General features: G+C 37.8%; 45 protein-coding genes and 4 pseudogenes (1 of these 49 running past the window's edge). 28 read left to right on the top strand and 21 right to left on the bottom strand.

Annotated features, from left to right (window positions below; translation table 11 throughout):
- Positions 1 to 180: pseudogene (locus tag IR083_RS24445) on the bottom strand (DDE transposase family protein); the annotation flags it as partial.
- Positions 181 to 264: 84 nt separating this feature from the next.
- Here IR083_RS24445 and IR083_RS05040 point away from each other — a divergent pair.
- From IR083_RS05040 to IR083_RS05055, 4 genes and pseudogenes are all read left to right on the top strand, one after another.
- Positions 265 to 519 carry a DUF4099 domain-containing protein gene (locus tag IR083_RS05040; RefSeq protein WP_194223493.1) on the top strand — a complete coding sequence of 85 codons (255 nt, stop codon included), beginning with the start codon at positions 265 to 267 and terminating at the stop codon, positions 517 to 519.
- Between the two features lie 81 nt (positions 520 to 600).
- Positions 601 to 942 (top strand): annotated as a pseudogene (locus tag IR083_RS05045) (toprim domain-containing protein); the annotation flags it as partial.
- Positions 943 to 1,090: 148 nt separating this feature from the next.
- Positions 1,091 to 2,329, top strand: coding sequence for a site-specific integrase (locus tag IR083_RS05050; RefSeq protein ID WP_194223495.1), 1,239 nt, complete (start codon positions 1,091 to 1,093; stop codon positions 2,327 to 2,329).
- Entirely contained in the window at positions 2,298 to 3,158 is an 861-nt protein-coding gene (locus IR083_RS05055) for a tyrosine-type recombinase/integrase (protein ID WP_242052367.1), read from the top strand. The genes IR083_RS05050 and IR083_RS05055 overlap by 32 nt, the downstream gene beginning before the upstream one ends.
- A gap of 27 nt (positions 3,159 to 3,185) precedes the next feature.
- On the opposite strand, the gene IR083_RS05060 is transcribed toward IR083_RS05055, so the two are convergent.
- The 3 genes from IR083_RS05060 to IR083_RS05070 are packed head-to-tail and all read right to left on the bottom strand — an operon-like array spanning position 3,186 to position 6,217.
- A complete protein-coding gene (locus IR083_RS05060) occupies positions 3,186 to 4,232 on the bottom strand; it encodes a tyrosine-type recombinase/integrase (RefSeq protein WP_194223496.1) in 1,047 nt (348 codons plus the stop codon).
- On the bottom strand, positions 4,216 to 5,190 hold the full coding sequence (locus tag IR083_RS05065) for a tyrosine-type recombinase/integrase (protein ID WP_194223497.1): 975 nt from the start codon (positions 5,188 to 5,190) through the stop codon (positions 4,216 to 4,218). Before IR083_RS05065 ends, IR083_RS05060 begins: the two co-directional genes overlap by 17 nt.
- Positions 5,183 to 6,217: a tyrosine-type recombinase/integrase gene (locus IR083_RS05070; RefSeq protein WP_194223498.1), complete on the bottom strand. Its 1,035-nt coding sequence runs from the start codon at positions 6,215 to 6,217 to the stop codon at positions 5,183 to 5,185. Before IR083_RS05070 ends, IR083_RS05065 begins: the two co-directional genes overlap by 8 nt.
- Before the next feature lie 546 nt (positions 6,218 to 6,763).
- Here IR083_RS05070 and IR083_RS05075 point away from each other — a divergent pair.
- Complete coding sequence (locus IR083_RS05075) at positions 6,764 to 7,621, top strand: tyrosine-type recombinase/integrase (protein WP_194223499.1); 858 nt, start codon at positions 6,764 to 6,766, stop codon at positions 7,619 to 7,621.
- A 77-nt stretch (positions 7,622 to 7,698) separates the two neighbouring features.
- On the opposite strand, the gene IR083_RS05080 is transcribed toward IR083_RS05075, so the two are convergent.
- From IR083_RS05080 to IR083_RS05105, 6 genes are all read right to left on the bottom strand, one after another.
- Positions 7,699 to 8,727, bottom strand: a complete 1,029-nt coding sequence (locus tag IR083_RS05080) for a tyrosine-type recombinase/integrase (protein ID WP_194223500.1) — start codon at positions 8,725 to 8,727, stop codon at positions 7,699 to 7,701.
- Positions 8,714 to 9,610 (bottom strand): tyrosine-type recombinase/integrase, encoded by an 897-nt coding sequence (locus IR083_RS05085; protein WP_194223501.1) that lies wholly within the window; start codon positions 9,608 to 9,610, stop codon positions 8,714 to 8,716. The genes IR083_RS05080 and IR083_RS05085 overlap by 14 nt, the downstream gene beginning before the upstream one ends.
- Positions 9,611 to 9,669: 59 nt before the next feature.
- Positions 9,670 to 10,893, bottom strand: a complete 1,224-nt coding sequence (locus IR083_RS05090) for a tyrosine-type recombinase/integrase (RefSeq protein WP_194223502.1) — start codon at positions 10,891 to 10,893, stop codon at positions 9,670 to 9,672.
- Between the two features lie 285 nt (positions 10,894 to 11,178).
- Positions 11,179 to 12,213 (bottom strand): tyrosine-type recombinase/integrase, encoded by a 1,035-nt coding sequence (locus tag IR083_RS05095; RefSeq protein ID WP_194223503.1) that lies wholly within the window; start codon positions 12,211 to 12,213, stop codon positions 11,179 to 11,181.
- The gene (locus IR083_RS05100; RefSeq protein WP_194223504.1) at positions 12,206 to 13,573 is read right to left on the bottom strand and encodes a tyrosine-type recombinase/integrase; all 1,368 of its coding nucleotides are present in this window, start codon (positions 13,571 to 13,573) and stop codon (positions 12,206 to 12,208) included. Before IR083_RS05100 ends, IR083_RS05095 begins: the two co-directional genes overlap by 8 nt.
- The gene (locus IR083_RS05105; protein WP_194223505.1) at positions 13,566 to 14,813 is read right to left on the bottom strand and encodes a tyrosine-type recombinase/integrase; all 1,248 of its coding nucleotides are present in this window, start codon (positions 14,811 to 14,813) and stop codon (positions 13,566 to 13,568) included. The genes IR083_RS05100 and IR083_RS05105 overlap by 8 nt, the downstream gene beginning before the upstream one ends.
- 148 nt (positions 14,814 to 14,961) lie before the next feature.
- Here IR083_RS05105 and IR083_RS24615 point away from each other — a divergent pair.
- Positions 14,962 to 15,114: pseudogene (locus tag IR083_RS24615) on the top strand (integrase); the annotation flags it as partial.
- Positions 15,115 to 15,174: 60 nt separating this feature from the next.
- Positions 15,175 to 17,043 (top strand): type IA DNA topoisomerase, encoded by a 1,869-nt coding sequence (locus IR083_RS05110; protein WP_194223506.1) that lies wholly within the window; start codon positions 15,175 to 15,177, stop codon positions 17,041 to 17,043.
- On the opposite strand, the gene IR083_RS05115 is transcribed toward IR083_RS05110, so the two are convergent.
- Positions 17,040 to 17,321 (bottom strand): hypothetical protein, encoded by a 282-nt coding sequence (locus tag IR083_RS05115; protein ID WP_194223507.1) that lies wholly within the window; start codon positions 17,319 to 17,321, stop codon positions 17,040 to 17,042. The two genes, IR083_RS05110 and IR083_RS05115, sit on opposite strands and share 4 nt — an antisense overlap.
- A gap of 12 nt (positions 17,322 to 17,333) precedes the next feature.
- Between IR083_RS05115 and IR083_RS05120 the strand changes: the two genes are divergently transcribed.
- From IR083_RS05120 to nhaA, 13 genes and pseudogenes are all read left to right on the top strand, one after another.
- A complete protein-coding gene (locus IR083_RS05120; RefSeq protein WP_194223508.1) occupies positions 17,334 to 17,564 on the top strand; it encodes a hypothetical protein in 231 nt (76 codons plus the stop codon).
- Positions 17,565 to 17,638: 74 nt separating this feature from the next.
- On the top strand, positions 17,639 to 17,884 hold the full coding sequence (locus tag IR083_RS05125; protein ID WP_194223539.1) for a hypothetical protein: 246 nt from the start codon (positions 17,639 to 17,641) through the stop codon (positions 17,882 to 17,884).
- Between the two features lie 183 nt (positions 17,885 to 18,067).
- Positions 18,068 to 18,961, top strand: a complete 894-nt coding sequence (locus IR083_RS05130; protein WP_194223509.1) for a PRTRC system protein E — start codon at positions 18,068 to 18,070, stop codon at positions 18,959 to 18,961.
- Between the two features lie 3 nt (positions 18,962 to 18,964).
- The gene (locus IR083_RS05135) at positions 18,965 to 19,186 is read left to right on the top strand and encodes a PRTRC system protein C (RefSeq protein WP_194223510.1); all 222 of its coding nucleotides are present in this window, start codon (positions 18,965 to 18,967) and stop codon (positions 19,184 to 19,186) included.
- Between the two features lie 30 nt (positions 19,187 to 19,216).
- Positions 19,217 to 20,296 (top strand): hypothetical protein, encoded by a 1,080-nt coding sequence (locus tag IR083_RS05140; protein WP_194223511.1) that lies wholly within the window; start codon positions 19,217 to 19,219, stop codon positions 20,294 to 20,296.
- Between the two features lie 12 nt (positions 20,297 to 20,308).
- Positions 20,309 to 21,004: a prokaryotic E2 ligase family D protein gene (locus IR083_RS05145; RefSeq protein ID WP_194223512.1), complete on the top strand. Its 696-nt coding sequence runs from the start codon at positions 20,309 to 20,311 to the stop codon at positions 21,002 to 21,004.
- On the top strand, positions 21,001 to 21,792 hold the full coding sequence (locus tag IR083_RS05150) for a PRTRC system ThiF family protein (RefSeq protein ID WP_194223513.1): 792 nt from the start codon (positions 21,001 to 21,003) through the stop codon (positions 21,790 to 21,792). The genes IR083_RS05145 and IR083_RS05150 overlap by 4 nt, the downstream gene beginning before the upstream one ends.
- A 180-nt stretch (positions 21,793 to 21,972) precedes the next feature.
- A complete protein-coding gene (locus IR083_RS05155; RefSeq protein WP_194223514.1) occupies positions 21,973 to 23,346 on the top strand; it encodes a MotA/TolQ/ExbB proton channel family protein in 1,374 nt (457 codons plus the stop codon).
- A 2-nt stretch (positions 23,347 to 23,348) separates the two neighbouring features.
- A complete protein-coding gene (locus IR083_RS05160) occupies positions 23,349 to 23,801 on the top strand; it encodes an ExbD/TolR family protein (protein WP_194223515.1) in 453 nt (150 codons plus the stop codon).
- Between the two features lie 4 nt (positions 23,802 to 23,805).
- Entirely contained in the window at positions 23,806 to 24,231 is a 426-nt protein-coding gene (locus IR083_RS05165; protein WP_194223516.1) for an ExbD/TolR family protein, read from the top strand.
- Positions 24,206 to 25,759, top strand: coding sequence for an OmpH family outer membrane protein (locus tag IR083_RS05170; RefSeq protein WP_194223517.1), 1,554 nt, complete (start codon positions 24,206 to 24,208; stop codon positions 25,757 to 25,759). The genes IR083_RS05165 and IR083_RS05170 overlap by 26 nt, the downstream gene beginning before the upstream one ends.
- Before the next feature lie 78 nt (positions 25,760 to 25,837).
- A pseudogene (locus tag IR083_RS05175) lies at positions 25,838 to 26,008 on the top strand (tRNA pseudouridine(38-40) synthase TruA); the annotation flags it as partial.
- Entirely contained in the window at positions 25,995 to 27,164 is a 1,170-nt protein-coding gene (nhaA, locus tag IR083_RS05180) for a Na+/H+ antiporter NhaA (protein WP_194223518.1), read from the top strand. The pseudogene IR083_RS05175 and the gene nhaA, both read left to right, overlap by 14 nt.
- Positions 27,165 to 27,215: 51 nt before the next feature.
- On the opposite strand, the gene IR083_RS05185 is transcribed toward nhaA, so the two are convergent.
- The 10 genes from IR083_RS05185 to IR083_RS05225 all read right to left on the bottom strand — a co-directional run bounded on the left by IR083_RS05185 (position 27,216) and on the right by IR083_RS05225 (position 41,181).
- Complete coding sequence (locus IR083_RS05185; RefSeq protein ID WP_194223519.1) at positions 27,216 to 28,658, bottom strand: hypothetical protein; 1,443 nt, start codon at positions 28,656 to 28,658, stop codon at positions 27,216 to 27,218.
- 129 nt (positions 28,659 to 28,787) lie between these two features.
- A complete protein-coding gene (locus tag IR083_RS05190; protein ID WP_194223520.1) occupies positions 28,788 to 29,933 on the bottom strand; it encodes a hypothetical protein in 1,146 nt (381 codons plus the stop codon).
- Positions 29,934 to 29,957: 24 nt separating this feature from the next.
- Positions 29,958 to 31,079, bottom strand: a complete 1,122-nt coding sequence (locus IR083_RS05195; protein WP_194223521.1) for a hypothetical protein — start codon at positions 31,077 to 31,079, stop codon at positions 29,958 to 29,960.
- Positions 31,067 to 31,372, bottom strand: coding sequence for a hypothetical protein (locus IR083_RS24450; protein WP_206759849.1), 306 nt, complete (start codon positions 31,370 to 31,372; stop codon positions 31,067 to 31,069). Before IR083_RS24450 ends, IR083_RS05195 begins: the two co-directional genes overlap by 13 nt.
- Before the next feature lie 275 nt (positions 31,373 to 31,647).
- Positions 31,648 to 33,105: a DUF4978 domain-containing protein gene (locus tag IR083_RS05200; protein WP_194223522.1), complete on the bottom strand. Its 1,458-nt coding sequence runs from the start codon at positions 33,103 to 33,105 to the stop codon at positions 31,648 to 31,650.
- Positions 33,106 to 33,556: 451 nt separating this feature from the next.
- Complete coding sequence (locus IR083_RS05205) at positions 33,557 to 34,522, bottom strand: hypothetical protein (protein ID WP_194223523.1); 966 nt, start codon at positions 34,520 to 34,522, stop codon at positions 33,557 to 33,559.
- Between the two features lie 58 nt (positions 34,523 to 34,580).
- On the bottom strand, positions 34,581 to 35,204 hold the full coding sequence (locus tag IR083_RS05210; RefSeq protein ID WP_194223524.1) for a hypothetical protein: 624 nt from the start codon (positions 35,202 to 35,204) through the stop codon (positions 34,581 to 34,583).
- Positions 35,205 to 35,368: 164 nt separating this feature from the next.
- Positions 35,369 to 38,038, bottom strand: a complete 2,670-nt coding sequence (locus IR083_RS24785; RefSeq protein WP_194223525.1) for an FN3 associated domain-containing protein — start codon at positions 38,036 to 38,038, stop codon at positions 35,369 to 35,371.
- A gap of 115 nt (positions 38,039 to 38,153) precedes the next feature.
- On the bottom strand, positions 38,154 to 39,635 hold the full coding sequence (locus IR083_RS05220) for an RICIN domain-containing protein (protein ID WP_194223526.1): 1,482 nt from the start codon (positions 39,633 to 39,635) through the stop codon (positions 38,154 to 38,156).
- Between the two features lie 79 nt (positions 39,636 to 39,714).
- A complete protein-coding gene (locus IR083_RS05225; RefSeq protein ID WP_194223527.1) occupies positions 39,715 to 41,181 on the bottom strand; it encodes a sugar-binding protein in 1,467 nt (488 codons plus the stop codon).
- 545 nt (positions 41,182 to 41,726) lie between these two features.
- Between IR083_RS05225 and IR083_RS05230 the strand changes: the two genes are divergently transcribed.
- From IR083_RS05230 to IR083_RS05265, 8 genes are all read left to right on the top strand, one after another.
- Complete coding sequence (locus IR083_RS05230) at positions 41,727 to 45,725, top strand: two-component regulator propeller domain-containing protein (RefSeq protein ID WP_317174687.1); 3,999 nt, start codon at positions 41,727 to 41,729, stop codon at positions 45,723 to 45,725.
- 747 nt (positions 45,726 to 46,472) lie between these two features.
- A complete protein-coding gene (locus IR083_RS05235; RefSeq protein ID WP_317174686.1) occupies positions 46,473 to 49,184 on the top strand; it encodes a SusC/RagA family TonB-linked outer membrane protein in 2,712 nt (903 codons plus the stop codon).
- 19 nt (positions 49,185 to 49,203) lie between these two features.
- Positions 49,204 to 50,754, top strand: coding sequence for a RagB/SusD family nutrient uptake outer membrane protein (locus tag IR083_RS05240; RefSeq protein WP_194223530.1), 1,551 nt, complete (start codon positions 49,204 to 49,206; stop codon positions 50,752 to 50,754).
- A 67-nt stretch (positions 50,755 to 50,821) separates the two neighbouring features.
- Positions 50,822 to 51,610, top strand: coding sequence for a hypothetical protein (locus IR083_RS05245; protein ID WP_194223531.1), 789 nt, complete (start codon positions 50,822 to 50,824; stop codon positions 51,608 to 51,610).
- Complete coding sequence (locus IR083_RS05250) at positions 51,603 to 52,652, top strand: DUF5007 domain-containing protein (protein ID WP_194223532.1); 1,050 nt, start codon at positions 51,603 to 51,605, stop codon at positions 52,650 to 52,652. Before IR083_RS05245 ends, IR083_RS05250 begins: the two co-directional genes overlap by 8 nt.
- A gap of 13 nt (positions 52,653 to 52,665) precedes the next feature.
- Positions 52,666 to 55,869, top strand: coding sequence for a SusC/RagA family TonB-linked outer membrane protein (locus tag IR083_RS05255; protein WP_194223533.1), 3,204 nt, complete (start codon positions 52,666 to 52,668; stop codon positions 55,867 to 55,869).
- A gap of 26 nt (positions 55,870 to 55,895) precedes the next feature.
- Positions 55,896 to 57,389 carry a RagB/SusD family nutrient uptake outer membrane protein gene (locus IR083_RS05260; protein ID WP_194223534.1) on the top strand — a complete coding sequence of 498 codons (1,494 nt, stop codon included), beginning with the start codon at positions 55,896 to 55,898 and terminating at the stop codon, positions 57,387 to 57,389.
- Positions 57,390 to 57,419: 30 nt separating this feature from the next.
- Positions 57,420 to 57,671, top strand: partial view of a fasciclin domain-containing protein gene (locus IR083_RS05265; RefSeq protein WP_194223535.1) — the beginning only. 489 nt of this gene lie beyond the right edge of the window; 252 of the gene's 741 nt are visible here — the first part of the coding sequence; the start codon lies at positions 57,420 to 57,422; the stop codon falls past the right edge of the window.

Below are 57,671 nucleotides of genomic sequence, written 5' to 3' on the forward strand. Positions count from 1 at the left end.
TTGACTGCTCTTTCTCCCATAAGAAACTCGTATGCGAGGCTGACCTTTTAATGTAAAATGAGAATGATATTCTTCCCAATGATACTTAAAGGTTGGCAAAAATGCTTCAAACTCCGATAAACTAAAACCGGTTAATGATAATAATTGTTTCGGATTTTTTAGAATCTTGTCGTATTTCATTTGTGATTAATCAATCGCAAAGATATGTAAAAGAACGATTTAATAAACTATTAAATATAAACTCTATTTATAAAATAAAAATTTATGGAAACAAATAATAATACGCCTTTCAAGGCGGAAGACGTGAACTGGGATGAACTTTCCGGAATCGGTATCCGGAAAGACGACCTGGAACATTCGGGAGAGCTTGATACGCTGCTGAGCGGCAATAAAACCAATGTGATACCGCTCAGCCTTATCCTGTTGGGGGTCGATGTGGTCATGGACGCAACCCTGCAACTGGTCCGCAAGGGGGATTCCCCGTTACTTGAAATCACAGGCATCCAACCTGCCGCTTAACAGTTCACCAACCCGCCGTTTTCCCTGTCAGTATCAAAACTGCGGGAAAACGGCTCTTTTATAAAAACAAACCAATAACTTATGATCGCGATATTGACAGAAAAGCCTTCTGTAGGCATGGATATTGCCCGTATAGCCGGGGCAACCGAAAAACACGACGGCTACATGAGCGGAAACGGATATATGGTTACATGGGCTCTGGGGCATCTCGTTTCGCTCGCCCTTCCCGGACACTACGGACATTCAAGGCCGTCCGCCGCCAATCTTCCCATTTTGCCTGATCCGTTCCAACTGGTCATCCGCCGGAAAAGGACAGCTAAAGGGATGGTTACCGACAAAGTCGCGGCAAAACAGCTAAGCGTCATCGGCAAGGTGTTTAACCGGTGCGACAGCATCATTGCGGCTACGGATGCAGGACGTGATTATCAATAGTAAAATATTATCCAAAGCTACTTTCTAAGTATGACTATAAACTACTGGCATTCAATAATGCTTTTGATAATAATACTTGATAATATTTTGTGTAACTTATATAGTGGGTGGACTAATCCACCCACTAAAACACAATTATATGTCAAATAGAAAGACCAAAGAAGTCCATGTTCTAATGCGAGAATGCACAGAACATTTGCAGTATCTTGGATACTCAGAAGCTTGTATCGTTCAACATCAGAAGAAATGGATTGAGTATCTGTTGCCTTATTTAGAAGAGAGAGGTGTAGTCAATTACACCCCTGATATTGGTGAGGAATATTTAGATTCTATTCTACCAACGCTAGCCTTGCACTCTAAGCGTGTTCTTACTCGTAGCGTGCATATTCTTTCTGCGTATTTAGAAACCGGATTAATTCCGAAACGCATTGTGCATCTGGTGGAACATCCATTACCAGGAGAAATAGGTCAGGCAGCTACTATTTTTTTGCAAAATCTTGTAGAAATGCGCCGTAAAGAGGTTACCGTAGATAAGTACCGTAGAATTTTTAGTTATTTCATTGAGTATTTAGAACTCAACAATAAGGCTAAAATAACAGAGATTGAAGAGTCGGATATCTTATCCTTCATAAATACAAATAGAAATTTCAAGGATCGATATTTTGTTATGCGAAAATTTTGTCAGTTTCTAAATACTCATAAATACACAAGTAAAAATTTAGAATACACTCTTGCAGGCAATCATTTTCCCCGGCGAGAAAAGCTTCCTTCGATATATAGTGCTGATGAAATCAGACAAATTGAAGCATCTGTCGATCAACATGATTATGTCGGGAAACGTGATTATGCAATCCTACTACTTGCATCCAGATTAGGATTACGGTCATCCGATATTTACAGTTTGAAATTTGCCAATATAGATTGGGAGCATAACAAACTCATTTTCACACAATATAAGACAGGAAACCCAGTCGAATTACCGTTACTTGCAGGAGTTGGCGAAGCCATTGTTAATTATTTGAGATATGGAAGACCGGTTTCAGATCAGCAAGAAGTATTTCTATCTGCCCGTCCACCTTATCGTCCAATGACTCGCAGTTCGATAAACCGAGCAGTTTCAGGGATTATAAGCAGATCAGAAGTAGATATCTGCGGACGCAAATTCGGCCCGCATTCGATGCGCCATTCACTTGCCAGCCGCCTATTGTCCAACGGTGTATCATTGCCTGTAATATCAGAAACATTGGGACACAATAATACCAGAAGCACAATGGAATACCTTCGTATAGATGTTGCAAATTTGATTAAATGTACCCTTGATGTCCCCTTGGTCGCTCCGGTCTTTTATGAACAGAAAGGAGGAACGTTCTATGTCTAAATATGAGTTTTCCAGCATTTTTGCTCCATATATCCATAGGTTTATAAATGCAAAAGAGGCAATGGGATTTTCGAGGAGAACTTTTGAGATGATTCTCAAAGACTTTGATTTGTTTTTTATCAAAGAACAGGTCGAGACTCTGTTTATTACCCAATCTCTAATCTCCAAATGGAGAGCCACACAAGTTAACTGTAGTGAAAAAACTATTTATAGTAAGTACTCTATAATTGCACAGTTTTCCCGGTATATGAATCACTTGGGGTTTTCTTGTTTCGTACCGCGACTTCCCAAAAGGAGGTATAATACTTATGTACCCTACATCTTTACCCATGAGCAAATCGGAGCCATTTTTACCGCCTGTGATTCGCTTCTTATGGGTAGTCGTGAAGATCTGGACAGCAGGCTTTTTGCCATGCCTGCCATACTCCGCCTTTTGTATAGTACTGGCATGCGTGTCAGTGAGGCTACTTCTTTATTAAACCAAGATGTAGATTTTGAACGCAAACTGATTATAATCAGAAAAACAAAAAATCAGCAACAACGGCTTATACCAATCAATGCTTCATTGCTCCAAGTACTGAACCAATATATTGAAGCGAGAAACAGATTGCCCTTGAAAAATACAAATTCCATGGAAGCACGGTTATTTATATCACCATCCGGGCTTGCTTTGAATCAAAGCCGTGTTTATGCATGGTTTATGATGGTGTTGAAAAACTGTGGTATCCCTCATATAGCAGGTCGCGGTCCCAGAGTTCATGACTTGCGTTATCCAAACAAAAATAAAATCCAAACCTTTCATAACAATACTCTTATTTACAGAATGTAATTTCAGATAAGTTTGGATTTTATTTTTCTATTTTATATCAGAAAGTCCACACAAAGAAGCTAAAGTATTCATGTTATTCTTCCATTTTTTAGGGATCTTCTTTTCGTTTTCATCCTCAAGAGTCGCGAGAGCTTTTTCTTCTTGTTCGGTAGTTATATCCAGGTATGTCATTGTCGTTTGGATATTAGAATGTCCTAAAAGAAACGATATCTGGACTATGTTCATACCGTCTTCGAGCCAATGAGAGGCCTTCGCGTGTCGAATTTGATGTGCATGCAACCCAAGAGGTACTTCAGGGCAGATTTCATGTGCTATGGCGGCATATTTTCTAAGCTGCTTAGCCAAAGCCGTTTGACTCATTTTGCTGTGATATCCCTTGTTACGTGAATAAAACACATAAGAGTCAGGGTTCGGTATAGTTGGATGAAAATCAGATAGATATTGATTGATATGAGTCACAGCCTTGGGCAGAAGATAAAGAGTACGGATCTTGTTCCCCTTTCCTGCAATAGTTACATGTGGTTTAGCTGCATCAAGATGAAGTTGATTCACTTTCAACGACAGAGCTTCATCTATTCTTGCTGCCGTACTATACATGAAAACGAGTAATGTGATATCTCGTCTTCCTGTACATGTATTTGTATCAGGTACACTCATCAAAGCTTTGATAGCTTTCTTACTCATTCCGCATACTTTCTTCCTGATACTTTTTTGTCTTGGAATGAGTGCAGCTTCTTGAGCAAGGTATATGAAACTAATTTCTCTGGTTGCCAGATATTTTAAATAGGCTCGTATGGAAGCGAGCCGATTGTTGCATGTTTCGGGAGAACATCTTCTAGTATTCTTCAACCATAAAATCCACTCTTCTATATAGGTGTGGGATAATAACTTAAAAGAGAAGTTTGAACCGTCTATTTTTTTTGTGGATGCCAGAAAGTGTATAAACAGTGAAAGGGCATTAGAATAATTTTTTATGGTATGCGGACTGTTTGCTTTCAGGGAGGTAGCATATCCATGCAGCCAGTCATGAATATAACGCGCGAACAGACATGCCTCTTTATTCGGTTTTTTCATTATTTTCATTATTTATGTCTGGAATGATGGTTTCAAAAGACGTGTTAGTATTCTGTTGGATGATATCTGCCAAACCAGGAACCAATGAGTAATAATACTTCGTACTTTCAAAGACACTGTGTCCCATGCTTTTAGAAAGATAGAGGAACTTCGTGTTGAAATCCATGCCACAACCTATCCATTGGTTGATGTTTTCAATTGCGTAGTTATGGCGAAGTTCGTAAGCAGTGGCATATGACGTGTTCGCACTTTTCCAGAGTTTTTGGAAGTTAACCTGAACCCATTGGCGGGTGTGATAAGAATTGGTGCGTGAAGGAAAAAAATAGACACGTCCGGGGAAAATCCGGTCTATAGCCTCGTCGTATTTTCTCATAAGTGAAAGCATCGTATCATGCAATACCACATAATGCTGGTTGTAACCTTTTGTTAGTTTAATATCAAGAACTCCAGTGCTCAAATCAATATCTTGTACTCTGAGTAGCCTGGCTTCCGTTGTCCTAATACCACTGCTATATAACAACCGGAAGAAAACCGGAAGTGTAATTCGTCTGATCCGTTGTTCCTGAGTACGGTTGCCAATGATACTATCACATGCGTCAAAAAAGAGGAGAAGTTCCTCTTTGCTAAAAGCATGAGGAATATATCCGGTTTTAACAAAAGGAGGAAGGTGTGGCGGCTCAACTACAGTAAGCTTTCTCAATCTCAGATATCTTATGAAAGTAGCAACTACATAGATCCGTTGCCGACATGAGTTGCTTGACTCCGTTTTCCGTTGTTGGCACCAGCCGTCTACCATTTCTTGCGAAAGTACCGAATCGTTAGGATAGTTCTTTTTACAATATCTGTCGAAAAGAAGAATATTGGGTTCGTAAGAGGATTTATTCCAATGATCCGAAGCTATTTTAAAAGCGATGAACCGTTCTATTAATGGAGCGATGCCCGATTCAAATTTACTCACCAAAAACCTCCTTTCTTATAGGATAGAGTTCGATACTGAGGGAGCATTCCTTCAAGTGGACAAGATCTGCGCTCAAATATGCGACTATAGAATTAGGAGAGGTATGTCCCAGTACATTAGAGATAACCGGTTGTGGAATATCATTTTTCAAAAGGGAGGTCGCAAAATAGTGACGGAAAATATGTAGCCCTTTTCTATCACCGTGGTTTTGTCTTATGTTGGACATATGCATAATTTTCTTTGCTATATTGTTCATCCCTTTGGACGTTAATTGTTTATAAGGGGTGGTTTGTGTAATGAAAATTTCTTCGCATTGGCATATAGGGCGTTCGTTGCGAATATAATCATATATAGTATTTCCAACTATTGCCCGTAATGGTAATTTTAATGGGACATCGGTTTTCTGCTGATTGATTATAATGAAATCATTGATCCAGTCTATATTGGAAAATTTAAGTCCTGCAATATCACATCCTCTTAATCCTGTAAACATTGCCAACAGACCTATTGCCTTGTCACGCAAGGTAAGGTTTGAGTTCGTGTCAGTTAATGTAATCTTTATCTTCGATATCTCAATTTCTGTGAGGTATTGTATATTACGTCTTTTTTCCCGTAGTTCAGGGAAGAAAGACAATACACGGAGACATAGCCCTTCCTTGAAAAAGGGGATGCAACCTTTAATTACGGCAGACACATTTTTTTTGTAGGAACAGCTATAGTCCCTGAATACAGACAGAATGTATTTTTCTTCAATCTGGTCAAAGTTATGGATACCTAGCTTTTGAAGTGCCAGGAAGAAAGTAGTGGCATTGTGAGACTCGTGATACACAGTTTCAGACTTTTTTCCGTACTTTGGCCCTTCAATGCGAAAGATATCAATCGCCCTTCTGAACTCTTCTGACAACAAGTCATAACCCTTAGCGATCAGAAAACCTGTTCTTACATGCTCCGGGAATATCCCCCTAACATCAAACTGCTCAATTAACCCTAAGATGCTACGTATATGCCGTAAAGTTGATGCAGCCAATCTTTTTTCTACTGATAATTGATAAATGTCGACATAAGTAATACTCGAATCTTGTGCCTTTAATTTAAGGACTTGTTTAATTGTTCGTCGAAACCTATCTATATAGATCTGCGAATACCCTCTCTCCTTCAAATACGAAAGGAGAATAGGAACTCTTGTTTGTAAATCTTGTTCTTCCATTTCTTATTAATTAAGTATAAAGAACAAGGTAATATAATCAAAACTATCCTCAAAAATAGATATTGATAATCAGTATATTATTATGAAAGGTTTGGATTTTATTTTTATTTGGATAACTTAAGAAATCAAAACGTTTTGATTTTCTCCGTCATACTTGTGCCGTTCATTCTTTGATGAACCAAGTCAAATTCGGAGTAGACATATATTGCGTGCTTCCCATCTTATCTGTTTTCCTTGGACACACGAAACCTTCCAGCACGGAAACTTATGTTAGGTTAACGCAAGAAATGTATCCGGATATTATCAAATTGGAGCAATCAATCACACAGTTTTTATATCCGACTCTACCTAATAACCCTGTTCAATATGAAGAATGATTTTGCAAAATATTTAACACGTTTCTTTACGGAATATTTATCCGGAGAACGCGGAGCAAGCCATAATACGATAAGGTCTTATGGTAACACTTTCACCTCTTTTCTTGATTTTATGGATGAGGTAAATCATGTCAAAGCAGATAAACTCTCAATTGACATTCTTACGCGGAACAATATACTGTCTTTTTTGCAATGGCTTCAAGAAAAGAAACAATGCAGTATATCCACACGTAACCAGAGGCTTTCTGCAATACATTCTTTCTGTAAATATCTTCAATATGAGGATGTGATACATATGGAGCAATGGCAAAATATATTGTCTATAAAGTTTAAGAGGATTGAAAAGCAATCAGTGAACTATCTTAATGTAGATGGAATAAAACTACTTCTCTCACAAATTCCAACGGAAACCAGGGAAGGACATCGTGATCTTGCTATAATAGCATTACTTTACGATAGTGGTGCCAGAGTACAAGAACTCATTGACCTGACACCACTGGATGTTCATTTAACAAGACCATATTATATCACACTGTTTGGAAAAGGACGTAAAAAACGACTTGTACCACTTCAAGATCAACAAGTAGCTTTGCTTAAGGATTATATGGAAGAAAACGGATTATTGAAGCCCTCATATAATCAACGACCTTTATTTACCAATAATCGAGGAGGAAAGCTGAGTAATGCCGGTATAACTTTTATCCTGATGCGATATGTAAGGAATGGGCACATTGTTAATCCCGACTTGATTCCGGAAAGAATCAGTCCGCACTGTCTACGTCATAGCAAGGCGATGCACTTGCTTCAAGCAGGGGTAAATCTTATCTATATCAGTTATCCGAACTAAAATATAATCCTAACTAATAGGATAAAATACCTGATTTCTAATTCCTTAATCTATCTTAAGTTAGGATTATATTTGAACTATTTCTTCTTACTAAACAATTCAGACAACTTATCTTTACCTTTCCCCCACTTCTGGGGTAACAATCTTGTTTTTTCATCTTCCAACGATATCATAGCTTTTGCTTGCATATCAGTAGTTATGTCCAGATAATCCATCGTTGTAGTTAGTTGAGCGTGACCTAACAGTTTGGATAGCTGAGCTATATTCATACCATCATTTAATAAATGAGTCGATTTTGCATGCCGGAATTGATGACAATGGAGATTCAGAGGGACATCCTGGCAACGTTTATGAGCTGCTTTAGCATAAATCTTGAGTCGTTTATTCATTGCTTCCTGAGATATTTTAGCTTTAGATCCTTTAACTCTTGAGAAGAAGAGATAATTGTTCATATCCGGTTTAACTCCATGAAACTTTTTGATGTATTTTCTCATATTGATTACCAGTTTAGGTGGGAGATAAAGAGTTCTGAGTTTATTACCTTTACCATATACTGTTACATACGCATCTTTTGTGTCCAATTTTAAATCAGATAGTTTTACGGACAGTATCTCATCAATTCGAGCTGCAGTTCCATAAATGAAAGCCATAAAAACCACATCCCTATATCCGGTAATAGTATAGATATCCGGTTCTTCCATCAGAGCCTTAACGGCATTTTCTGTCATACCTTCTACTTTTCTCTTTTTCTCTTTCAGTCGATTAACATTCAAAGAATCAAGATATAAATACCTATATTTCATATTCTGTCCACCCAAATACTTTAGAAAAGATTTAAGGGAAGAGAATCTGGCGTTACAACTTTCAGGGGTACATCTACGTATATTATTTAGCCATATAAGCCATTCTTTGATGTTCTCTTGAGAGAAATCATTACTGGAACTGAAAGAGGTTGAACGTACTCCTTTCGTTGTTTCTAAGAATTCCATATACAATCGCATCGCAAACTCATATGAACGCGTTGTATTGGTACTCTTGCAAAGTACACTATCGTCAATCCAATTGACATAGTATCTGGCTACTTCAAGGGCATCAGTCTTCTTCATCTGGTAAATCTGGAATTAAATGGTTATATGTATTGCCGGACAAATCTTCAATGGTTTTGTGAAGTTTAGGAACAAGGCTATAATAATACAATGTATTTTGCAAGTTGCTATGTCCCATAGATTTACTCAAGGAAACCAACTTATCATTCACCTCATAGCCTACATTGACCCATTTGTTGATATTTTCTATAGCATAATTATGCCTGAGAGCATAAGGGACTGTCTTTGTGGTATTGTACTTAAACCACATTTCCATAAAACAATTAGATACCCATTGGTTCCAATGGCATTTATCATGAACTGCGGGAAAGAAAAACTTTCTGTCGGGCAATAAATGGCAGATTACTGAATCGTATTTAACCATAAGACTTCTCATTGTGTCATGCAGTACTATCATATGTTCGTTATAACCCTTTGTATGCCGGATAGTAATGACTCCGGTTTTAAGATTAACATCCTCGCACCTTAGGAGCCTGCCTTCTGTTGTCCTTATTCCACTACTAAAAAGAAGCCGGAAAAATACTGGAACTTCTATTTTTTTTAGTTTTACATTTAGGGTTGGGCCATCATCTAACTCATCGCACGCACGAAAGAAGTTTTCTAGTTCATCTTCTGTAAAAGAATGGGGTATAGGATTCTTACCTTTTACTTTCGGAAGTTCGGGTATCTTGAAATCAATCCAACCTCTGCTATCAATATATTTAAGAAACCCTAGAATAGGAGCGATTCTTGATCGGTTAGAGAAATCGGTTTCAGTATCACGTTTTGCAATCCAGGAATCAACCATCTCTTTTGTAAGAGATACCTGATTAGGAAAATATTTGTTACAGTCACGATAAAATTGAATCAAACCGAAAATGGTAGATTCCTTCAATCCGGACATCCTACGGAATTTTAAATAAGTGCTATACATTTCATTGAATGTCATTTGATTATTTTTACTCATATATCAAACACCCCCTTTCTGACCGAATACCTTTCAATACTTAAAGCACATTCCTTAAGACGGGCTAAATCCGTGGCAAGATATGTTTCTAATGATACAGGAGAATCATGACCAAGTATGTCTGTAATGATTGGAGCCTGAACTCCATTTGCAAGGAGTTTTGTTGCTATACTATGACGAAAAAGATGCAGTCCTATCTTCCCTCCATCCGGTCTGATATTAATCTTCTTAAATACCGTCTGCACAATTTGATTTATTGCAGATGACGTTAAACCTTTCTTTATCTTATAAGTAGTTATGAATACTTTCTGACAATCAGTTTCTGGTCGTTCATATTCAATATAATCCCATATGGCGTTTCCAACTACAGGTCTGAGAGGTAGCATCAATGAATTATCAGTCTTACTTTGTACAATATGAATTAAGTTATTTGCCCAATCTATATTGTCAAGATTCAAAGTTCTGATATCACATCCGCGTAAACCTGTATACATGGTCATAATAAGAATTGTCCTATCCCGAAGAGGTATGTCTGGGCTTTCCATATCAAGAAAATTCTTTAACTTATCAAGTTCTTCTTTTTCAAGAAATGGATATATCTTACGTCGATTTCTCAAAGCTGGAAGATATGATATGATGCGTTGACAATCCGGATAAGAAGACAGATTTTCCTTCAAAACGGCTTTTACCTGCTTCATGACATGGTATCCCCTTACTATTCTGCCATCTTCATTGAAATAACTTAATGTACTATTTTCAGTAATATTAGTTAGAGTGTTATAATGAAGACTTTGTTGATAGTAGAAAAATCGAACAGCAGCGCCTTTTGTAACACATAAATATGAATCGGATACTCCTCTCAACTTAGCAGAAACTACAAAATTGTCAATAATATGCTTATATTCAATAGATAGACTCGAATACTTATCCGGCATTAGGAATCCGGAACGACGATTGCATTTTGGTAAGATGCCGTATAGGTCGAATTGTTTGATTTTACCGATTATCTTATACTTATGATGAAGTGTTGATTTTGAAGAAAATTTGGTGTGAATAAACTCGAAGTACTCTTCATACGATTTAATGTCCGCACTGGTAGCCTCTCTTAACACTTGTCTTATGCCAGTGAGAATTTCACCAATATAAGCCTTAGAATACTCATCCTCTTTCAAATAGCGGATTAAAATAGGATAATTTTGTTGTAGATTACTGACATCCATATTATATATTTTAATGGTTTGAATGTCATAATTATACAATAAAATCCTAACTCTAATTATATTTTGGTGTTATAAATAAGCACTTTATCCTATTAGTTAGGATTATATTTTAGTTCGGATAACGGATGAAATACAAACTTTCGGATATTATCAGGGATATCCTCGGACATGTATCAATGCAAACAACGAATCCTAAACCAAAACAAATCCTAAACTAAAATGTAATAATTCTTTAAATCAATATATTATCCATAGAAAGCTTAGGATTTATAATATACATTGTCTTTATTCAAGACTAAATATGGTTCTAAGATTATCTTCATTCCATTCCTCTCTCATTGTATTTTCGGTATTTTCGTCTTCAAGGTTTTTCAAGGCATTAGTAATCTGGGATATGCTGATGTCAAGATACCTTGCCGTAGTCATATAATCTTCATGTCCCAGCATTTTAGATATAACGGGAAGGGTGATACCATCCTCTAGCCAATGAGAAGCCCGGGAATGGCGAAGCTGGTGTGAATGAAGGCCGAGAGGTACTTCGTTACATTCTTTATTAGCCAGCATTGCGTATTTTTTCAATCTGTAATTTACTGCTTCTTCTGTCATCTTCTCATCACGTCCCTTTTCCCTTGAGAAAAAGAGATAATCATTCGTTGACTCATTTCCGTAGAAGAACCTTTTTATATAAATCCTCAGATTGGCTATAAGTCTTGGAAGTAAGACAAGAGTCCGTGCTTTACGTCCTTTACCTATGACAACAACATAGCCTTTAGAACTACTTAAATGAAGATCGGATACTTTTATAGACAGAACTTCGTCTATACGTGCTGCTGTACCATACAAAAATGAGATAAGTGTAAAGTCCCGACATCCAATCTTGTTTTTTGTATTAATACTCTCCATCAGCGCTTTTATTGCATTCTTGCTCATTCCTGTGACCTTTGTTTTAATCTCCTTTCTTCTGGGTATTTGTTGGGCTTCATAATATAGATCTTTGTATTGTTTTTCCATTCTGGAAAGGTATTTAAGGAACGACCTGATTATGGATAACCTTATGTTGCATGTCTGTGGTGTACATTTCCGATGAGTCTTTAGCCATTTTAACCAATCTGAGATTACAGTTTCCGAAAAGCATTTTTCTGTTAAGAAATTATTTCCGTTGTATCCAAGCACTTCATAAATGAAGTCCATATAAATATCCATAGTCAATTTATAGTTCTTAACTGTAGACGAACTTTTTACGTTTATTGATTCAGCCATCCATCCTCTGTAGAAACGAGCTATTTTAGAGGCTTCCTTTTTATTTTTATTTTTATTCATATTCTTCATCATAATCTAATTCTTGTACAATGTTATTGTATGATTCTTCGCAAAAATCCTTAAGAATCTTTCCAAAGGAGGGTACGAACGAATAATAATATAATGTGTTTACTATAGAGTCATGTCCCATGCTACGACTTAATGCCAGAAACTGATCAGACACGAAACAGTCTGTGTCCTCTTTTGTTATCCATCTATTGATATTTTTAATAGCATAACCATGCCTAAAATCATATGGAATGGCATAAACTTTATTGTAGCGATACCACATTTGATTAAAATTATCATTTAACCAGTGATTGCTAAAAGGTTTATCATGGATATTGGGGAAGAAGACGGTTCTATCCGGCATAATGTTTTCTATTGCCATATCATATCGTACAAGAAGTTCACGCATAGAATCATGTAGGACTATAATATGTTCACTGTAAGTTTTGGAGATCACAATATTTACTACTCCTGTTTCGAGATTAACGTCACATCTTCTCAGATCTCTGGCTTCACAGGTTCTTATGCCACTGCTATAAAGGAGTCTGAAGATTACAGGTACTATAATTCTTCTAATCCTTTCAAATTTCCTAATCTTATATTTAGATTCTATATTATCACAAGCTTTGAAGAATTTACATAGTTCTTCTTCTGTAAATTCATGAGGAACTCTGTGGCCTGTTTTCTCATTAGGCAAATATGAAGGATTTACGAAGTCTATATAATTTCTCTTTCTCAAAAAGTCAAGAAATCTACAAATCAAACTTATTCTGGTATTTCGTGAACTTGGCAGTTCATTTTCTCTTTTTGCACACCATGTATCTGTCATATGCTGTGTCAGATGACTTTCTTTATAATTCCTATTACAGGCATTAGCAAACGTCGTAAGATTTTTAAGTGCTGATTTGGAGACCTTTAAACCGGAAACTTTTCTATACTCAACATATTTCCTATACAATTCGTCTCTTGATGGTTTCGAAAACAGTTGTTTGCCAAGAGTTTCATAAGGAATATTCTTTTCCCAACAAGGTATATTTTTCTGAAGTTCACAGTCTGATTTCTCCTTCGATAAAAATTGCGGGAACTGCGATATCTCAATCTTAAAATATCCGGATGTCTTAAGATAGTACAGAAAAGAACGTATAAGATATATCCTTTTATTATAAGAGCTCACTTTTTCCGTTTCTCTTTTCTTACACCATTCATTTATCATTTGTAATGAGAGGTGTTCCTCTTTATAATTTTTATTGCAGAAATTGATAAAATTAAAGAGGTTACACAATGCACAATATGTATTTTTCCTTCCTGTTAACCTTCTGAATTCAACGAAGCTATCGTACATTTGATTTCTGGATAAATTGTTTTTATTCATTGAAAAAGCCCTTTCCCGTTTGATAGTTTTCAATACTAAGAGCACATGCCTTTAATCTGGTCAAATCAGTTTCAACATATGCATTCAACGATTTCAGGCTTTTATGTCCTAATACTTTTGATATGACGGGTGCAGAAACACCACCATTAAGTAAACCAGTCGCAAAATAGTGTCGTAATAAATGTAATCCTTTTCTGCCGCCATCTATTCTTACACCTGCTATTCTGAAAAATTTCTGAGCCAATAGCCTAACTGCCTGAGGCGTTATAGGTCTCGTGTCTTTATCGCTGGTCAGGAAGATGAACCTATTTTTATGCTTTGTCCTCTCGTTAGTAATGTAATCATATATCGCATTCGACACGCAAGGTAGTATCGTTAGTTTCAATTCTTCTCCGTTCTTTTTCTGTACAATATGCAACTCACTATATTCTCTGTTAATATCGTTAATGGACAGTGATGCTATATCACACCCTCTCAAACCTGTGTACATTGTTAGCATAACAATTGCCCTGTCTCGTTTTGATATCAATTCCTTTTTGTTGTTATCAAACAATAAAGTCTTTATTTTTTCTATCTCCGACTCACCTAGGGCCGGATAGATCTTCTTTACTTTTTTCTTTTGTGGGAAAAAAGAAAGAAGATGGCTGAAGTCTACATTTTGAACAGTGTCTGTCAATATTTTTATGGACGACCTTATTATTTGTAAATAGTCGGCTCCTCTTAATTCCTTTTCTCTATCAAAGAAATAGCCTAATACAACATCTTCCGTTACAATATCCAATGATATAATATTATTGACTTGTAAATGATAGAAGAAACCAGTCAAAATATGCCGCCGGGAATATACAGTACTTTTAACATAACCTTTTTCTGCTATTTTAGAAAGATATGTGTCTATAAGATTACGATAATGCGTATTAAGCAGCGAGTATTTGTCCTTCTTAAACAGGGGCCTGCTATGTTCATGATAACATGGAAGCTGGTCAAGCTCTTCAAAATCTGCTATCCTTTTGATCTTGGTACGTTTTTCCTTTAATGTAGATGCCGTCAGATTAGTTTCACGGACCAAATAATCGTAAACTTCTTCGTAGGTTTTGATATCCGAAGTAGATTTTTCCAACTTGAAAATCAGATCAATTACAGCCTGATAATCTCGAACCGTACTTTTTGAGTAATGTAACTCTTCTGCTAAATGCCGAATGAAAAGAGGATATGAACTCTTTAATTTTTTGATATTCATGTTTATCTATATTTATATGTTTACCATACAAATATGATAAAATCCTAAATTCATTATTCATAGCATGCTGATATATTGGCTAATTGGTCTTTAGTTTAGGATTTGTTTTGGTTTAGGATTCGTCGTTTAATCCGAAATTTCGGATTAAACGACGGAGATATATGCCCGTGCTGATTCTAAACAAAAAAGAGAAGCGCTTGAATCCGCATATATTGATGTGCTACCGCAAGTGGAAGAGTCAATAAGATCGTGGGAAAAGGATTCTAAGCTAAGGTCTTGGCTTAAAAGTTTAGGAAAGTAACATATTATTATCCAAAGTAGTTTTTGGAAGTAATGAATATAAATATTTAATAATCAACACATGAAAAATCCTACTTTGGATAATATTTTACTATTGATAATCTCGTTTATCACTAGTTGCGATAAACGCGAAGGATGCCTGATCTTCCGGTACATATACCGTTACCTGGAATGTACAAAACCGTTCAAACGCCTGTGGATATCTTCGCTGACCGATGAAGCCATAACCAGAGGGATGGCAAACCTCAAAGAAGGCAGCGGCTATGACGCCTTATATATGGCGGCCGATTGCAGGGCAAAGGCTGACTGGCTGATCGGCCTGAATGCAAGTATGGCACTTGCCGCCTCATCGGGGATGGGAAACAATTCACTCGGCAGGGTACAGACCCCGGTGCTTGCCATGATATGTGCCCGTTACAGGGAGAACAGGAGCTTTATCTCCTCAAACTACTGGCAGCTGCATATCACTCTTGAAAAAGAGGGAGCCTACCGTTCATTCCATTATACGGAGGATTTCAAAGGGAAAGAAGATGCGGAAAAACTGTTTGCACGCCTGAAAGCCTGTCCGCCGGCACGTATTACAAAGGTGGAACGCAGAATAATCCATCAGGCACAGCCCCTTTTATATGACCTGACGGCATTGCAAAAGGATTGTAACATTCACCTGGACCTGCCGGCGGAAAAAACACTGGAGACAGCCCAAAGCCTGTATGAGAAAAAACTCATTTCGTATCCGAGGACCTCCTCCCGCTATATACCGGAGGATGTGTTCAGGGAAATACCTTCCTTATTACGCATGGTCCTGCGTATGGACGGCTTCAGGCACTTTGCAGGAGATATAGATATGTTCCGGTTGGAACAAAGATCCGTCAATAACAAGAAAATAACAGACCACCATGCATTGATCATAACCGGGGATTACCCGCGGGAGTTATCTGCGGCGGAGAAGAGTGTGTACCATATGATTGCAGGGCGCCTGCTGGAAGCCTTCGCCCCGGAATGTAAAAAAGAATCGCTTCTGACAGAAGCCTCCTTTGACGGTTTGCTCTTCCGTTCCCGTTCCCAAAAGATGCTCTTTCCCGGGTGGCGGAATGTATTCAATTATCCAGAGGATAAGGAAGATGACGAAAAGGACACGGATGAAAACCCCGCTGAATTTGAAGAGGGAGAAAACGCGAAGGCCGGCGGGTATAGCCTGGCCCGGAAAAAGACGGCGCCTAAGCCACTATATACGGAAGCCGCCTTGCTGGCAGCTATGGAGACGGCGGGGAAGAACATATCCAACGAGGCGCTCCGTGAAACGATAAAGGAACAGGGATTAGGTACTCCGGCGACCCGTGCGGCAATCATAGAGACGCTCTTCAAAAGGGAATACCTCGAACGCTGCGGCAAGTCGCTGACGCCTACCTCAAAAGGACTCTATATCTATGATGCGGTCAAAGACATGCGGATAGCGGATGCGGAAATGACCGGGCAATGGGAGAAGATGCTCGCGGATATGGAAACGAAAAACGGATCACCCGAAACCTTTATGAAAGCGATAGCAATATACACCCGACAGATAACCGGGGAGGTGTTGTCGCTGAAATTCCCGGAGCAGGCAGGCAACGCGATGCCTTGCCCCAAATGCGGGACCGGTAAAGTAGTCATACACGCAAAACTGGCTAAATGCGGCAATGAGAAATGCGGATTGCTTATACATAAAAAATGCCTGAACAGGGAACTTTCTGACAGCCATATCCGGCAGTTGCTATCTACCGGATCGACAAGGCTGATCAGGGGATTTGAGGGCAAAATGGGGAATACTTTTGATGCAAGACTGGTTTTCGATGAAAAGCACAATATCGCCTTCTCCTTTCCCAAAACCGGAAAGAGTAACCAAAAAAGGACTGTAAAGCCATCCGGGAGCAACCGGAAAAGGAAAATCTAGGCAAAACTGTTTTGGAACAGGTAAAAGCACAGGACGGTTTGGACTGTGCTTTTTTTTATCGCCAAGGTAAAATAGTGGAGGAAGGAAGAAGACTCCTTGCTATCCCGGTTCATTGGCAAATGTAGCTTCGTGTCCTTATCCACAGGCAAGGTCAGACCCCTTGCGGGGTTTTCGTAAAAATCATCCTCGCTGCGCTCCGGTATTTTTACGAAAAACCTTGCATGCGGGGACACTCCGCTTTGCTTGCCCCTGAATCGGGAACGACAAGGAGTTCCCATAAAACAATAGATATGAATGCAAATAACACTTCCTCTTCAGCAAAGAAATGGATAAAGACCGCCGCCGTCTTTATCCTGGCCTTATCCGGTTTCAGTTATTTATACCGCCACGGAGTATCTCCGGTATGGGCCGCGGCGCTTATAGTCCTCTTTCCCGGTATTTTCCGCTTCATATACAAAGCGGTATGCTTCCTGGTAGCGCTGGCTATCCTTATTGCCATTATCCGCTTTATTATCATTTGATTATAAAAGTATGGCAGCAAATATATGATCATGCGGAAAGTAAGGCAATATGAAAACCGCATAAACGAACGGATATGAAAATGACAGAACCCATACAGATCTATAATCCCACGGCTGATGATATAAACGCCGGACTGCCGGATTTTACTGAACAGGCAGGGAGACCCGCCCCTCAACAAAGGGTTCCTGCAGAAGAAACTCCCGGAATCAAAAGCAGCGGCCCTGTCAGGGTTGGCAAGCTGCTAGAACCGCTACGGCAGATCATCGGCCATCCCGACCGGAACAGGCTGATGGCGGAATTATTCAGGGACTATAAATAAAACGAAGATGGAAAAATCAAGGAAGGCGTAGCCGGGTGTGGAAGCATATCCGGCTATGGCTTTTTTTAAGTTCCCAGATTCTTGTTAATTACAGATACACAACAGCAGGAGACAGTTAACGCTTTAAAACAGACCGTTAAATACTTGCTGTCAGTTATTAATAATCATTTAAAATTTATAATTATGTTTTTTACCCAGATCAACAGGATAATGAGCCAGGCGGTAGACATCACGCTGGTTATCCGCAAGAAAGAAGGACAGTTAACAGTATCGGCCATGCCGAAAACAAACGGGTTGAAGGATGAGGCACAGAATCATATCGTGCCGCTGACCGTCACGGGAACACCCGAGGAACTCGACAGGGGATTCCTGCCGACGATTTGCACTCCGATGCAAAAAGCGGCAGGATTGCTGGCCAATATGAGCAACTTTGAACAGCAGGCCGATAAGGCGGCGGCAAACTCCAAAGCGGCCAAAGAGCTGAAGGAGAAAGAGGCAAAGGATGCCAAGGAGAGGAAGGAGAAATTCGAGATGCTGATGAAAACGGCAGCGGAACTCGAATCCGGCCGGAAATATGGCGAAGCGTTGACAAACCTGAAGCAGGCAAGGACTTTCGCCATACCGCAGGCTCTTAAATCGGTCGATGAGAAAATCAACGCGGTACGGATGAAGATGAACCAGGGAAGTTTATTCGATATGGAAGCGCAACAACAGGTACAGGAACAGCAGCCGCAGCGACAACCGGTAGTACAACCGATTCAAGTGCCACAACCTGTCCGACAACCGATCCGGCAACAGGTTGACAGGCAGCCTGCTTACAACAACGGACAGCAGGCAAACGGCCATATGAACGGGAATTATCCTCCCGGAAATAACGGGCAACCCGTATACTATAGACAACCTGCATACTCCGGCAATCCGTATAACGGGCAGGTTATGCCTGAAGAACTCGGGGAAACCGAACCTGCCTATGCGGTTAATGCCGACTTCTCGACACACAGGGAAGGCGAATACGACCAGTATCCCGATTTTCCCGGATATCCCGGGCATAATATGTATAACCCTCAAAACGGATAAGCTATGCCACTTGTAGTTAATGGAATGGAACGTTCCTTCTCCTTTAAGAAAGGGACGGAACAAATTGAATTGAGCGATCCGAACCCTTCCGATACGCCGGAAGCTGTAATGAGTTATTATTCCAATATATATCCGGAACTGACCACCGCATCGGTACACGGGCCGGAGATAAGGGAAGACAAGGCGGTTTATGAGTTCAGAACCACGATCGGAACAAAAGGATAGTTAAATGAAAACAGATAAAACAAAGAAATCATGCAAGCAGTTGGAACCCTCGCAGCTACATTCCCTGGCCCGGTATATCATAAGCCAGACAGAACGCGACATTCACAGCGGAGTGAACAGGAAAAAACGGATTACGGCGCCGCTGGGCGCCGTAATTCTTTTCTGAAAACGGTATTTACCCCGATAGCGCCAAAAACCGTTATCCGGAACCGGCAGGGTGAAGATATTAATTATGTCACCGAAGAGAATTATAAGTTTCTGCTGGATTCAGCTCAGAATTATGCCTCGCTATCGGGTGCAGGTCTAAAACACAACCCGGGGAACAGCATCGGGGAAGGGATCTCGAATATCTATGACGAGCTGGACGATATTATCGGGGACGTCAACCTCAATATAGAACCATTTGAAGACAAGCTGCAATTCATATTGTGGAAATACCATACATGGGGCGATTATACATTTTACTGGCTGCCTGTAAAGTTTACGGAGACTCTAAACCCGCAACTGAGGAAAATCGCCCGCTCGTTTATCCACCGGTTTATGCACAGCAACGGGATGATAACAACCAATGAAGCGTTTGATGTGGAATGGATAATGGAATGGGCGGAAGACGGGTTGCAGGAATGCGATCCCGGCGACAGGAGAAAAAACGCAAGGCTGCTCGCTTCCTATAAGTCGGGAAAGGTATACAGGCTGATGGAACGGATCGGTTCGAAGCCGTATTATAAAAACCTGCCGGCAGTACTGGACAAATATGTTCCCAACAATGAATTTGAAGAAGAACTCATCGGGTTATTCAGGGAGGGCTTGCAGTTTATCGGGAAGGATAAACCGTCCATCATGTCATACGGGTATGATCCCCTGGACGATGAGGACAGGGACTATCATCCGGTAGATATGGAACGGATGATACGGGTCGTTTACGACCTCGATGATTTCGTGACCGGATGGATGATGGATTGGGCGAACAATGAACTGAGGGAGTCTTACGATATATCTCCCGCGACACAATTCGCTATTTCACCGGATACCATGGAACTGTTTTCAATGGATCAGTATCCCGATAACTTTTTCAAATGGTTTGATAAACTGTGTACATTAATCGCTTAATAAAAGAATCACATGAATAAACTGACTGAACAATTGAAATCCCTTTACAGGCCGAAAGCCGTGCTAATCGCGTATCAGGGGGAGAATGCCAGGGCCAGCGAGTATTTTCTGGAATTAAGGCAGATAGATAAAAACGGAGCCATGGGTGAGGCAATCCCCGTGACCTACAGCTTTATGAATGATATAGCCGCGAACTTTTCAGAGGCATACAGCGGGATACCCTCGGGCAGACTACCGGAAAACCTCCTGTTTGCCGATACACGGAAAGGGCATGAAAAATATATCTGGTGGAATCCTCCACGCAAGAGGATGATGTATTTTGTACGGAACCTGGGTATTGAAAACGCGGAGTACCATGTGCCGGGCATTATCTATATTGCCGGGGAGAGCGGCCTGTCCGTATATGCTTACAAGGATATAAAACTCCCGGAAGGTACGGAACTGTTCCGTGCTCCGTTCTTCAATACCTCGGGGGACAATGTGTGCCTTGGAACGGCAAAACTGCAAAAGCCGGCTAATCCGGCTTTCCATGAATTACTGGAATACTGGGAAAAGAAATTCTGGCTGACGGAATTCTCTCACCTCGGCGGCGGAGGGAACCCCACTAAAAGCAACCTCGTACTTGTAACCAAAGCCGCAAAAGACAAAGAATTCGATACAGATGAGTTAAAACCGCTAAATAAAAAACTAAAAGATATATTAAAATGAAACGGGTACACTATACGCATAATTACCTGATAAATCCGCAGCATCCGGTAACGGTAAACCTGATTGGCGGAGGAGGTACGGGATCACAGGTATTGACCTGCCTGGCAAGGCTGGATGTGACATTAAGAGCGCTTAACCATCCCGGGTTGTTTGTGACGCTCTATGATCCGGACGAAGTAACCGGAGCGAATATCGGAAGGCAGCTGTTCGGTTATTCCGATCTTGGACTGAACAAGGCTGTATGCCTGATCTCCCGGATCAATAACTTCTTCGGGAACGACTGGCGGGCCATACCCGGATTATTCCCGGCTGTTGCCAAAGAAGCGAAAGAGAAGAATATGGCAAATATCACCATCACCTGTACCGATAATGTAAAATCCCGCCTGGATATGTGGAGTTTCTTAAAGACGGTCCGGGATATAAGGGATTATACAGATTACAGGACGCCGCTTTACTGGATGGATTTCGGGAACGCGCAGACAACCGGACAGGTAATTATGGGAACGGTACGGAAAAAGATACCCCAGCCCAAATCAAAACAATATAAAACGGTGGAATCATTGAAGGTAATAACCGAATATGTGAAATATTCTGCCGTTAAGGTGGAGGATTCGGGGCCGAGTTGTTCCCTCGCGGAGGCTTTACAGAAGCAGGACTTATTTATCAACTCAACGTTGGCTCAACTGGGATGTAACATCCTGTGGAAAATGTTCCGGCAGGGGATGATCGAGCATCAGGGCGTGTATCTGAACCTGGAGACGATGAAGGTCAATCCGGTCGAGGTGTAATCCGGGACTATAAAAAATAAGAATAAGAGTAGTGATTTTTAGTCATTAATTAGATTAATAGAGGATTATTGTCGAATAATCGAACCCTTTTGATTAATAATAGAACTTTTGTCTAAAATTCATTTAGCAATTTTACAACAATTTTGATAATCATAATTTATAAATCATAAAAACACTAATATGAAATTTAATTCTAAATTTATTTTCTTAGCCAACTTTTTGATATTAGGAATGACAATATTCCCTGCTTTGTCGATGTCGGCTCAAAGCAATAGGCCTAAATTTGAGATTTTTAATGATTCAATAGCAAATGGATCCAATTGGATAGGGCAAGATGCTTCCCGTAAAGGTGGTTCTTCAAAGAACAGCACCCATTACATTTATGTAAAGCCGTCCTATAGCCCTGCGGAAATTGTGGGCTTATCCATACCAATCCGAGAAAATCCCGGTCCTGGGGAGTATCGCTATATAACATTCGCCTGGGTAAAGTGGGGCGGGGAACAAATTGGTATAAAATTACTAAATGACCCGTCAATTAACTCCCGGAATCAGATTGGGAAGAAATTCGATTATACTTACTATGCCGGGAAAGGAGACTTTATAGAAAAAGGTATCCAATTAGATGATCATATCACCGGGAAATGGATGGTTTTCACCCGGGACCTATGGAAAGATTTTGGCGATTTTACATTAACGGGAACCTCTTTTATTTGTCCAATGCCTCGTGACGCAGGCTTCGATGCGGTTATACTTGGGCAAAGTCAGGATGTATTTAATAATGCTCCTGCGATTTTACCTTCGCAAGTAACCGAATCAATTGCGTTTGACAATGATGGAAATATGGTTCTTGACGGGTATTTTGAGAAGGAAGCAATAGAAGAAATGCAAGGAGTAGATATTGATTGGGCAAGCCAGATCAAAGCTGGAGGAGTTTGGATGTATCCCTTATATTTTCTGGCTTTTCTTGCTCTCATTATTGGAATCCAACGTTCCATCACATCACGGGGGAGTGTTTTGGCACCTAAAAAACTTCGTAAGAGAGTGAAAGAGAACCTCCGGACAAGAAACGTCGCGGGTGCTATAGAAGCATGTGAAAAATATCCATCCACTTTAGCTAAATCATTAACTTTTATCTTTGAGCATATAACGGCCGGAAGGGAAGCTGTCAGCCAAACTGCAGGAGACATAGCTGTACGCGATGTACGAATACATTTATCTCGTATTTACCCGCTCTCTATAATAGCCTCGCTCTCTCCTCTTCTTGGCCTGCTTGGGACAATTGTCGGCATGATTGAAGCATTCGGACTTGTTGCTTTGTATGGAGATGAAGGAGGATCAGCTATTCTTTCAGATTCGATATCACTCGCTCTCATTACTACTGCTGCAGGTTTAATTATTGCTATACCTTGTATTGCTGTGTATTTTATTATCAAGAACAGAATCATGCGGTTAGCCTCAGTTATCGAAGTGGAGATCGAAAATGTGATTACTGATTTATATATAAATGATAATAGAATAGGTGGATTGACAAATAACAGAACAGAGGAGAAATAAATATGAGACTGCCTATTGACGATGAAGAAAAGGTGGAAATACAGATGTCGCCTTTGATAGACTGCGTTTTCCTCTTATTAATTTTCTTTTTGGTGACAACTATGATGAAAAAATCCGAGATGCAAATTCCCCTTTCGTTGCCGGCTATGACATCAAGTCTGTCCACGACCAAGAATATAGATAATGCTGTAATAATATCTGTGGATGATAAAAAACGGATTTATCACGTTATAAAGCATGATGCATACACAGGTGAAAATTATTATGTTCCAGTCAATGACCTGGCCTCTTTTCTGGATAATATAAGAAGCAAACAAGGTACGGGCATTAATATTGAAATTGCAGCCTACCGGACTGTACCGGTAAAAACTGTTATTGAAATATTTGACAGATGCCAATTACAAGGGTTTACCCGAACACGAGTAAGATTGGGCGGCAAACCATATAAATATTAAAGAAATGAGACTACCTATATTTGACAGCGAGGATGAACCGGAAGTATCCATGTCGCCTCTGATTGATTGCGTGTTTTTATTGCTGATATTTTTCCTTGTGTCTTCCATGACAAAAGTTAAAAGCAAGGACATTGATGTCGATCTTCCAGTTTCGGAAGCTGCGGTAAAGATGAAACCTGATGATAAGCAAGCTATTGTCGGGCTTGATAATAATGGAAGTCTCTATTGGGACGGGCAGCCTTGTTCTGCTAATTTCCTGATGGAGCAATTACGTGCTACAAGTATTTCTCAACCGGATCGCAGAATAAGGGTAGATATGGACAAAGATGCTCCGTTTGGCCGTTTTGTAGAGGTTATGGATGCCTGTCAGTTTTATAATTTAAGTAATATCGGAATACGGACTTATGATGAAAGCTACAACAAAAACTAGTTTATTAACTAAAATATTGTCCTGGCTGATTGCTTCGATCATATGTGCGGGTATCGTTCTGTTTTTCATATGTTCTCCGGCATCAGACCAAAACCAAACTTCCTTGAAAGAAAAGGAGAAACAAGCACCCGTAAGAGAAGTCAAGAAGCAGGACAAGCAGGAACAATCGCAACGGCCTCTCCCTCCGGATTATGCCAGGCAACTGGTAAGGCAATCAGAGGTATTGGCAAGAAAAGACCTGACCAATCGTCTGAAGAAATTTGAAGAAATGTCAAATAAGATGAGGCAGCAAAAAGATGAGCTTTTGATAAAGGTTGAAAACAGGAAATTACCTCCTTCTGCACCTCGCGATGCGAACAATACATCCATGGCTAGGAGTATCCTCCAGCCAGATAAAAACGCTTTGAGAACAAACCCTTCCATAGACGAACTGTATGGGTTATTAAGGGAATATGAGTTGGATATCCAGCAAAACCATATTGCCGTTAATGCAGCTAAACAAACACTTGCAAAAGGCCTCTCCTTTCCAGAGGTCTATAATTCTTTAAAGACAGGATCAACACGCATGCTCGATTTTGAAGAACTGATCCGTAACCAGAAAAACGGGGAAGAATGGGATCGTTCCTTAAGCAGTAATGCCAGTGGGGGATTAGAAATAAAGAACACAGCCGACTTAAATAGCTACAGGGGATTACTCGGAGAAGCATCACGTCAGGCCGGATTAGCCGGTGCCCGGTTAGAGGGTTTGTTTGGAATTCCTTCTGCAGGTAGTAGATCCGGCAAACACGGTGGGGCTGACGGGGCCGGCAAACCAAGCGGTTCCAATGGTCCCGGAGACGGATCCGGAAATGGTGACGGAGGACAAGGTGGTGTTGAGGCAGGAAGCGGAAGTTCCAGACGTTTAAATCATTATCAAGGGGCTCGCCTTAATCAAGCTATGGTCACAGCACAAGCTCTGCCTGGGCGTCGTTTTTCAAAGAATGTGGAACGCAAAGGCTGGCTGTACATTAACACGTGGTATATGATAGGGCCATGGGAGAATTTTGGCCACGATGATTTCGCTATCATCCATCCACCCGAAATATCCGTAGACTTTGATGCTGTATATACTGATGGACAAAAAGGATTAGGAATTGCAGAGACAGATTCCCATCCTCTTGAAGTTGTAGGGAATCAGGTTTATCTGGACGGGATGTTGAGATGGCAATTTAAACAAAGTGAGTCCATGCACAATACAGTTCCTGTTACTACAAATCATTCTACATATTATGCCTATACAGAGCTTTATTTTGATGAAACAACGGCTATGTTGGTTGCAATAGGAACAGACGATAGCGGACGGGTATGGATTAATGGTAAAGATGTTTGGCAGGATAGAGGATCTAGTTGGTATAATATTGATGAGCATATTACATCTTTCGATTTTCGGCAAGGATGGAATACGGTTCTTATCCGGTTAGAAAATGGAGATGGGCCTACAGGATTCAGTTTCTTAATTATTCCGGAGAACACTTCTGTCAATAAGTAAAGATGAAAAGTGTCATAAACAAGATTTAAGTTATATAAAAAACGATAGGATTCAGGGCAATCGCACCATTTGCGTAGTATGGGAACACCGCTTGAAGCCGGACGGGGAAAGATAACCACAGATGATTTCCGGCGCATTATTGAAGCTAAAGACAGGTGTAAAGCCGGGACTTCTGTTCCGGGACATGCCCTCTTTCTGGAAGAAATAGAATATAATAACGATATATTTAACAACGATGAGGATATCTAACCTTTTAAGTGGCAGAACACTGCGTAGATTTATGGAGAGTGAGAAGTCGGGAGGACTTACTCTCATCGTATGCACATTAATATCGATACTGTTAGCCAACTCCAGTATAGGGGAAGGTTATCGCGGGATATGGGATTTTCATGCAGGCAGCCATACTGTCGCAGAATGGATAAACGACGGATTGATGGCTATCTTCTTCCTTTTGGTAGGATTGGAACTGATCCAGGAAATTTATGAAGGTGAGTTGTCGAATATAAAAAGGGCCATGCTGCCTATTTCGGGGGCATTGGGAGGGATGTTGATCCCCGCAGCAATATATATGTCCCTCAACTTCGGAACGCATACACACGCCGGATTTGGCATACCTATGGCAACGGATATTGCTTTCGCTCTTGGTGTACTGTCTTTGCTTGGTAACCGCGTACCTGTTTCGCTGAAAGTATTTCTTACTGCTCTGGCAGTTATCGACGATCTGGGCGCTATCATTGTTATCGCTATATTTTACACAACATCACTGGCGTGGGTGTACCTGATTATCGCATTGGGCATGTTTGTGTTATTGCTCATTCTGAATAAGAAATTCAAAGTAACCAATCTTATCCCTTATCTTATAGGCGGTGTCATTATGTGGTATTGTATGCTTCACTCGGGTGTGCATGCGACTATTGCAGGGGTATTGCTCGCGATAACAATTCCTTTCAGGAGAGGGGACGCGAAATACTTGTCCAACAGGATGCAGCATGCTTTACACTATCCGGTCGCGTTTATTGTATTGCCTATATTCGCTTTGGCGAATACAGCCATGGTAATAGAGGGTAACTGGGACCAGTCGGTAGGAGAGCCGTTCGCAATGGGTATTCTCCTAGGCCTGATTGTCGGTAAGCCTTTAGGCATAACGTTACTCAGCTTTATCTCGGTGAAAACAGGCTTATGCGCGCTTCCCAGAGGTGTGCACTGGAAAGCATTGCTGGGAGCAGGTATGCTGGGCGGCATAGGATTCACGATGTCTATCTTTATTACTTTGCTGGCATTCAAAGGAAATGCGCACTATATCAATGAGTCGAAACTGATGATATTACTGGCTTCTCTGGCATCAGGAGTTATTGGTTGTATTTGGCTAAATTTCATATTAAAAAATAACATTAGAAATCAATGACAAACAATAAGCTGGCCTTAAATAAGTTATAATAGGCATATATTTTAAAAACTATTTTACTTTTATCTTCTTTGTTTCGTATATTATTTTTCCTGTATTGGAAACACCTTCCATCACTATTGTGTACTCAGAAGAGGTGTCAGCAGTATAGAAAGAAAAGGGCATCTGCCCATTTTTATCAGGTCTTAATCCTGTTTGCCAATGGATAGTTGTTCTGCTATCAGGAATTTCATTGTCCTGTGCTTGTTTAGTTTCATACTTTGGTGCATAATATTCCACTGGAACCTGATAGCCGAGAGGGTAAATGACATCTCTGTTTTTTTCGTATTGCCTGTTTTGTCCATACATGACACGTCTTTGATAAATTTCTGTAAAACGCTCATCTTCATTAAAGTTTCTATATAGCTGTCTTGAATCAAATTCATCATTTGTTGTTATATCTAAAAAAGGAACTGTAAATATTCCAGCAATAGCTCCGTAAGCAGGGTTCAACCTTTTTGTGAATTTTGTATGATAAATTCCATATAATAAATCATTGGCGGTTTCACTACTCATGTCTTTTATAAAAAGAATGCCCTTTATGTTATGCAATTTCAAAAATACCATTGCTTCGTCGAGAGGAATCCATCTGCCGTCTATATATGCAATCACTGAAGAGCCATGGTGCTCTAATGACCATTTGTTAATTCCCAAATGCTCCAGCAAATCTTCAAATGTGCGCACCTGAATATCCTTATGGATATCTTCAATATTGTATCTGGAATAATCCATCGTTCCTAAATAAGAGGCTGTAACCACAACCGGTTTTAATTGATAGGTATTGCCCGTTATCGATAAATTATATTCCTGTGGTATTACATCTATAGCACTATTTTCTGTGATTTTTTCTTGTATTACAAAAACTCGGACTTCAGGAAAGTTTTCTTTTTCGATTCTTATTTGTTGTGATTGGTCATGCCAAGCTGCCTTCTCATCAAATGCTCTGAGTCTAAAACCTGTGCCATTTTCAAACTCAATACTATCAGCCGCAAAATAGCCATTCTTATTTGTATATATCCTCTTATCGTATTTGTTATTTACGCCGGACACACTGATCCTATATTTTTTCTTTTTAGCGAAAATGAACTTATCAAAAGCTTTCCCTGTAATTTGCATATATCTTTCAAAATCGAGAATCGGCATTTTATAATTATTTTTTATAATCCCAGGTATATTGTAACGTCTCCATCCATGCGTCATCATCAGTAAGTCCAACGCAGCCGGGGTTTGTGGTTCATTACGGAAATAATACCAAGGGTTGTTTACATATCCTTTCAGTTCGGAGGTAAGTAGCAGGGTTGTAAGTATATTGCGGGATGTGTCGGCGGGAATATAATAATCATCTGTAACCGAAATGGAGAAATTGCCTTCTAATGGCTTATTGTTATTATCTCTCATATCTATAAGTATATTTACTTTTTGTCTTTTATCGTAAGATACTTCATCTGGTTGCATTTTACAAGTATAATTATGGGTATTATTATAATGGAAAGTCAGTCTTTCCGCCAGTGTATTAAGATCTTTGTCAAGAAGAAGGAATTGGATTACCCCTTCGGGAAAAATCTCCTTTTTAAAATATAGATGCTAGTCTTGATGAATCCACCAGTCTGCATATATTATAGCGCCTCTTACATGAGCTATAAAATAATATGGATTATTCAATGCATCAGAAGGTCTTTGTAATGTTATTTTATAAGAGTCTTCTTCCACATCTACCCTAAGACCAGCTTCTGTAACTTCTGTAGTAATATTATAAATGCGGGTTATATTGAATTTATTTGTGCAGTGTGCCTGATACTTTTGATTTTGCTGTGGAATAAATTCTACAATTCCCATTCCTTCGTGAATAGTAGAGTCGGATGCAAGGATATCCCCTGTGCTATCTATTATATTTATTCTAATATCTACACTATGTCCATTTATCCCCAATGCTTTAAATGCCATCTTGCAAGGTGCACCATTGATAAGGTATCCTCCTTCTGGGAAGAAGGATACATCATAATCCTGTTTATCTGTCGTTACAGGTAAAAAAGTAGAATATGAATATCCCGATTGATCGGAGAAATTAATCTTCATGGATTTATTTTTTAATCTATCATTCATGTCAAGATCAATCAGAATACTTCTGTCTTCATCAATTTTTAATTGCTTTGTATTCGAATCTTTAAGTTTTAAGCTAGCATTCAAAGGTGTTATTGTACGAAATAAATTATCTGTAAACTTCAGAGAAATCTTACTTTTATTTTCGCTCTCAAGTTGTGTCCGCATATAAGTTTTCAATCGGGACATATCTGTCGAATAAATTTTAATGCCTCTCCTGAAAAAGTAATCTTTGCCAAGATTTTCCATATGACGCGTATAGGCCTGCAATGCATAATTACCGTTCTCTATATTCATGGGAATGGGAATATATCCGCCTAATATACTATCAGTCATTCTGACTTTTGCCCTGTATATAACAGAATCGAAAGGATTAATCAGTTCTGTATATACATAGCGGCTTTCAGCATAAGGTATATGGAATACTGAGTGGACAATGTAAGGTTGTAGCCATAGTGTATCTCCGGGACGATAAACAGATTTGTCTATATGAAGATGTAATTTCTCCTGAGGATAAAGGGTTAATTGACGGGCAATCCGGTTGTACAAAGTATCTATTAATAAAGAGTTCTCTTGGGCATGAAGAGTAAAACTGGCAATCAGCATAGCGAGCAGGATATATTTTCTCATGGATTTCTATTTTTTTAACGCTAATCATTTTTTTATATTTTCAAATATAGGATAGCCCTCATTAATTCTTAGAGTATCACTAGTCCAATATTTCAACTCATATTTATATTTACTCTTATGCTTATCGATCCAATCATTGAGAGACTTCACAAAGTCAATAGATTTCATAAATTCATCTGACAAACTTGCGATATTGTCTGGTGATTCCACGAATTCTTGCCATTGCTCCGTTTTATCTGTAATTGTACATTTATCAATATTCCAAAAGCAATTACCTCCATATTTTTTTATTCCAGCAGGGATGATTTCCATTTCATATCTGCCAACTAACCCATCGGTATGTGATACATACTTACTTTCTATTCTACCCGAATTATAGAGATTTGAGAAATAAATCTTTGTTGGAGTACGCTTTGCCTCTTCTATAGATGAATTTTTTCCTCCAGAAGATGTGTCAGTGTTAATTTTTACAGGAATGCTTGATGAAGAAAATCTTACAGGAGTTTCATCTGTGCTTTCTATAGATTGAAAATCCATAGGCATTGGAGGATCTGGGATTACTCCTAGAATATAATCACCTCCGATTCCGCCAATAATTCCACTGACATAGGTCCGTCCTTTTATTTGTCCATTATTGAAACAATTGATTAATGTATATGTCCACTTCTCTCTTATTGTCATATATCCTAAAATACCTCCAATATCATCATAAGTGCCATAAACATGACCATTATTATAGCAGTTGTATATTGCTATTTTCCCCAATGAGGAACCAATGATTCCACCTATCCTATGCAGCCCCGATATTTCGCCGTAGTTTGAACAGTCTATGTAAGTATTGTCTTCTGCTGATACCCCGATCAATCCACCGATATTATTTCTTCTTCCACTTACAGTAGCATAATTATGGCAATTGAATAGAGTACTTTTATCCGTTGCTGCTCCAACAATAGCACCCACAGTATTAAAGGCTTTTATACAGGATTTCTTTATGCTTAAATTACAAATATTGGCACCTTTTATACAGCCAAAAAGCCCTTGATAAAAACCATTGGTTTCATTGTCTATATACAAGCCATATATGCTGAAATTCTGTCCGTCGAAAGTACCATTGAACGGAGTTTTTTTTGTGCCTAAGGTATCCATTGTGTTCGAATATTTGTTCCTCTCTCCCCATTTTGCCAACCGATAGTATCATTAAGAAAAATGTCTTTCTCTAACTTTATTTTTTTGCCTTTGAAATTGTTTCCTTTTATTACAAGTTTACTGAGTCCTCTTAATTGAGACGATGAGCTAATGAGGAAGGTATCACTGGATTTTATATACCAATCAGTATCAATTCCATGATCATTTTGTGCAATCAAAGACGAAAAGTTGCAAATATTGTAAAGTAAATATATGATAAATATTATGACATATTTGTTTTTAAACTTTTCCATTTAGTATTATCATATTTAAGATATGGACTTTTAATAATTTCGAACAATATTATATATAAATGTAAAAAAGAGGAGTAATAATTTGACGAAAGTTGAACTAAACGAGAGATCATTTTTTCATATTTTTAAGGCCTCTTGGAGTTTAGCTATAATACATATTGTATAGAATACAAACTTATTCGTCTCTAATAAACATTTTATTCTGCATAAATAATATTATCTCCTCCTTAACATTCTCTACGTTCTCCACTTTTTTATTTCTCATAGTTAAAAATCTATTTCTGTATTATTATTTGTATTGCCGATGTTGCAGACATATTAATTTTGTTATTGCTAATCGGGATATTCTCTTCTTTTACCCATTTATTCTCTTTATTAAAATATCCTGAACTCGCAGAAATAATTTTTAAAGAATCGGGGATAGTAAATTGTCCCGTTTCTGTGGATAACAATACATACTCCGACTCACTACGGCGGATACCAATAGCTTGTGCACGTGAGAAGGGAGCCATGAAGCTAATGCCGTCAATCCCCTCTTCTTCTTTGATTACAATATTCCCATCGTAGTTATAAACATACAGTCCCTTTTTATGTGCTTTTGTGGCTATATCCTGATTAGCCATATTCAGGATTTTATTTCTTTTTCGCACATCCTGAACATGGGGTCTTTCTATCAATACAGTGTCTTTATTTGTATATAAGTCGTTTCCGTCCACTGCAGCCATATTGTAATAGTTGAACGCTTTATTTCCGGACAAAGCAGCTATCTGGTAGATCGGAACTTTGGCATCTTTAGCGTCAATCTCCATTATCATGTTATAGTTTTTTCCTATTGCGGGCATCTGACCATTGAAGTTCCCTCTCACGGCTTGAGGAGTAGTCCCATAGACATCTATGCCTACAAAATCGATATTGGTTCCTCCATTGGTTCGTTTTTTTTCATTAGCCTTTATGTAGTTGGGAGTCATCCAACTTACACAATTCACTCGGGTCCAAACTTTATATTTCGAATCTTTGACTGCTGCACCCACATGATGGAAATATTCGATAATGTGAGTGGGAGAGATTGTTATTTCGTGTCCATGAGGTTCATTGCCGAGTTGTATGCCAATTACAGTATTGGTCTTTTCATTTCTATCATTCCATTCAGCAAGATGTTCCATTATTCTTTCTACGACATATCTCTCCCGATTACGCAGATTCTCATCATACCAGTCTAAGGTCCAAGGATCGGTATTTCTAACCACCTTAAATTCACTTGTTCCTTCTTTTGAGCAAACATAGTCCGGCACACGTATTTCCTTTACGGAAGTCTTATTATTCTTTGTCAGCCATTGTATGCGTCCGCCGCTACTCCAACTAAACCATAGCAGTTCCATTTTAAGGTTATACTTTTTGCACCACCCCATATATTTGTCTAATGTAGTCCAATCGAATTTATCCTTTTCGGGCTCAACATCACGCCAGCATATTGGGATGGAAACAGAATTGAATCCATCATCGGATGCTTGTTTAACTACCGCTTCGAGAGCGGTATCGCCCCAACCCAAATAACCCTTAAGCTTGTCTAAGCGTATTTGTATGCTGGTCATGTAGAACGTTTTCCCGTCCACACGAAGCACATATTTTTCAGAACCATCGAGTGATGTATCTACCCAAGAAACCAGCTCTTGGGAATGTGTTATGTTTATTGATGATAGAGCAATAAACAGATATGAGAAAATTCTTTTCATTTTAGCTTGATATTTATAAATACTATAAAATTCCTATTATTGAAGGTTACCATAAGCTGTAAACTCATAAATCCTTCTGCCTATGTCGCGGAATTGTTATTATGAACATTAATAACCAGTAATACATTCAGACGTAGGTATCTGTAATCGGACTTATCGTTGATGGACAAAATCTGAAATCCTACTTGCCAGTTTTCCGTACCATCGACAAGGTTTTCAATCGCATTTTTCTATGAATAACCTTGTAATCCGAAAAGAAATACAGATATCAATATAAGTGTTAGTCTTTTCATTTTGTTTTTTATTAGAATTATGTATGTAGGAACATCCATCGCTGATTTATTGAATATATAAATTTGATTTCTCTTAATCAAAACTTTGTCTTCTTTTTCTCGTTTTATTTCTTGCAATACTTATATAAATTTAGACTTAAATATAATAATCTATTTAGTTAAAAATCCTTTCTCCTATCTGGTCCATACGGATAAATTTTTGCTTCCGCATCGGCGCTATGTCCGCCTTTTATATCTTCTGAATAATCATAAACAAATGCCGGCACATAAGGGTCCATAGTGTTAATGAAAGATTTATCGGGAATAGAAGGTCCCACTCCATCTTTTCTCTTTACATTTGAATCACATTGCGTTAATGGAGGATGGGTATGAAATATTCCTACAACGTATTTTGCACCCTCCTGTGTTGGGTCAATATCTGATAATGCATATTCTGTAAAAGTGAAATTCAGATTATAAGTAAGTTCTCCATCCGTTGGGCAGTCATTAGTATCTCCCTGTAAAGTTTCTCCTTTTTCTATTAGTATCCCGGGGTATCCTGGGTCATTTGTCATATATATCAAAAAACCAAATTCGCGCCGTTCGTTCTGATTGCCTATACTAATCGATGTGTCCCATACGTCGTCCATATCGTACTTAACCCATTCTTCAACTGTGTCTCTATCGGGATAATCTACTCTTAAAATAACTTCATCTGTTTCAACTTCTTTTATTTCATTTTCATCTTCAATATTTTGAAAAGAAACAACACCTATCAACTTGTACTTTCCTCCTCTGTACATATTAAATTCTTCAGAGTAATCTCCATTAGAATCAAAATCAAAAACATGGTTAATAGTCCATTCTCCGCCATCGCTACCCAAGGATATCATACGAACGGAAAATGAATAAATTCTAAAACCATCGGATGGGACGGCATTAGCATATACGGTAAAATCATTTCCATTACCGATATCAAAACTTAAAGAACAATCAGATAGGCTACCTATACCCAACGTGCATGAACCTGGACTTCCCATTGTTTTTGTTGATTTTATTGCATCTTCTAATTCTTTGTCTATTTGATTGTCATGACAAGAAAAGATACCCAATAGTATAATAAATAGTAATATTATCCTTTTCATAAACATTTCATTTTTTTATTGAGACCTCTATCTCTAGCAGTAATACAACTTATAGTAGTTACATGTCAGATTTTCTCGTTCTTTCTAAACTTTGTTCTATAAATTGGGGATATCTTTCTTTTCCTCCTTCAAACTTGAAGTTCTGATATATTACTTCACGAAAAACAGGATAAGCCTCCAGAACTGTGGGTGAAACCGGATAAGCGGGGGGGGGACTAGATGAGTGATACCTGTCTCTGAAGTCTGGATACTTTACGAATAGACTATCTAAATGTTCCATATCTAATGAGTCGACATAATTAATCAATATATCAGTAGCATGAATACGATTGTTTGCATTTAAAATCCTTCGATACACCTCTTGGTGCCTTTCCGATTTTAATAGATTATTTAACCTTATATCCTGTATCTCTCTTTTTATAGCATATTTTTTCATAGATATACTATCATGATCTCTTCTTAGTCTCTTCATCTCCGGATCGCTGAGTTGAGGGCTACGCGTTTTTTTTAGATAATTTCCTCTTTCTCTTAATTTGTTTGTTAACTTCTGAGATGGTTCATTTAGTCTTTTTAGTTCTGCTCTCAACTCAGCTATACTATCCTTACTTTCTTGTGCATATGTTGCATATGAAAAACACATTGCTATGCATAATACTATTATTCTTTTAATAATTGTCCTCATAATATTTGTCTTAAATTATACAATCAAAATTCGTTCTTCATCAAAACGCATTATAGGCTTTACTTTATTTGTTCTGATAGTCAAAGTCTCCAATGGTAGGCTTCCCATTCATGCTCAAAGGGACTAAATTACGCTCTCTATTTCGTTTTGGTGTTAATTTCAACCTATTGAGGTGTTCCATAAGCAGCAAGCTCATAAACCCCATCAGCCCATGTAGCAGAGTTGTTGTTATGTACATTAATAATACGGAATACATTTAGTCGTAAGTATCTATAGTTTGCTTGCTCTTCTATTGGAAGTATTTGAAATCCAACCTGCCAGTTGTCTTTTCCATCTACAAGTACTTTATAATTTACTCCGTCGCTACTGCCTTCAATCGTATATTGATATGCGGTTTCGGAGCCATTGACCAGTTTGGTCGATAGGTTGATTTCAGAAATCTTTGCTTCCTTTTGCATGTCGATTGTCAACGAATAAGGATAGGAACCTCCTTGGAAATAGCAAGATGAATTTAATGAGGCGCCATCGGTTATGCACGCTGCATTTCCTTCTTTAGATGATGCAACTGTAGCTGTCGCAGGACAATTCAATGTCAGATTCTTTCCATTTTGGACAGGGATAATCCCATATTCGTCATGAAACTCCAGGTATCTGTAATAATCCATAGAGGCATAACCTTCGTTGAAAGATATGTCTGATATTCTCGGAAAATTTCCGTCCGGATCTTTGTGACGATACTGTGCACCCCAATGATAGCTCCATAATCCAAATGTTTGTTTATTAGTACCATATTTCCATATACTGTTGGATTGAGCTCCGAATGTAGAACTGTTTCCGATCTCTCTCAACGAGGTCCATACTCCATCTAATGCAATAGAAGAGGCATACATCGCTTGACTCGGATACCATCCCGAAGCTTTTGAGCTAAAGAAATAATATTTTCCGTCTTTCTTTATAATGGATGGAGTTTCTCTGTGTTGACCTATGAATATAGTATTAATTAGCGATACTGGCTTTGTCCATGATTCATCCAGCCGATATATATTTATATCGTTGTTTGTACGTGTTGCAGACAAAAGATAAGCAGAACCATCATCATCAACAAAAAGCGATTGATCTCTCGAGTCATATCCCAAAGGTCTATCTATTGTTCCAATCTCAAGTTCTCCTTTAGGACTAACTTGAGCTAAATAGATTTTAGCGGCGGTATATCCGTCCTGATCTTCATAGTGAGCAGAAATTACAACTTTGTTTGTCTTTTTGTTATATTGGAATCCGATGCCCTCGAATTTTACGTTTGGGGGATAAGAAGCTAACTTACGGGGAGTGCTCCAACTACCTTTCAATCCTGTTTTTGAAAACCTTTCGGAGATAATCCAATTTTCATCATTCTTTTCACATTTGTAAGAAAAATAAAGATTACCTATTTTAAACCCGCTTGGTTTTTCGATTTTGCTTTCGGATAAATATTTACCATTTTTATTATCGTAAACACTCACTTCTCCGGTGGGAGAAAATGTAGTTGCTTGTTGAGAAATGGCAGATGCCATCTTGGATTCGCCCTGATATGCTTCCACATGATAGGAATAGGTCTTGTCTGCGGCTAAATCATAGTCATCGTATGTATCTCCTTTGGTTTCACCAATCAATTTACCATCTCTATAAATTTTATACTTGTCCGCATCCTTTCTTTGTATCCAGTTTATCTTCACATTATTAACTTCATTTTTACCGAAAAGTTTAAAGGAAGTCGCTGTAACAGCCCACAAGTTTATCGCGAAATCAGCTGTAACAACTTTACTCTTTTCGTTACCCACATATGCTATCGCGCTAACTCTGGTTGTTTTGTCTATTTTAACAGGAGCCGAATATTTAAGGCTATTTTTGTCAGGCTTGCTTCCGTCAAGAGTATAATATATTTCGGTATTGGCATCTTTGTGAGTTAAAGTAAGCTTTTGTGAATCCCAAAAATTGCCTCCGGCAGATGGATAATTTGGGGCTGCAATGCTTGAACTCGTCTGCTCCACAGCAATCAGGCTGATGCTGGCATTTTCCCAAAACTGACCAGCCAATCTATCGGTTTCGTATGTAATAGTTGTAGGTTTTATTAACCGCAAGTCATGAGAAATAAATACAGGAGGGTGTATTTTATCATCAGAAACTGTAGTTGCCACCGATTGGGTATTAATGCGGGCATTATTGACCCTGAGCCAACTGGCAAAGGACTGTTTTATACTGGGTACATAAGCCACTGTAATTTTATAAGTGCCAGGTTGTAGTGTTAATTTGTATATAAGGGCATTTTTGTTTTCTTTGTCCTTTGTGATGAACGAGGTGGCCCAATCATCTTCATTCCCTTGAGTAAGATAAATACCTTGGCCAATGTAACCCCATTTATTTGTTTCGGATATATATTTTTTATCGGGTTGCTCATTTAATAGCAACTCCTTCCTTAAAGATTTTGCAGCATCGAAAATCTGTGATTTATTTGGAGATATCCTTCCTAGGTCAATAAGATATACTAGGTTTTCGGGTAGAACCCACACCGTTGCTGAAATATCCTTTTTATCCGCCTTGCCTTTGACAATGACTTTCTCAAATGTTTTTTTGAATAGTTCAGGGGCGATTTTTTCCCATGTAACAAGTACTTCTGTAGAACTGATCTTTACTTTTTCAGGTAAAGCCGGTAATTGATTTATCTCTGTTCCTATGACTATTGTTTCATTTGACTGAGCGAGAACCGGAAATGTTGGTAGTAAAAGCGACAAAGCCAAGATTAACAAATAATATTTGTTCGTATATTTGCTTTTGGTATCTATATGTATAAATGACATTGATATTTATTTTAGGTTATATTGAAACTCTTTTCAATGATGTGGCAAAAAAACAAAGATGTGTGGGCATATAAATTAGGCCCAATCACATCTTTGCGAAAACTAAAAATTGTAGCTATTTACTGTTGCTCGGATTTTGCCTATATGCTTTTGAAAATATATCAGCTTCCTCATATTTGTATTTTTTTGAATCGAAATAAACCGCAAAGTCTTGCATATATTTATTTGATAGTACTGATAAATAAAGACCAGTACCTGCAAAGGTAGACGAGCCTGATACGGTCAAATATTTTCCATCTCTCACATTTTTTATATTGTAATAACCATCTGTTACCGACTCGAACAACCATAGCTGAGAGTCGTCTCCTGTAATAGTATTTAAACGTAGAGTTCCAAATACAGACGATAAGAGTTTCCCGCTTTTCGTATCTTTTATCTGATATATGGTTGGAGTTGAGGACGGAATGAATTCTAAGCTAAGGTTCAAATCATCATTATCATCCTCTATGGTAAAGCCTTTATTCTCCGGTTTAGAAACTAGACGGTTCGATTGTTTTTCTAAAAGTGCATAAACATTGCCCTTCTTTATCTCCTTTGCTCTTTTATAACGGTACATATCATCAAATACAGATAAGTTCCATTCGTCATACCACCTGATAGTAGGATATCCCGAACGCATATTGATAGGGAGCCATACATAATCAGATTTACCTACATCTTTCGAATTCCAACGGTCTCCCATATAGATATATGCATTTTCTTTGCCTTCAACTTTCAACACATAGCAAGATTGAGACCTATATGTTACATGTTTTTGCGGATCGACTGCAAAATTGAATCCGGTGTGCCATTTACTTAATATATCGGTTGTATAAGCGCTGTGTCCCGGATTAGGATTCCATCCGGTACATCCGGAAAAAAGTCCGAAATATATATCCTTAAACTTGAAAATAGATGCAGCTTCATATTTCATCCCTTTTAATATCATATTGTCTTCTTTAGCCGGTTCCAAATAATCATCACGCAAAAGTGATATATAAGTATTGGTATTCATATCTGTAGAACAGAAATGATATGCTTTTCCATCCGTATCAAGAAAAAGAGTCTGGTCTCTTGATTCCTGCCCATTTGGACGGGATGTTTTGTATAGATTGTATGGACCTTCGACATTATCACTAACAGCAACACATACACGGGCTGCACCATAACCTTCTCCGGTTTCCCAATGGCTCCACATGACCCATTTGTTTGTAGTCTTATTATAGACTACTTTAGGGCGTTCAAACAAACGACCCTGTGATATGTCATTCATATCTTCCTTTCTTTCCCCGGTAGTAGCCATTGCCAGTCTGACTCTTTTCCAATTGTATAAATCTGTCGATTTATAACAGCTAACACCATTTGATACCATACCTGTACGATCTTCACCAAACCAATAGTAAGCATTATTACTATAAACGACACATCCTCCATGTGCGTTAATCTGAGAGCCGCTTGTATCGTTCCAAACAACACCCGGTTTGAAGCTCTTGTTTTGCGCATGAACATTTATTATTGACGTTATCGCAAAAAATATAAAAAATAAAGTTTTTTTCATTCTGTCCTTTGTATAATTAAAATAGTTCAGGAGAATTAATACGAATAAAATTCCTTCCTGAACTATTTAATAATGGAAACTAATTTAATGTGATATTTAGTCGGGGCTGTACCGGAGCATATGCTCCGGACAAGTCATATGTAAAATATTCCAAATCGGCGGAGAAGTTTTCAAATCCAATTTTAGGAGTATATTTTCTTGATACGCCTGTAAGTTTTATATTGTCAATTTCTAAAGGACTAATATCTTCACCCCATCCGCTACCTCCGGTATGAAGGACAATGCGGAGTTGTTTACATTCGGTCGAAGTAGTATAATCTATAGAATATGTTTCAAATGCATTACTGGAGATAAGAGCTTCAGCCTTTTTCTCACGATCCTGCATTTCACTGATTACAATCTTGCCCGCTAATTTACCCTCTTTTTTTCTAATACCTCCACGGGCTAATGCTGAAAGTGTATACGTTTCGTTAGGGGCAACATCTACGACTTGTACTATTTGGGGATCGCCCCAGCTTTGATTCCATTTATATGGACGTAACCTGAGAATATGATTATTGATGTCCTGTGTATTATCCAGCTCTTGTTTTACCAGATATTGTTCCGAGCAATATCTGTCAGCTATTGCAATATTCCATCCTTCAATAGCTGAAAGCAATCCATCTGTACTTCCTTTATATAAAGTATATTCTCCTTCAAACCCAGGGTTTTTTAGTAAATTCTCAACAGGATCCCCGTTCCCAGTGGCAAAATCGGGTTGTGTACCATAATCTGCTAAGCGAACAGTATCGACAGGTAAACCATCGCGGAAAATAAATAGACGCTGGTCTGGTGTTACTGCTAAACGATAAGTATGCGCCAAGCCATCATTGTTATAGAATCTGCTACGACCTCCTTCAACGGCTGTAACCGGATTTGATATACTTTTTTTGCCACTACCATAAAATAAAGCCAAACCTGTATCATATTGTCCTTCACCACTATTCACATTCGCTTTTAAACCATTTCCATATCCGTCAACAAAATAAGGATTAAATTCTTTCTCCATGTCATCTGCCTTGACACGGAATTCGATTGTATACCCCTTGTTTGTCGGGTTAAAGCCATCATTCTTTGTTTTTTCAAACTTATCGTCATTTCCTTTATAAACAGGAGACTTACTCAAGTCTTTTGCCGGAAGAGCAGTTCCGTAACCTGCAATAGTTACATGTTTACGGATATCGCCACTACGAATAATAAGTTGCCCTTCAGTATAACTTTGGGTGCTATTCAGAGTTACTTTTACAGAAGTTCTCTTAGTAGTAGCAGAGATTGTTTCCGGTGTTACAGAAAAACCATTCGGGGCAGTAATCTGAACCGGTAAGCCATTTGGCAGATCATTGGTATCAATTGTAAATATTGCAGTATTGTTAGTTCCGTTAATTACCAACTGGGGTACAATCTTTTCCTTCTTTGACTCTTCTTTATCTTGCGCTATAGTCGTTAAGGGAATAACTGTAGCAAAAACGGCACTAAACAGTATTGCTTTTAAAATTCTTTTTTTCATGAGATTCATTTTATTTTTAAGTTAATAAATTTATAATTTTATTTTATTATCTCCATAATAATCAATAATCTATGTAACACCTTTAGATTGCATTTGCAACTTCCCATACAATTTTCATAAGTTTACCATTCTTCTTTATTTGGCATAATTGTTGACTACGCTTGATCGGGTAGTACACCTTATCAGACGAAAGTGGATATAATATTATGAAATTATGGAGTTTTCATGGTTTAATAATTGTAAGGTGTTTTATCGAAACAAAAATATAGATAAGGGTCCGACAAAGAGTTCTCTAATCATTCAAAGAGGTCTGATTTTAGAGAAAAACAACCTCACTGCCTCTTTTGAGTTAAAAAATCGGTCAAAAGGGTTCAAATATCTATAAAATCAATAATTTTAAGATATACTGAAATTGAACTCCAAATTTAATTGTGTAACATTGTATACAGTAACCAATTATAGATACTAAATAGAATACTATGTTTCTCAATATTAACCGTATCAGTGTGGTTGTTTTCCTTATTTTGCAGATATTCACTTGTGAAATGAGGTCCCAGCAAATATCAGTAGAATCAATGCCTTTATCCAGATATTTACCATCGAATTCCGTACAACGTATCTTTCAAGATAAAGAAGGCTTTATCTGGTTGGGTACCCGTGATGGATTGTGCCGGTATGATGCATATAATATGCTTATATTCCGTTCGGGTGTGCGAAATTCTTCTATTCTTACGGATAATGATATCACATGTATAACAGAGGATAATGATAATAACTTGTTTATTGGTACGAAGAAAGGGGTAAATATTTTAAACAAGGAAACTTACCGGATAACCCCGATGGAGCACAAAGAAATAAAAGAGCAAGAAATTCGTTCTATCTTGATCGATTCGGAAGGATATATTTGGATTGGAACATTATCATGGGTATATCGGTTCTCTCCTGATCTTTCTTCATGGAAGAAGTTTGACCATGAACTCCCAATAACCAGTGTGAACTCTATTTTTGAAGATACTAATAAAAATATTTGGATATCCTTATGGAGTGAAGGTTTGCACAAATATGACTCTCGTAAAAACACTTTTGTAAGACAGCCTAAAATAGGAGAACGGGACAATCCTTTTAAATTCTTTTGTGATAACAAAGGAAGATATTGGTTGTGTACATGGGGAGATGGATTATATAGGTTTTATCCAAATAATGAACAGCAAACGTACAAACCTGTGGAAATAATCTCTCCTTTTCATAAACAGAACAAAGAAGATGTATATTTTAGCATAACCCAGGACCAAAAATACGGTTATATCTGGTTGATGTCAACCTCCGGAGTGTCGGCTTTTTCTTGTGATGACAATAATAATATAGTAGAAATAGATATTTCATCTTCATTTAAGAACTACAATAATATATTTAGCGAACTAGTAAGTGATAAGGATGGCAACCTTTGGGTCGCAGCCTTTAGCGAAGGAGCTCTTACGATAAATTTGGAAAAACCGATAGTAAGGAATTATGTGATATCTTCAATAAAAGAAACTACCGGCTTTTCCACCAATATAGGGGCTATTTACAAGGATGATGAAGGAGAGCTCTGGATAAATCAAAACAGATGGGGGTTTGGACTTTTTTCTCCTCAAAAGAATAAGATTCGTTTCTATCATGAATTTCCTTCATTAAAAGATTTACCCGGTATTAACTTTATAACATGTATTGCCGATCTGAAACCTATAAATCAGGAAATATTATTGGCTCCGGTAAGCGAACCTTATATCTATAGCGTGAAAAAGCAAGGTGGAATACCGGTTTTGACAAATATATTCAAACTGAATAATATAACAGATAAACCGGGTAGGCCACGTCTTTTTTTCAAGGATAGGGATCACAATATGTGGATAGCAACAACAACCTGCTTGTTAGTCAAACCGAAGGGCAAGGACACTATAGAGAAAACCCAATTTTGTATCTCAGGTATTACCGGCATAACAGAAGACAATGAGAAAAAGCTTTGGATTTCGACCAAAAATTCCGGAATATACAAACTATCCATAGAGGGTCTGAAAAACGGATCGGGTAAAGCCGAACATTTAAGTGCTGAAAATAAGTCATTAATTAGTGACAATATCGAAACAATTTGTTCTGATGCAACAGGAAATATCTACATAGGCAGTAAGGAAGGGCATATTTTTATATATAAATGGAGAGAAAAAGTCATTGAAAATCTATCTGATAGATTTGACCTTCTGCATGAGGGTATTCAAAATATCACGATTGATAATATTGGGCATGTCTGGATATCGACCAATAAGGAAATAATAGAATATAATCCGGAGAATCAGGGTTCTATGGTTTATTTATCTAACAATGAATCAATAATTAGTTCCTTTTTTTATAACTCATTATATAATGATGGTACAGGCAATTTGTTTTATGGTGGAAACAAAGGAATATCCGTATTTAGCCCTTATAATAAACTGTCAGAAGAACCGCAACGGATAAAAGCTGTTATTACTAACCTTAAGATTAACGGAACGCCTGTTTTGGGATTGAATGATAATGATCGGTTTCAAGTTAAAAGTCAAACCATACATATACACCCCGGTGACAAGAATATAGAATTGGCTTTCTCTTCTTTAAATTATGTATTTTCTTCTAAAATGCAATATGCATATAAATTAGAAGGAATTGATGATGATTGGGTGTATACAGATGCTTCCCGCCCTTATGCCTTTTATAACCATTTACCTAAAGGGAATTATACTTTCCTTCTTAAGACAACAGATTCAAATGGGTTATGGAGCAAGGAAACCGCTATGATAAATATATATAAGTCCCCGGCATTTTATGAATCATGGTGGGCTTATTTATTATATTCTTTCGTTGTAGTAGTATTAGTATATAGTGTCTATAATAGAGCAAGGAATCGAATTCGTTTAAGGCAAGAATTACAAATCGCTCAAATTGAAAAAGAAAAGGGTGAAGAATTAACTCAAATTAAATTACGATATTTCACAAATATCTCCCATGACTTTCTAACTCCACTTACCATTATCAATTGCCTGATAGATGATGTGGAAATGTCTTACAAAAATAAGGTTCCTCAATTTGCAATAATGAGAGCCAATATAGACAGATTAAAACGTTTGCTGAGGCAAATCATTGATTTTAGAAAAATAGAAAGCGGAAACATGAAATTAAAAATCACCCAAGGAGATATTTCGCAATTTATAAAAGATATATGCTTGAGTAATTTTGAACCGTTAATGAGTAAAAAGCAAATTAATTTTTCATTTAATACTGTTGCGGAACAGATCCCTGCATATTTCGATTATGATAAAGTTGATAAAATAATATTTAATTTACTTTCAAATGCTTACAAATATACTCCGGAGTATGGGGAAATAAAGGTTGAATTAGAACAGTATCATGCAGAGTTTCACAACTATGTAAAAATAACGATTAGTGATACCGGCATTGGTATTGCCCCTGAAAATCTAGAGAATATTTTTATGCGTTTTTATACGGATAAGAGAGGAGGTCTAACCGACACAAATGGGATCGGGCTCTCCCTGACAAAAGAATTATTGAATTTACACCGTGGAAGTATCAATGTAGAAAGTCAATTAAATAAAGGAACCATATTTACCGTAAGAATACCTATTGACAGTATGAGCTATCAAGAAACCGAGATTAATATTTCAAACCCTATTATAGACGATAATATTATAACTTCGGAAAAAGATATATATTCCGATGTAAGAATAAGTTTATCTGAAATAGAAAAAGAGGATATCCAATTATTACTAGTTGAGGATAACGAAGAGTTGTTATACTTGATGTACCACATATTATCGAAACGTTACGATGTAATAATTGCAAAAAATGGATTAGAAGCCTTAGGCGCTATAAACAAAAACGAAATTGACATTCTAATAAGTGATGTAATGATGCCGGAAATGGATGGACTTGAATTATCCCGGACACTAAAGTCCAATATCGAAACAAGTCATATTCCTATTATTTTATTAACAGCCAAGAACAGTAATGAAGACCGTATTGAATGTTACAATGCTGGAGCAGATGCTTATATCTCAAAACCTTTCGATTTAAAAGTTCTTGAAGCCCGCATCAGCAACTTTATTCAAAACAGAAAAAACAAACAAAGAGAGTTCAAAACAGACGTTGTTCTTGATACCTCTACTCTCGAAACCTCGAATATTGACAAAGAACATTTGGACAAAATTATACAAATAATACAAGAGAATATTTCGGAATCAAGTTTTGATGTGAATATGTTAGCAGAAAAATTACTGGTGTCAAATTCGTCCTTGTACCGGAAAGTGAAAGGGATGACAGGTTTGTCTCCTGTTGAATTTATACGGAATATCCGGCTAAAGTATGCAAGTCAAATGTTGAAGGAAGGAACACGCACTATTTCAGAAATAGCTTATGCCTCGGGATTTTCTAATCCAAAATATTTTTCAACATGTTTTAAAGAAGAATTTAATATGACACCAACAGAATATCAAAAGATGAATCATATCGAATAAATCTTTTCTTTATCAGAGGCATTATTTGGAAAAATCAAAGGCTATTGCATCATTTTGTAATAGCCTGAATTATTTTTTAGAAATATCCCGCTCAATTAAATGAGAGAGAAGTTCATAATATTTATCTATTTTATAGTATCATTCTGCATTTTGACAAAAAAACGAACTATTGTATGATTGAAAAACAAACCCGCTGAGTCTTAAATGGGTCATGATTGATAAACAAACCCTTTTGATTGTTTATAAAACCTCGATCTTTTTATTTTTTTAGACTTTTGCAAAAGTTAGTTATGAATTCCTTGTCTAATACAAAATGGATTTATACAACAGTCAAATAACATTCTATTTAAATTCAATATAATTCATTACCATGGAAAGAGAAAATTCCTCTTAATTTTAATACAATATTATGTTTTACCTTAAAGCAACATCACAATGAGATTCCACCAATTTTCCCCAAAAAGTTCCTGAAATTATTGTTAAACCAACTTAATAGATTCTAATATTATGGTAAAAAGAAATGCTTTATTTTTCTTAAAAAAAGCAGTCTTGTGTTTGTTCGTTGTTTTAATTTCATTTGGCTTTAGCTTACATATATCAGCTCAATCCTATTTGGATGAATACACCGATTCTCTGGATTATCAGAGAAACACCGACTTTTTAAAAGTAAAAGAGAAAATCCTTTTAAGCAAAGGGCCTCGCTTGATTATAAACCGGGGTGATTATAGGCTTAAAGATACCCTCAGTGTGCAAAGACTAAGAGATACCCGCCTTTTATCTGTACAGCAACTACTAAAAGGAAATGTTGCCGGGGTATATGTCCAAGAAAACAATGGAGAGCCTGGCTCTATCCAAAGTATGTTAATAAGAGGATTATCATCTCCCATTTTTTCCAATAAAGATGTTTCCGGAGTGCAGCCAGTCGTATATGTAAATGGAATTCCTCTTGCGCAAGATCTCCCATATATATATGATTTTAAGATATATGATATCAATCCTGTAGGTGCTGCCTCCAATATCCTGGCCGGATTGGATATACAATCAATAGAATCCGTCGAAGTAATCAAAGATCCATTAGAACTTGCCCGCTTAGGTCCACTGGCAGCCAATGGAGCAATTTGGATTATTACAAAAGATGGTTTTTATGGGGGGAAAAATATTTCCATCAATGCTTCTGCCGGCATGGCTTTTGCTCCTTCTAAAATAAAGATGACAAACGGTGCATATGAAAAAGCTTTCCGTCAGAATTTTTATGATACTTACAATATATCTGCACAGGAACAGTATTATCCGGGATATTTGAGTGACACCAGAGAGTCTAATTATTTTGGGACTCCTGATTGGGCAGATTCTTATTATAACTCTTCTCCTACCTATAATGTGAATGCATCTATTGGAAGTCGGAGTACCGCGGCAAACTATATTTTCACTTTAGGGATTACGCAAGATGCGGGAATTGTCAATAATGTCGGCTTGACCAAATACAACATAGGTTTTGCACTGAATATGACTCCATTAAAAGGATTGACAGCGAGCACCTATATCAATGCAAACAGGATAATAAGAAAAAGGAATAAAAATCTACGGGATCGCTTGGCTGAAATAGAATATTTTCTGGATCTATCTATGCCTCTGGCTCCAGCCAATGGAACTTACGACCGTTATTTGGGTTATCATGAACTGACAAAAGACGAAAATTTAAATAATCTGTTAAACGGATATCTATCATTGCGTTATACACTGGACCGGTTTTATGCTAACGTAGGCTTGATGCTCGATTATAATACGAATGTTCGCCACGCTTTCTGGCCTTCTTCTCTTATGGAATCCGTAAGTTCGGTTTCTGATTATTCGGGATATAACAGGCGATTGATAGGTCGTGTTAATAGTGGATACCTATTTGATTTTGGAAATCATGGGTTAGATATTCACTGGGATGGTTCAATTCAAAGTGATTATTCTCATTATAATTATATACATGGTCTTGATGGAGAAGACGATACTAAGACAATCTCAAACTATTTTTTAAAAGTTTTCCGCTTGGCTGACAGAATGGAGGCCAGACTTGTATCCACGTCATTTTCACTTGATTATAACTATAATAAACTGTTCTATGCAGATGCATTGGTTAGATACGACGGAAGTTCCAATATACAGCTGGATGACCGCTGGTTGTTTACTCCTTCCTTTTCTTTGGGATGGGATCTTAGAAAACTGTTTTTCGACAATTCTTCCTTTTTATCTAAATTTTTCCTGAAATCATCATGGGCTCGTTTAGGTCATTTAGTGCAATCTGATAGATTTGCGTTAGGACCTAATTATGTGTCTTCTGAAATGCAATGGAATGGACAACCCCTTATATCATCTTCCAATGGATTCGCAACGGTTACCCGCCCGTATTCAATAGGCTGGATCGATTATGATATGGGTTGGCCATATTCGGATAAGTTGAGTGTGGATATAAATACTTCTTTCCTGAATAACCGTATCAGCGCCGGAATCAGCTTGTATGAAAACAGGGAGAAAGATATGATTGTACAAGTTCCAACTGTTAAGGAATTTGGTTACAATTCGAAGTTTATGAATGGCATGGAGATTTCTAATAAAGGGATCGACCTGAATATATCAGCATCAATACTTCCTCATATCAATAAAGATCGGTTAAGCTGGGATATGGCCTTTAATATGAATTACAACCGGAATGAATTGAAAAAATTACCTGATGGATTATATGAAGTGGTTGTAGACGGACGCAAACTACAGGTAGGCCAATCAATAGACGCATTTTGGTTATATCAAAATAATGGGATTTACAACGACGACAGCGATGTATCTGTAAAAGATGGCAAAAGATTAAGTTTGGGTGGAATCGCCTTTCAGAAAGGAGATCCTATCTGGGTTGACCAAAATGATGATAATATTATTAATGATAAAGACCGCATCTTGAAGGGGCATGCCCTTCCCCAATTTACAGGGGGATGGACAACCCAATTCCGTTATAAACAATTTGATTTGGCTTTCCATATCTTTTTTGCTCTGGGACATAGCGCATTGAATATCAGAGATCATCAGCGTTACGATTTTATAAATATCGAGCGTACAAGCTCGTTCAATTCTATTAAGGAGATAACATTCTGGCGTAAGGACGACAACCAAAGAGACAACTACCCTATATATAACCCACTGAGCAAAGTACATCCGTACAGGGCGGAACAGGATATGTTTTTGGAAAAGTTGTCTTATCTAAAGTTACGGAATGTAACTTTAGGATATACATTACCATTGAAGAAAAAGCAATCTTTAGAAAGCCTGTATTTCTATTTGACAGCCAATAATATATTTACAGTCACAGACTTTTCTGGTAATGACCCTGAATTGGTAGGTTTTAGCGGATATTATGATGGATACTCAATACCGATTCCCCGTTCTCTTTCTTTAGGCTTACGATTTAATTTTTAAACATTAAAATTACAAAAATATGTTTTCCAATTTATATAATAAATTGACATTATATGTGACTCTCATTGGGACTGTCTGCTCTTTGATGATGTCATCATGTAATGATTTTTTAGATGTGGAGTCAAAGCACATAGCAAAAGAAGATCAGCAATGGGAGACGCTTGAAGATACCCGTGCAGCTTTGATGGGAATATATGGGTTGATGCGTGCGGCTTTAGCTGAAAATAATACACATTGGATTTGCGGAGACCTGCGGACTGGTGATTTCTCTGTAACCAGCCGACTGGATTTGCAAGCTATAGTAGATAATGATTTGAATCAACCTCATTCTCTGTTAGATGAAATATCCAATTGGAGAAGATTTTATGCAGTTATAAACGCAGCGTCTCTTTTCATAGAGAAAGCTCCCAGAACTTTTGAGAAAGATAAATCCTATTCGGAAGAAAATTTAAATCTGGATATAGCCCAAGCTAGAGCGATAAGGGCTTTTGCATACTTCTATATGGTGCGGATATGGGGAGATGTCCCTCTGGTTACCTATTCTTATGATAATGGTTCTTTTCCTGAAATAGGAAAAACAGAGGCCAGAGTCGTTTTAAATTATGCAAAGGAAGAATTGATAGAAGCAATAAAAATATTGCCTTTTGAGTTCGGAACATCAACAAGCAAATATTACGGTAAAGTAGGATCGGACTGGAGAGGTATTTTGTTGAATAAAATATCGGCATACACTATTCTTGCCCACATTTCCGCATGGGAAGGAAATTATGTAGACGTGGAAACTTATACAACATTCGTAATGAATAATGCAACAAAAGTCAGTGCAACATACATTTCAGTAGAAGATCTCACTTCATCCAAAGGTATGTTTACAACAAGTTCATCGAGTTGGAAAGGTTGCCGTTTATTGAGTTTTACTTTTCCTTTTAACCAAAGCGAGGCGACACAGACCGGGCATCTTGAATATCTGACACTTGCCTCTCCCATCATCCCCAAAAGTATCCCGGATATATATGTGACAAAAGAAAGACTGTTTGCGATTTTCAACGAAGTCGATGATAAAAGATTCGGAATTAATCCTGAAACGGGAAAATATTATACCAATTATGTACAGAATATAGAATTTCAGTATCCGGTATTCAGTAAAATCAAGGTTATTCAGGATGGATCGCCCCTAAATAATGATTATGCAGTTTTCGGATCAGCCATAGTCTTTTCACGATTAGAAGAAATAACCTTGCTCCGGGCAGAAGCACTATGTGCGTTAAATCGTCCCGCAGAGGCGATTATATTTCTCAATACGATAAGGACTGCGAGAGGTTTAAGCGAAGCGTCATATAAAAAAGATTTTGCTGAAGACAAGACTCAACTGGTTCAAGCCATTTTTATGGAAAGAAAAAAGGAATTGATAGGGGAAGGTTGGCTTTGGTATGATTCAATACGTCGACAAAAATTGTTGAAAGATGATCCCCTTTTGGATGAAATTATTGTTAAGGGTGGAATTTATTGGCCCGTATCACAGGATGTACTGATGAATTCTAAGATAACACAGAATACTTATTGGCAGTAAACGGACACTTTAACACACTAAGAATGTATTCTTGTATTGAAAGTAAACCAATAAAAATAAAGATAAAATGAATAAATATAAAATAATAATCGGGATAATACTCTCTCTTATTCTGTATGCCTGTCAGGATTATGATTCTGTTTATACCGATACAATAATTATCGGAGAAGAGAAATATGACGGGACGCTACTGAAATATCTTTCCGATGAGGCGGATAATGCTCTTAAGCACAAATTCGATTCCATGTTGGTAATAATAGACGCTAATCCGGAATTGAAGGAAAAATTAGCTAATGAAAATGAGTTTTATACCATTTATGCGTTGCCAAACGAATGCTTCGAACTTTCATTTAAAGAGCTCAACATGTATCGTACTCAAAAAAAATTAGGCAAAAATATATCTTTCAGCGACCTGCTTATTAATCCTTTTTCTGTTGATGACACAACTTTTGTAAATATCGGCAATAAAGTAGATACTTTGATAGAAACACGCCATTATGACTATAAATCACAGGTAGACACTTTAATGTTCAGGTATATTTTTGAAGGAGAATACACTACCGAAATCATACAAAAAAGTGAATGGAACAACATAACGGCCAACTCATACAAATATAAGTATTCGATGAATATGGAATGCTTTTTCCAGAACGCATCCGGGGTTGCCGGAGGTGGAATAAGGAAGTTTGTCTTTAGTGATATGGTAAATACTCAGCTTAAAGATAAATGGAAATCCACTGAGGTTGTTCACCCGGATATACACACCCAAAATGGGATTATTCATATTCTGCCTAAATACCATAGTTTTAGTTATGATAATTTTATCAGTTACTTTAAAAATAGAGGAAATGAATAGAAAGAAAAAATATATAAAACAAATGTATCTTACTGGAGCGAGTGCATTATTACTTTTGAACACATCCTGTGTCAATAATTATTTGCCTGATATACAAGACGCCTTTGACAGAGATGTAAATTATACCGAACGTGTATATAGGCCTGTTCTAGGAAGGACAACATTCTATACAAACAATTTTCAACCGGGAAATTCAACTCAACCTTTGGCTTTCGAAATTACCCGTATTGTAAAAGCGGATGGTAGTCCTGCTCCAGAGATGACAGATGTGTTTCCTGTGAAAATATGGACAAAACCATATTTAGGGAATGAAAATTCCATAGAGGAAATTGAAGCAAAAAGATCGATTGAATACAGATCATTGTTTCAGGTAAGAGAATATTCAGGAGAACTTGTTATGTGGGCTAATGCTGCGTCTTCTTTTGTTGATTGTGCTCCTGGAAAAGGCTATTTGTTTGATGTAAAAGTTTCCAACAAAGGGGGGTATAAATATTTTAATAACCTGCAATTAGTTCCTGTAAGAGAGAACGATTATGAACCTACTATCTATGATCCCGAGACAGGATTGATTTTAGATAAAGATTATATCACTGCGACTCGTGCCAGCTTGGTAGAATTGGAATCCGGAAGATTTACATCGGCCCAAGGAATACAAGTCTATCTGCGGGAAGACAAAGAGAACTCCGATGAAAAAAAATCTATTACTTTTCGTTTCTACAACTCTGATTATACACCCATTCCACCCGAAAAATTTAATAAAACCGAATGGGACAACTTACTTCACGGTTTCAATAAAAAAATGGGCGAAAATTATGTGAAATATGATGTAGCATATCCTTTACCTCTGGTAAAAACTCCATCAAAATATACAAACAGTATAGGGGATATGGTTAAATTACGGTTTGCCTATGACAGGATTACTTCTTCAGGTTACCGAAGGAATCCATTTTTTGAGTTGGAATTTGCTATATATAAAGAAGCTCACTGGGAAGTCATAATTGTGTTTGCCGATGGTGCTCCGGAATTTAGAGATAACATATAAAAGATAGATCTGTATGAAAAAAACACATAAATATAGTTTATTTGTCCTACTGTTCATATTTATTCCTCTGAATATTTTTTCTCAAGAAGTTATCGTAAAAGGTACTATCCTTGATAAAAAAGATAATGAGCCTCTTATATCTGTTGCAGTAGCAGCTCTGGACAAATCGGGAAAAATAAGTTCGAAATATTCGACGCTTTCTGATATCAATGGAAAATTTACACTGAAAGTACCTGTTGCATCAAAATTGAAGATCACTTACCTGGGGTATGATCCGGTGATTAGAGATATTCCAAAGGAAAATTCTGATATGACGATATATATGAACATGACAGAGAATATGTTGAATGAAGTCGTCGTTTCCGGGTTTATAAAAAAGACGAGAGCAGATGCTACAGCTGCCGTACAGGTTGTTAAAACAGAAGATCTGGTACAAACACCTGTGGCCAATGCATTGGAGTTGCTCCAGGGACGTGTACCCGGACTAAATGTACAAATAAACAACGGTACACCGGGTGGGGTTCCTAGCTTTACAATGCGTGGTATTTCTGATATATCACTGACACAGCAAGGTGAGGATTTTATTCTGGGTTCATCTGCCCCACTATTTGTTGTCGATGGGATTCCACAGGAAGATATCAATACAAATACAGATATAGATGCAGCCGGATTGTTGGCGGGAGCAACAGTCAGTCCTTTATCAATGATTCCTTTCGAGGATATTGAAAGCATGGAGATTTTAAAAGATGCGGCGGCAACTTCTTTATATGGCTCGAAAGGGGCTTACGGGGTAATTCTCATTGAAACAAAAAGAGGACAAGGAAAGCCGAAAGTATCCTATTCCGGTAATTATGTGGTTAAAACGCCTCCGAACTTACGTGATGTAATTGTCGGTAATGCGGAAAGAAGTTTGCGTATTGCACAAATACTGCAAAATGACACCTCATATTATCATGGGCATAATGAGATACACAAGTTTCCCGCATTAGCAGATAGCCTGAATCCTTACTGGAATAATAATACGAACTGGCAAGGGCGTTTTTATGGAGTAACGCACAATCAAACACATAACCTGAGCTTCTCAGGAGGAGATAGAAAGTTCGATTATAAAATCAATGGAAACTACTATACGGAAAAAGGTATTATTAAGAATACGGATTTTAACCGGTATGGTTTGAGAACCCGCTTGGGATATAGGCCAAATGATAAATTCGAGATGGATGTAAATATTTCGGCAACCTTTACACTAAACAGCCAGGGAAGTGGGAATGCTTTTTCTCAAGCTGGCGTAGCCAAAGGTACATCAGCGTCGTCTTTATTGCCGCCGCCATCTATGTATACAGCCTCGAATGAAGCATTAGCTGCATTTTCCGTAGATGATAACAATGTAAATAATTCATATGACGCCAATATGAATGTGAAATATAGATTACCTTACGAAATAGGTTTTAACGGGACATTCGCATATAAATACAATACAGCCGAAAGAGAAACATTCACTCCCGGAATTTTAAATAACAACCGATCTAAATGGAGCAATACGAGTGGAAACAGTTATAGTTTATATTCCCAATTGTTATTTTCAAGGACTAACAATATCAGCATATTCCGAATAGGATTAACGGCGGGGATCGAAATATCATCTAAAAAAGAGATTTCTAATAATGTTACTTTGGTAGGAAGCGGTAGCGATTATATTTTGGCTCCCGGTGCCATGCATGGAACAGATCTGTCCGGCGGATCCGCTTCATTTAAAGAGAATGAAAATACTTTTTCGTTCATCTTAAATCCGACATTTGGTTTCGGATCGATGGGAGTACGGGGAGAGCGTTATATCTTTATTCCGAATATCCGTCCGGAAGCTAACTCAAATTATGGAGCTAAAGTAAAATGGACTGTCAGTCCGTCCATTTCATTCAGGTGGAACTTTAGCCGTGAGCCTTTCGCCGACACGTGGAAAAAGATGGATGCCGGGGCTCTTCGTGTTTCTTGGGGACGGACAACTAAATATACCGCAAACCGTTATGATATCTGGGGTACTTATAAATTAACAGAAGATAGTTATAATGGCATGCCCGTTATACCGATTGATTATGGACTGTTGCCAAATGATAACATAAAACCTGTCACCTCTACGTCATGGAATCTTGGTGCGGAGACGGCTTTTTTCCGAAACAAACTGCGTTTTACAGGGGATGTTTATTACCGGCAGACTGATAATCAGTTGAGTGATGTGAATTTGGCCGACCATAATGCTTTTACAAAAGTGAGAAGTATTGAGACAAGTATAGTAAATTACGGAATAGAATTGTTAATAGGAGGTAAACCATTGTCTGAGCAGAGCCCATGGGTGCTGGATTTAGCTCTTTCCATAGCGGTTAATAGAGATATAATAGCTAAACTGCCCAATGAAGCCCGGCAGATAATACATGATAAAGCCACAATCGTCAATCGATTAGGTTCTAATGCTCTGGCGAATTATTTATTGGTTAACAAAGGAGTTTACGCAACCGACGAGGATGTTCCTGTAAATCCGGCTACCGGAGAACGGATGAAGGCTCAAAATAATAATAAAAACGGATATGTCTATATGCAGGCCGGAGACCCTATCTGGGTAGATGTAAACGGAGATTATATTATCGATGATAAAGATAAAGTTGTAGTAGGTAATTCACAACCCCGTGTTACAGGAGGTTTTAACTTAAACCTTAGGTACAAGGCATTCTCTGTAAATACCAATTTTTCTTTTGTAATCAAGAGGGATATTATCAATAAAGCTTTGGCAGACCGGTTTTCCGCATACAGTGATCCTCTTTCACAGAGTTTACATGAAAAAGGAGCTCTGGCTCCTATCGAAGCATATGATTTCTGGGGAGAAGGTAACAGAGATGCCAAATACCCTAATCCGTTCGATTATATTCGTGGCGGCACACGTGATCATCAAGTTAACTTTTTCCGTCCGGATCAAACCCTTTTTATGGAGGATGGTTCTTATTTGAAGATCAATGGTATTTCAGTAGCTTATACTTTCCCTAAAAATGTATTGGAATACCTAAAGGTTAGCCGATTACAGCTTAATGCAAGTGTAAATAATATTTATACGTTCTCAAAATATTCAGGTGTAAATCCTGAAAATGTAAACGGTCTTGGATATGATGTGTCCGGAGGTTATCCTAATAGCCGTAGCTGGACTGTCGGGCTTTCAATGGATTTTTAGAGAACAAATAAACAAAATCATTGATTATGAAAAAAAATATTCTTTTAATTATATCATGTTTGATTTTTCTTTCAAGTTGTGATTTTCTTGAAGTAAAAAGTGAGGACAAATTACCGGGAGATGAATTCTGGATAAAAGGAAATGATGCCAATGCCGAAGGATTCCTGATGAGCGTATATTTCAATTTTAGGAAAGCGACAATGGGTAGTGGGCTATTTTTAACTGCGAGTGGCGACATGCGCTGTGCTCCCATTATTCCATTTAACGGTAGTGGACAAGATAAGAAAGTGGATTTCCTTGTGGCTAATAAGATGAACGATTTACGAACTTATAGCTATAGCCCTTTTGGTGAAACCACTAAATGGAAACCATTTTATGACGTAATACAATCTGCCAACATACTGATAAATGAAATAGACAAGGTTCCCGATATTTCAGAAGACAAACGCCTCATGTTTAAAGCGGAAGCTGTGTTTATGCGAAATATATCTTATTTTTTCCTTGTCAGGGCTTTCGGAGATGTTCCTTATTATACCAAAGCTTATAATTCAGCTTCTTTACCAAGGATGGATATGGTTACTGTACTTCTGAACTGTCTGGAAGATTTAAAGACCGGAGCATTAAATAGTGACCTTTTACCATGGACCTATAGTTCGAATGCTAAAAAAGGCGTAAGGGCTTCACGCGGGTCGGTATTAGCCTTGATGATGCATATCAATCTTTGGTTGGTTCAGTTCGATGACAAGAATAAAAACACTTATTATCAAAACGTAGTAGCTTTAGGTGAACAGCTCGAAAGCAATGGAGGCGCTTATGAACTTGTGGAAATGAGTCGAATTTCGACAGTCTTTACAGGAGGTTCTAATGAAGGGCTTTTTGAGATAGCCCAGAACATTAATTCGTCAGGTGAAGTATTTTCTAAGTTGGCAGTATTTTCTAATAATGTAGCATATAGCCATACAAATGAGAAAAAGACAGTATACTATTATGACAGCAATTATATGGAGAAAATTTTCCCTTATTCGGAGATAGACCTACGAAAACAATATTGGTTTGACGAAAATATGTATATAGCGTCAACGTTAACTCCTACAGAGATTAAGAAGTTTCTGAATGTAGATTACTATAGTGATAGTGAACGAACCTCTAATTCCGGGAATCAAATGGTATTCAGATATTCGGACGCTTTGTTGTTGTATGCCGAAGCTTTAGCTGCATTGGGAAATGACGGGCCGGCCTATGAATTACTGAAAAGGGTTCGGGACAGAGCCGGTGCAAGTACGAATTCCCTTTCCGGAAAAGATTTGCAAGATGCTATTTTCTGGGAACGGCAAAGGGAACTGATAGGGGAAGGTCATTATTATTATGATCTGGTACGTACAGGAAAGATATCAAACTATATGTATTGTGAACATCCGATCAGGCGTACAGAGTTCAATGTCGGCGCCTGGACATGGCCTATACACAGGGATGCCTTGAGTAATAACACAAACATCCAACTGAATCTGTATTGGGAGTAATAAGTGATTAATAATCTAATAATAAGAAAAATGAAAAATAGAATAAAAATCTGGTATTTGGTAATTGTTACTATTACGATTCCTATACTATTAAATAATTGTACAGATGATAGTTATCTGATAGACGGCGGTACTGCTAACCCTTATTATGACGGTACAATGATGGAATTCCTTAAGTCAAAGTCTCCCGAATCCGACCCTAAGAATGATTATTTTTCTGATTTGGTTGAAATTATTGAATTAGCGGATATGGAAGAGGTCTTCGAAAAAAAAGACATAACT

It is taken from the genome of Dysgonomonas sp. GY75, from assembly GCF_015234155.1.
Taxonomy (GTDB): Bacteria; Bacteroidota; Bacteroidia; order Bacteroidales; family Dysgonomonadaceae; genus Dysgonomonas; species Dysgonomonas gadei.

What these genes read in the sequence shown, in the direction of transcription:
- IR083_RS05110 (WP_194223506.1), top strand. Translation starts at nt 15,175, where the DNA reads ATGAAAAATCCTACTTTGGATAATATTTTACTATTGATAATCTCGTTT.
- IR083_RS05075 (WP_194223499.1), top strand. Translation starts at nt 6,764, where the DNA reads ATGAAGAATGATTTTGCAAAATATTTAACACGTTTCTTTACGGAATAT.
- IR083_RS05240 (WP_194223530.1), top strand. Translation starts at nt 49,204, where the DNA reads ATGTTTTCCAATTTATATAATAAATTGACATTATATGTGACTCTCATT.
- IR083_RS05225 (WP_194223527.1), bottom strand. Translation starts at nt 41,181, where the DNA reads ATGAAAAAAAGAATTTTAAAAGCAATACTGTTTAGTGCCGTTTTTGCT.
- IR083_RS05090 (WP_194223502.1), bottom strand. Translation starts at nt 10,893, where the DNA reads ATGGATGTCAGTAATCTACAACAAAATTATCCTATTTTAATCCGCTAT.
- IR083_RS05125 (WP_194223539.1), top strand. Translation starts at nt 17,639, where the DNA reads ATGAAAATGACAGAACCCATACAGATCTATAATCCCACGGCTGATGAT.
- IR083_RS05115 (WP_194223507.1), bottom strand. Translation starts at nt 17,321, where the DNA reads ATGGGAACTCCTTGTCGTTCCCGATTCAGGGGCAAGCAAAGCGGAGTG.
- IR083_RS05255 (WP_194223533.1), top strand. Translation starts at nt 52,666, where the DNA reads ATGAAAAAAACACATAAATATAGTTTATTTGTCCTACTGTTCATATTT.
- nhaA (WP_194223518.1), top strand. Translation starts at nt 25,995, where the DNA reads ATGAGGATATCTAACCTTTTAAGTGGCAGAACACTGCGTAGATTTATG.
- IR083_RS05190 (WP_194223520.1), bottom strand. Translation starts at nt 29,933, where the DNA reads ATGAGAAAATATATCCTGCTCGCTATGCTGATTGCCAGTTTTACTCTT.
- IR083_RS05145 (WP_194223512.1), top strand. Translation starts at nt 20,309, where the DNA reads ATGAATAAACTGACTGAACAATTGAAATCCCTTTACAGGCCGAAAGCC.
- IR083_RS05150 (WP_194223513.1), top strand. Translation starts at nt 21,001, where the DNA reads ATGAAACGGGTACACTATACGCATAATTACCTGATAAATCCGCAGCAT.
- IR083_RS05050 (WP_194223495.1), top strand. Translation starts at nt 1,091, where the DNA reads ATGTCAAATAGAAAGACCAAAGAAGTCCATGTTCTAATGCGAGAATGC.
- IR083_RS05170 (WP_194223517.1), top strand. Translation starts at nt 24,206, where the DNA reads ATGATGAAAGCTACAACAAAAACTAGTTTATTAACTAAAATATTGTCC.
- IR083_RS05105 (WP_194223505.1), bottom strand. Translation starts at nt 14,813, where the DNA reads ATGAATATCAAAAAATTAAAGAGTTCATATCCTCTTTTCATTCGGCAT.
- IR083_RS05210 (WP_194223524.1), bottom strand. Translation starts at nt 35,204, where the DNA reads ATGAGGACAATTATTAAAAGAATAATAGTATTATGCATAGCAATGTGT.
- IR083_RS05185 (WP_194223519.1), bottom strand. Translation starts at nt 28,658, where the DNA reads ATGCAACCAGATGAAGTATCTTACGATAAAAGACAAAAAGTAAATATA.
- IR083_RS05230 (WP_317174687.1), top strand. Translation starts at nt 41,727, where the DNA reads ATGAGGTCCCAGCAAATATCAGTAGAATCAATGCCTTTATCCAGATAT.
- IR083_RS05055 (WP_242052367.1), top strand. Translation starts at nt 2,298, where the DNA reads ATGAACAGAAAGGAGGAACGTTCTATGTCTAAATATGAGTTTTCCAGC.
- IR083_RS05165 (WP_194223516.1), top strand. Translation starts at nt 23,806, where the DNA reads ATGAGACTACCTATATTTGACAGCGAGGATGAACCGGAAGTATCCATG.
- IR083_RS05140 (WP_194223511.1), top strand. Translation starts at nt 19,217, where the DNA reads ATGCAAGCAGTTGGAACCCTCGCAGCTACATTCCCTGGCCCGGTATAT.
- IR083_RS05100 (WP_194223504.1), bottom strand. Translation starts at nt 13,573, where the DNA reads ATGAATAAAAACAATTTATCCAGAAATCAAATGTACGATAGCTTCGTT.
- IR083_RS05120 (WP_194223508.1), top strand. Translation starts at nt 17,334, where the DNA reads ATGAATGCAAATAACACTTCCTCTTCAGCAAAGAAATGGATAAAGACC.
- IR083_RS05160 (WP_194223515.1), top strand. Translation starts at nt 23,349, where the DNA reads ATGAGACTGCCTATTGACGATGAAGAAAAGGTGGAAATACAGATGTCG.
- IR083_RS05095 (WP_194223503.1), bottom strand. Translation starts at nt 12,213, where the DNA reads ATGAATAAAAATAAAAATAAAAAGGAAGCCTCTAAAATAGCTCGTTTC.
- IR083_RS24785 (WP_194223525.1), bottom strand. Translation starts at nt 38,038, where the DNA reads ATGTCATTTATACATATAGATACCAAAAGCAAATATACGAACAAATAT.
- IR083_RS24450 (WP_206759849.1), bottom strand. Translation starts at nt 31,372, where the DNA reads ATGGAAAAGTTTAAAAACAAATATGTCATAATATTTATCATATATTTA.
- IR083_RS05135 (WP_194223510.1), top strand. Translation starts at nt 18,965, where the DNA reads ATGCCACTTGTAGTTAATGGAATGGAACGTTCCTTCTCCTTTAAGAAA.
- IR083_RS05195 (WP_194223521.1), bottom strand. Translation starts at nt 31,079, where the DNA reads ATGGATACCTTAGGCACAAAAAAAACTCCGTTCAATGGTACTTTCGAC.
- IR083_RS05250 (WP_194223532.1), top strand. Translation starts at nt 51,603, where the DNA reads ATGAATAGAAAGAAAAAATATATAAAACAAATGTATCTTACTGGAGCG.
- IR083_RS05245 (WP_194223531.1), top strand. Translation starts at nt 50,822, where the DNA reads ATGAATAAATATAAAATAATAATCGGGATAATACTCTCTCTTATTCTG.
- IR083_RS05080 (WP_194223500.1), bottom strand. Translation starts at nt 8,727, where the DNA reads ATGAAGAAGACTGATGCCCTTGAAGTAGCCAGATACTATGTCAATTGG.
- IR083_RS05040 (WP_194223493.1), top strand. Translation starts at nt 265, where the DNA reads ATGGAAACAAATAATAATACGCCTTTCAAGGCGGAAGACGTGAACTGG.
- IR083_RS05130 (WP_194223509.1), top strand. Translation starts at nt 18,068, where the DNA reads ATGTTTTTTACCCAGATCAACAGGATAATGAGCCAGGCGGTAGACATC.
- IR083_RS05260 (WP_194223534.1), top strand. Translation starts at nt 55,896, where the DNA reads ATGAAAAAAAATATTCTTTTAATTATATCATGTTTGATTTTTCTTTCA.
- IR083_RS05060 (WP_194223496.1), bottom strand. Translation starts at nt 4,232, where the DNA reads ATGAAAAAACCGAATAAAGAGGCATGTCTGTTCGCGCGTTATATTCAT.
- IR083_RS05200 (WP_194223522.1), bottom strand. Translation starts at nt 33,105, where the DNA reads ATGAAAAGAATTTTCTCATATCTGTTTATTGCTCTATCATCAATAAAC.
- IR083_RS05220 (WP_194223526.1), bottom strand. Translation starts at nt 39,635, where the DNA reads ATGAAAAAAACTTTATTTTTTATATTTTTTGCGATAACGTCAATAATA.
- IR083_RS05085 (WP_194223501.1), bottom strand. Translation starts at nt 9,610, where the DNA reads ATGTCCGGATTGAAGGAATCTACCATTTTCGGTTTGATTCAATTTTAT.
- IR083_RS05205 (WP_194223523.1), bottom strand. Translation starts at nt 34,522, where the DNA reads ATGAAAAGGATAATATTACTATTTATTATACTATTGGGTATCTTTTCT.
- IR083_RS05155 (WP_194223514.1), top strand. Translation starts at nt 21,973, where the DNA reads ATGAAATTTAATTCTAAATTTATTTTCTTAGCCAACTTTTTGATATTA.